At 47.0% G+C, this 47,328-nt stretch carries 44 protein-coding genes (1 of these 44 cut by a window edge); 16 read left to right on the forward strand and 28 right to left on the reverse strand.

Annotation, left to right across the window (positions count from 1 at the left end):
* A protein-coding gene (locus JW968_04625) for a hypothetical protein (protein ID MBN1386226.1) crosses the window boundary here: on the reverse strand, window positions 1–584 show its 5' portion. Its footprint begins 355 nt before the window's first position; 584 of the gene's 939 nt are visible here — the first part of the coding sequence; its start codon is at window positions 582–584; the stop codon falls past the left edge of the window.
* 145 nt (window positions 585–729) lie between these two features.
* Here JW968_04625 and JW968_04630 point away from each other — a divergent pair, with 145 nt between their 5' ends.
* Complete coding sequence (locus tag JW968_04630; GenBank protein MBN1386227.1) at window positions 730–1,848, forward strand: hypothetical protein; 1,119 nt, start codon at window positions 730–732, stop codon at window positions 1,846–1,848.
* Between the two features lie 43 nt (window positions 1,849–1,891).
* Here JW968_04630 and JW968_04635 read toward each other — a convergent pair whose 3' ends face one another.
* Together JW968_04635 and JW968_04640 are read right to left on the reverse strand one after the other, a co-directional pair.
* Window positions 1,892–2,419: a hypothetical protein gene (locus tag JW968_04635; GenBank protein MBN1386228.1), complete on the reverse strand. Its 528-nt coding sequence runs from the start codon at window positions 2,417–2,419 to the stop codon at window positions 1,892–1,894.
* 85 nt (window positions 2,420–2,504) lie between these two features.
* Window positions 2,505–2,813: a hypothetical protein gene (locus JW968_04640; GenBank protein MBN1386229.1), complete on the reverse strand. Its 309-nt coding sequence runs from the start codon at window positions 2,811–2,813 to the stop codon at window positions 2,505–2,507.
* Window positions 2,814–3,037: 224 nt separating this feature from the next.
* Between JW968_04640 and JW968_04645 the strand changes: the two genes are divergently transcribed.
* Entirely contained in the window at window positions 3,038–3,601 is a 564-nt protein-coding gene (locus tag JW968_04645) for a hypothetical protein (GenBank protein ID MBN1386230.1), read from the forward strand.
* Between the two features lie 36 nt (window positions 3,602–3,637).
* Here the strand turns inward: JW968_04645 and JW968_04650 are convergent, their stop codons facing one another.
* The 4 genes from JW968_04650 to JW968_04665 form a co-directional block, all read right to left on the reverse strand.
* Window positions 3,638–4,369, reverse strand: a complete 732-nt coding sequence (locus tag JW968_04650) for a 1-acyl-sn-glycerol-3-phosphate acyltransferase (GenBank protein ID MBN1386231.1) — start codon at window positions 4,367–4,369, stop codon at window positions 3,638–3,640.
* A 115-nt stretch (window positions 4,370–4,484) separates the two neighbouring features.
* Complete coding sequence (locus JW968_04655) at window positions 4,485–4,985, reverse strand: DUF2391 family protein (protein ID MBN1386232.1); 501 nt, start codon at window positions 4,983–4,985, stop codon at window positions 4,485–4,487.
* 4 nt (window positions 4,986–4,989) lie between these two features.
* Window positions 4,990–5,631 carry a hypothetical protein gene (locus tag JW968_04660; protein MBN1386233.1) on the reverse strand — a complete coding sequence of 214 codons (642 nt, stop codon included), beginning with the start codon at window positions 5,629–5,631 and terminating at the stop codon, window positions 4,990–4,992.
* A gap of 3 nt (window positions 5,632–5,634) precedes the next feature.
* Window positions 5,635–5,850, reverse strand: coding sequence for a hypothetical protein (locus JW968_04665; protein ID MBN1386234.1), 216 nt, complete (start codon window positions 5,848–5,850; stop codon window positions 5,635–5,637).
* Window positions 5,851–5,966: 116 nt separating this feature from the next.
* Between JW968_04665 and JW968_04670 the strand changes: the two genes are divergently transcribed.
* On the forward strand, window positions 5,967–7,010 hold the full coding sequence (locus JW968_04670) for a HAMP domain-containing histidine kinase (protein MBN1386235.1): 1,044 nt from the start codon (window positions 5,967–5,969) through the stop codon (window positions 7,008–7,010).
* Window positions 7,011–7,013: 3 nt separating this feature from the next.
* On the opposite strand, the gene JW968_04675 is transcribed toward JW968_04670, so the two are convergent.
* From JW968_04675 to JW968_04695, 5 genes are all read right to left on the reverse strand, one after another.
* The gene (locus JW968_04675) at window positions 7,014–8,276 is read right to left on the reverse strand and encodes an ABC transporter permease (protein MBN1386236.1); all 1,263 of its coding nucleotides are present in this window, start codon (window positions 8,274–8,276) and stop codon (window positions 7,014–7,016) included.
* Entirely contained in the window at window positions 8,273–9,259 is a 987-nt protein-coding gene (locus JW968_04680; GenBank protein MBN1386237.1) for a hypothetical protein, read from the reverse strand. Before JW968_04680 ends, JW968_04675 begins: the two co-directional genes overlap by 4 nt.
* Entirely contained in the window at window positions 9,256–9,960 is a 705-nt protein-coding gene (locus JW968_04685; protein MBN1386238.1) for an ABC transporter ATP-binding protein, read from the reverse strand. Before JW968_04685 ends, JW968_04680 begins: the two co-directional genes overlap by 4 nt.
* A 59-nt stretch (window positions 9,961–10,019) precedes the next feature.
* A complete protein-coding gene (locus JW968_04690; protein MBN1386239.1) occupies window positions 10,020–10,298 on the reverse strand; it encodes a ferritin in 279 nt (92 codons plus the stop codon).
* 140 nt (window positions 10,299–10,438) lie between these two features.
* Entirely contained in the window at window positions 10,439–10,927 is a 489-nt protein-coding gene (locus JW968_04695) for a hypothetical protein (protein MBN1386240.1), read from the reverse strand.
* Window positions 10,928–11,435: 508 nt separating this feature from the next.
* Between JW968_04695 and JW968_04700 the strand changes: the two genes are divergently transcribed.
* Window positions 11,436–11,645: a hypothetical protein gene (locus JW968_04700; protein MBN1386241.1), complete on the forward strand. Its 210-nt coding sequence runs from the start codon at window positions 11,436–11,438 to the stop codon at window positions 11,643–11,645.
* On the opposite strand, the gene JW968_04705 is transcribed toward JW968_04700, so the two are convergent.
* The 5 genes from JW968_04705 to eno all read right to left on the reverse strand — a co-directional run bounded on the left by JW968_04705 (window position 11,642) and on the right by eno (window position 16,488).
* Window positions 11,642–11,791 (reverse strand): hypothetical protein, encoded by a 150-nt coding sequence (locus JW968_04705; protein ID MBN1386242.1) that lies wholly within the window; start codon window positions 11,789–11,791, stop codon window positions 11,642–11,644. The genes JW968_04700 and JW968_04705 overlap by 4 nt on opposite strands.
* A 1-nt stretch (window position 11,792) precedes the next feature.
* Window positions 11,793–12,167, reverse strand: a complete 375-nt coding sequence (locus JW968_04710; protein ID MBN1386243.1) for a hypothetical protein — start codon at window positions 12,165–12,167, stop codon at window positions 11,793–11,795.
* A 4-nt stretch (window positions 12,168–12,171) separates the two neighbouring features.
* Window positions 12,172–13,638, reverse strand: a complete 1,467-nt coding sequence (locus tag JW968_04715; protein MBN1386244.1) for a hypothetical protein — start codon at window positions 13,636–13,638, stop codon at window positions 12,172–12,174.
* 82 nt (window positions 13,639–13,720) lie between these two features.
* Entirely contained in the window at window positions 13,721–15,223 is a 1,503-nt protein-coding gene (locus tag JW968_04720) for a 2,3-bisphosphoglycerate-independent phosphoglycerate mutase (GenBank protein ID MBN1386245.1), read from the reverse strand.
* A 14-nt stretch (window positions 15,224–15,237) separates the two neighbouring features.
* Complete coding sequence (gene eno / locus JW968_04725) at window positions 15,238–16,488, reverse strand: phosphopyruvate hydratase (GenBank protein MBN1386246.1); 1,251 nt, start codon at window positions 16,486–16,488, stop codon at window positions 15,238–15,240.
* Between the two features lie 173 nt (window positions 16,489–16,661).
* Between eno and JW968_04730 the strand changes: the two genes are divergently transcribed.
* Window positions 16,662–17,423, forward strand: coding sequence for a methyltransferase domain-containing protein (locus JW968_04730; protein ID MBN1386247.1), 762 nt, complete (start codon window positions 16,662–16,664; stop codon window positions 17,421–17,423).
* A 42-nt stretch (window positions 17,424–17,465) separates the two neighbouring features.
* Here the strand turns inward: JW968_04730 and JW968_04735 are convergent, their stop codons facing one another.
* The 6 genes from JW968_04735 to JW968_04760 form a co-directional block, all read right to left on the reverse strand.
* Window positions 17,466–18,230 carry a PAC2 family protein gene (locus tag JW968_04735; GenBank protein MBN1386248.1) on the reverse strand — a complete coding sequence of 255 codons (765 nt, stop codon included), beginning with the start codon at window positions 18,228–18,230 and terminating at the stop codon, window positions 17,466–17,468.
* Entirely contained in the window at window positions 18,227–18,403 is a 177-nt protein-coding gene (locus JW968_04740; GenBank protein ID MBN1386249.1) for an RNA-protein complex protein Nop10, read from the reverse strand. Before JW968_04740 ends, JW968_04735 begins: the two co-directional genes overlap by 4 nt.
* A 5-nt stretch (window positions 18,404–18,408) precedes the next feature.
* The gene (locus JW968_04745) at window positions 18,409–19,191 is read right to left on the reverse strand and encodes a S1 RNA-binding domain-containing protein (GenBank protein ID MBN1386250.1); all 783 of its coding nucleotides are present in this window, start codon (window positions 19,189–19,191) and stop codon (window positions 18,409–18,411) included.
* 12 nt (window positions 19,192–19,203) lie between these two features.
* Window positions 19,204–19,377: a 30S ribosomal protein S27e gene (locus JW968_04750; GenBank protein ID MBN1386251.1), complete on the reverse strand. Its 174-nt coding sequence runs from the start codon at window positions 19,375–19,377 to the stop codon at window positions 19,204–19,206.
* 1 nt (window position 19,378) lies between these two features.
* The gene (locus JW968_04755) at window positions 19,379–19,687 is read right to left on the reverse strand and encodes a 50S ribosomal protein L44e (GenBank protein ID MBN1386252.1); all 309 of its coding nucleotides are present in this window, start codon (window positions 19,685–19,687) and stop codon (window positions 19,379–19,381) included.
* A 144-nt stretch (window positions 19,688–19,831) separates the two neighbouring features.
* Complete coding sequence (locus tag JW968_04760; GenBank protein MBN1386253.1) at window positions 19,832–20,656, reverse strand: hypothetical protein; 825 nt, start codon at window positions 20,654–20,656, stop codon at window positions 19,832–19,834.
* Between the two features lie 157 nt (window positions 20,657–20,813).
* Here JW968_04760 and JW968_04765 point away from each other — a divergent pair, with 157 nt between their 5' ends.
* Window positions 20,814–21,080 carry a hypothetical protein gene (locus JW968_04765; GenBank protein ID MBN1386254.1) on the forward strand — a complete coding sequence of 89 codons (267 nt, stop codon included), beginning with the start codon at window positions 20,814–20,816 and terminating at the stop codon, window positions 21,078–21,080.
* Between the two features lie 538 nt (window positions 21,081–21,618).
* On the opposite strand, the gene JW968_04770 is transcribed toward JW968_04765, so the two are convergent.
* A complete protein-coding gene (locus tag JW968_04770) occupies window positions 21,619–24,027 on the reverse strand; it encodes a hypothetical protein (GenBank protein ID MBN1386255.1) in 2,409 nt (802 codons plus the stop codon).
* A gap of 523 nt (window positions 24,028–24,550) precedes the next feature.
* On the opposite strand from JW968_04770, the gene JW968_04775 reads away from it, so the two are divergent.
* The 9 genes from JW968_04775 (at window position 24,551) to JW968_04815 (ending at window position 37,423) form a co-directional block, all read left to right on the forward strand.
* The gene (locus tag JW968_04775) at window positions 24,551–26,791 is read left to right on the forward strand and encodes a hypothetical protein (protein MBN1386256.1); all 2,241 of its coding nucleotides are present in this window, start codon (window positions 24,551–24,553) and stop codon (window positions 26,789–26,791) included.
* Window positions 26,779–30,111 (forward strand): hypothetical protein, encoded by a 3,333-nt coding sequence (locus JW968_04780; GenBank protein ID MBN1386257.1) that lies wholly within the window; start codon window positions 26,779–26,781, stop codon window positions 30,109–30,111. The genes JW968_04775 and JW968_04780 overlap by 13 nt, the downstream gene beginning before the upstream one ends.
* Window positions 30,104–31,156 carry a tetratricopeptide repeat protein gene (locus JW968_04785; GenBank protein MBN1386258.1) on the forward strand — a complete coding sequence of 351 codons (1,053 nt, stop codon included), beginning with the start codon at window positions 30,104–30,106 and terminating at the stop codon, window positions 31,154–31,156. The genes JW968_04780 and JW968_04785 overlap by 8 nt, the downstream gene beginning before the upstream one ends.
* 5 nt (window positions 31,157–31,161) lie before the next feature.
* Window positions 31,162–31,710: a hypothetical protein gene (locus JW968_04790; GenBank protein MBN1386259.1), complete on the forward strand. Its 549-nt coding sequence runs from the start codon at window positions 31,162–31,164 to the stop codon at window positions 31,708–31,710.
* The gene (locus JW968_04795) at window positions 31,707–34,889 is read left to right on the forward strand and encodes a hypothetical protein (GenBank protein MBN1386260.1); all 3,183 of its coding nucleotides are present in this window, start codon (window positions 31,707–31,709) and stop codon (window positions 34,887–34,889) included. The genes JW968_04790 and JW968_04795 overlap by 4 nt, the downstream gene beginning before the upstream one ends.
* Window positions 34,837–35,451 (forward strand): hypothetical protein, encoded by a 615-nt coding sequence (locus JW968_04800; GenBank protein MBN1386261.1) that lies wholly within the window; start codon window positions 34,837–34,839, stop codon window positions 35,449–35,451. The genes JW968_04795 and JW968_04800 overlap by 53 nt, the downstream gene beginning before the upstream one ends.
* Before the next feature lie 21 nt (window positions 35,452–35,472).
* A complete protein-coding gene (locus JW968_04805) occupies window positions 35,473–35,652 on the forward strand; it encodes a hypothetical protein (GenBank protein MBN1386262.1) in 180 nt (59 codons plus the stop codon).
* Between the two features lie 38 nt (window positions 35,653–35,690).
* A complete protein-coding gene (gene nifS, locus JW968_04810; GenBank protein ID MBN1386263.1) occupies window positions 35,691–36,833 on the forward strand; it encodes a cysteine desulfurase NifS in 1,143 nt (380 codons plus the stop codon).
* A 221-nt stretch (window positions 36,834–37,054) separates the two neighbouring features.
* On the forward strand, window positions 37,055–37,423 hold the full coding sequence (locus JW968_04815; GenBank protein MBN1386264.1) for an iron-sulfur cluster assembly scaffold protein: 369 nt from the start codon (window positions 37,055–37,057) through the stop codon (window positions 37,421–37,423).
* 6 nt (window positions 37,424–37,429) lie between these two features.
* Here JW968_04815 and JW968_04820 read toward each other — a convergent pair whose 3' ends face one another.
* Complete coding sequence (locus JW968_04820; protein ID MBN1386265.1) at window positions 37,430–39,157, reverse strand: ABC transporter ATP-binding protein; 1,728 nt, start codon at window positions 39,155–39,157, stop codon at window positions 37,430–37,432.
* 325 nt (window positions 39,158–39,482) lie between these two features.
* Between JW968_04820 and JW968_04825 the strand changes: the two genes are divergently transcribed.
* Window positions 39,483–39,767 carry a hypothetical protein gene (locus JW968_04825; GenBank protein ID MBN1386266.1) on the forward strand — a complete coding sequence of 95 codons (285 nt, stop codon included), beginning with the start codon at window positions 39,483–39,485 and terminating at the stop codon, window positions 39,765–39,767.
* Between the two features lie 116 nt (window positions 39,768–39,883).
* On the opposite strand, the gene JW968_04830 is transcribed toward JW968_04825, so the two are convergent.
* The 3 genes from JW968_04830 to JW968_04840 form a co-directional block, all read right to left on the reverse strand.
* A complete protein-coding gene (locus JW968_04830) occupies window positions 39,884–42,319 on the reverse strand; it encodes a hypothetical protein (protein MBN1386267.1) in 2,436 nt (811 codons plus the stop codon).
* The gene (locus JW968_04835) at window positions 42,283–43,260 is read right to left on the reverse strand and encodes a hypothetical protein (protein ID MBN1386268.1); all 978 of its coding nucleotides are present in this window, start codon (window positions 43,258–43,260) and stop codon (window positions 42,283–42,285) included. The genes JW968_04830 and JW968_04835 overlap by 37 nt, the downstream gene beginning before the upstream one ends.
* On the reverse strand, window positions 43,257–47,328 hold a 4,072-nt coding region (locus JW968_04840; GenBank protein MBN1386269.1), incomplete at its 5' end, for a hypothetical protein. The genes JW968_04835 and JW968_04840, both read right to left, overlap by 4 nt.

Consider the following 47,328-nt stretch of genomic DNA (forward strand, 5'->3'; position numbering starts at 1 on the left):
GAGAGCAATATTTCGTGAGGCTGCCTGAGTTCTGCAAACCTCAATGCCCAATAAGCAAGATTCCTGGGGCTCTTGAGAGATATGAGCACAGAGTGCCTCATCCTCAGATCAGGGAAAAAAGCCTTGCTCTCGCCAGAGATAACTCTTTCCAGGTCTGCATTATGAAAAAATATATTTCCATAGCCAAGAAAGTCAGAAGCGTGGTCATAATGATCATATGCATGGAATTCTGCCTGAGGACTCCTCTCTGCAATCCTTTTAAGATAAGCATCTCCAGTATGAGACCCGAAATCCAGGACCAAGGAAGAGTTGTCAAGGGCGTTCAGGAGATTATCAGGCCTGCCATCAGGATCCATTCCAGAGACAATGCCTCTGAAAGCTTCTTCCACTCTGTCTACATGAGTGATTGTCTCCTTGTAGATGTCATGCTGGGGTGTGCAGTCATCAATCTGATCCAGGTCTGCCAGGCAATATGTCCTGAAAACAGACAGATCCCTTGCAACAGGCATGACAACTGAAGAAGACAGAGAGCCGTACCTTTCAAGGAAACCTAATGTGGAATGTATTGAACTATGCAGGTCCATAAAAGGGGGGTGATGTGACAGGTTTATTATTTTTCTGGTCAAATCACGCCGAAATAAAAATCCCTGCCCAATAAATATAAAAACCTCTGCAGATACCTATCTGATGATAATTATTTGATGATAATTATCTGTTCGGGGGTGCACCATGAGCCTAGATGTGATTGTCCTAGTAAAGCCAGAAGCATACCAAAGACTGGATGTCAAGGCTGCTGAAGGCTATTTCAAGGCTGAGCAGAGAGTATTATCTGCGCTGAAAGAAGGCCTGATTGAGCGGGGCATAGAACAGATTGCAGGCCTTACCGGGTTCTCAGACCAGAACCTGCCGGCCGAGTCACCAGCAAGAACTGTGATAGAGCTTGATGACATCAATTTTGTCTTATCGACAAGTGTGAGGAGGACAAACCCCCAATACCAGAAAGCGATGGACAAGATAACAGGATTCCTAGAGGTCCTCGCAAATGACTGGAAAAAGGGCATAAGGAAAGACAATGTCAGGACCTATGATGGCAAGCCTTTTGTCGAGTGGGATTATCTCATGCAGAATGTCCTTTTCTATACTTCCAGGGTGACAGGACTCGGGGTGCAGACCCAGATCGAGAGCATCAGCGCACCTTCCCAATATGATGAGCCTCTTGACAGGCTGGCTGTCCCTGTCGCGCTCATGAGAGACTTTGACATCAGGAGACCAGGCACTGCAGAGCTGTGGTACAGGGGCAGGAGATTCTATGACGATGTCGAGAATGCTTCTGTGAAGCCTGTGAAGAAAGAGCTGGCCCGGAAATCCAAGGTTACTCTCGACGAGATGCCTCCTGAGACGCAGAAATACTGGGAACAGCTGGGCGCTTACCTGTTCACTGTGCAGAGCATCCCCTCCCCAAGACGACAACCAGGAAAAGTGCATGACAGGCTTTTCCTGATACCAGAAAAATCAAAGCCGAAGGGAAGCACAGCACTCCCCCTGATACACGACCCTGATAATTACACTGCGCTTCTTGAGGAGTACAGGCCAGGAATCCAGACCGCATTGAAGAGATGGAAGAACCTGGAGGGCAATATCGGAGAGATTGTGACCTTCTATTATGGGATAGAAGATGAGGCGAAGGTCGCAGAGCAGTTCCCTTACCTGCCTGAATACAGCGTGAAGCGCGACGGCAGCAAGACATTTGTCTCAATACAGGCATTATACGACCGCATCATGGCCCTGGAACAGGACTACACAAAGAACAGGCTGCTCAGGAGACATACGCAGTCGCCGATAGTCTGACCTGGAAAGGATAATCATCCAGATTGTACCCTTGATCCAGATTTCAGATTGTGCTGTTGAAGCCGAAATGATATTTCCAGTTAGAATCCACGTCCTCAAGGCCGCAGCCATCATCAATGCCGCCTTCGGCAAGGGCGTTGTACCACTCTTTCCTGTTGCTTTCAGAATTCATCAGGACAGTCCTGCACTTATCCCCATCTACTATAGTGCCCCCTGTCATGCATCTGTCATTAAGGACAAAGCAGGGTATCTTGTCCTCGCAGAAATCCCATTTCCCTTCTGAGATCTTATCGTTCTTGATCTGGTTCCTGTTCCAGTCAAGGCTGTGATAAGTCATGCAGAAATCCATGATCGACCCAAAATCCTTTATATTGTCGCACAAGGATTCGCAATTGTCAATAGCCTTCTCCTGGGTCTGTCTCACATCATACTCAGTGGAAGCTCCCTGCATCTTGGTAGTGCTCTTCTCTGTGAACCTGAAGAAAAGATTGAGGACAACCAAAGAGATAATCAACAATAGGAATAGCCCAAATATCATTGTCAGTGATTTTTCACCCTTTTTCAAAGACATGGCCATGCAAAGAGGGAAAGGATTTATAAAATAGATTGTTTTGAATGCCTATTTTGGCAATCTCATTTAGAGTGATAGAGATGCACTACCCAATATAATTCTCAGGGTGCTCGTAAATATACTGTCTTGACACACCAATCTCGACCACCTTGCTATCCTCTGCGGACGGCTTCGCATAAAATGCGCTTATGACAATCACTGGAGAGTAGCCTTTGCATAGGGTGTTGTTCCTGTCAGGTGCGCAGTGAGAGCAGTCGCCCCAGCCTTCTGGCTTCACATTTGCCGGAAGGCGGTCATGCTCAGAGCACTGCCTGATGCACATAATGACTTCATCTAAAGAACTGGTCACATCAGTTGTGGTGCATATCTCTGCAAGCTCTGCTGTCTGTGGCAACTTGAGATCAGGTAAGCATAGCTTATATTTATATGTTATCATACTTTATCATATATTAGGACACAAAATAGGAATACTGGTTGGAATATCGTGTCTGGTTGGGATATCATGTTTTGTAGGAAGATCAGGTAATCATCAGGTGATCATTTATCAGCTGAAACCAATGCCCTGATCCAGCCTTGATTTAAGAAAGATATATAAATCAACGCCCAATAAAGTGCTCTATGGAACAAAAATTCATCATATTGTTGCCATGCATTTTTCTGATTGCAGTTATCATTGCCGGCTGCGGGCATTCCGGGGATCGGGATGTGGAGCAGCCTGCTCTCCCTGATGAAGGACCCGGAGCTTATGATGCACCTGGGGCCGAACCTGAGCCAGACACAGGGACAGCAGAGGCTGATGAAACAGAATCAACAGAACCAGAAGAGCCTGCTGCTGATATTGAAGTGAGACTGACAAAAGAGAAGACCATGATCCCGTCTAAGCTGACCATCAGCAAAGGCACAACTGTCCGGTTCTTCAATGAAGAGGAGAAATATAATCATAACCTGATAATACATCTTGCGGATGTGAAAGTGACGTCGAAAGATGACATAGTGATCCAGAGCGGAAATTTCGGGCCGGGAGAAACATGGGAATTCGAGTTCGAAGAGTCAGGCATCTACACTATCAAGGACATCTACTCAGGCACAATGAGAGGCGAGATAACAGCAGAGGTTGTCGCCGGGGGATTCATGGAGCTCTACAATTCAGCAGAAGAGATCAGCAAGGTCTTTGTCAGATAAACCATCTAAACCCCAAAATTATCAAAATTATCTTAACTATCTCCTCATCATATCCCATATGGCTTCCCCAATAGCCTGCCTCGTTTCTCTGCAAAGCTTGACTGCAGTATCTTTACTATCATCTTGTGGATGGAGTGCCGGAAGTATCCTGAGATGGATTGTGCCAGGAGTGACATCCAGGCTTTTTTTAGGAAGTATGCCTGCTGCCCCGTATGAAGCAACAGGGATTATTGCCAGACCTGCCCTTGCTGCAAGATTGAAGGCTCCCATCCTGAAATCACTCATGGAATAATCTCTTGAGGAGCTTCTGGTGCCTTCAGGGAACATCACGAGATAATATGATTCAGGATCCGGGTCCTCCCCCATCCGGCGCACTGCGTCTTCAAGACTGCTGTAAGCCTGGCGTGGATTTGACCTGTCTATGATCGGCATCCCTACAGCATGCATCCCCTGCCCAAAAATTGGGATGTGAAATAGCTCCTTCTTTGTGCCGAAATACTTCCTTCCAGGAAACATGAGGAGAGCAGGGATGTCAAGCAGAGAAGTGTGGTTCTGGCAGATGATGCCAGGTCCGCGGACGAGATCATCAATCCCATCAACCTCAACATGCACACGGAGCATATCAAGGACCCTCTTTGAGAAAGTGAAGGCATGCTCATACACATCCTGCGGTGTGACACCCTCTTTGAAGGAATCAGATCTGATTCTTGCGACAGCATCAATAACATAGTATGCAGCCATAGCGGCCTGATAAGTCTTCTTGAGCATAATGCGGGGTAAAGAATGAGATATTTATGCTTTGCTATTGGTCTGATCAACATGGTTATAAGAAGATAAAGAAATCATTGCCTTTTCCTGCTTTTCATCGAGAAAAGCACAAGAGTCATTTTATCATATCTGCGACTGCTGCGCTCATTGAAGCAGGGAAGGTCACAATGATTACTCTCTTGACTGCAAGGATCCAGTCAGTGCTCCAAGGGGCCCTCTGGATAAGGGTCAACAATATAGCGACGACAAAAAATGAGAACACATATGTGAAGATGACCCTCTTGAGGAATTCTTTCCAATGGTCACCCATCTTGTTCTTATAATAATTGTAATAGACAAATGAAGCAATGAACATCAATGAGATTGCCAGAAAACCTGTGATATTCCTCAAAGGCAATGATGCTGCAAGATTCCAGACCTCTTCTGTTAAACCAACCGGAATCGCTAATATCGAAGCCCCTATCATGACCTGCAGCATATCCTTAGGCCTGAACCTGATCATCAACGGAGTGATGAACTTATGCAGTATGTGACCTTTTTCATCACGGACTGTGACAACCTCCTTGAACTGGTTGCCGGCCATGACAACTTCTTTCTTAATCTTGGTTTTTCTCATGATATCACTGGTTCAGTGCCACATAAAGCATGAATTGGCCGCTGTCTTTTGACAGCTTCCCGCTAGTGATCTCTTTGCTCACCTTGGTAAAATGACCAGAGGAGCATGCTCCTTTCACATACCATTCAACAGACCGAATGCTGCAAGCCTCACAAGGGTTCTGATAATCCAATCCGCCAGAACCGCAAACCTTATCTTCCTCACCTTCACATATCTCTGGCCTTGGAGAAGTGCAGTAATAAACAGGAACAACACCCTCTGATATGAGGACTTCAAAATCCTTGATAGGCCGCTGTTTGAGCTCATTCCACTCATTGTCAATAATGGCCTGGATGACCCCACCATTCTGGATGACAACATCCATTATGTGAGGTGTGATGACCTGCGCGACCACCTGACCAGACCTATCACCATAGCCGGCGTGGGAGGAATCGAAAGAGAAAATGAAAAGGAAGCAGTTGTCGCATCCCAAGACCTTTGATTCCTCCAAGACCAGATCCTGCCCATCAAACCCGTATGTCTGGCTGCCCAAAACATAAAGTCTTGCCTTTTCCCTGCTGTCATCCAAGCTGTAGCTTCTCGGTACCGGGGCACATGCTGCCAAGACGAGTGAGCATATAATAATGCAGATCGCCAAAGACCTCATCTTCTATCTCCTTAATGCAGAACCAACAATAGCTGCTGCCGTGACAATACCTGCTGTCATCACAACTGTGTTACCAGCCACATTACCTAATCCGGCCCATCTTGCACCTATCTTGACCATCCACACCGTAAGCATGAAGTACACGATGCCCAAGAGTATCATGAAGACAGACGCAAGAAGTGTCACACCGATACCCTTCATAGTATCAACAAACGACATATAGATCACCTCAAAAGCATCTAGGAACCGGTTATTTATATAATTGACCCAAATCATCCAATAAATTGAGAGAATATTTATAAATTCTGACTGCAAACAATGATCTGGGAGTCGATATGAGCCAATATATTTTCAAATATGCACTAGCATTGCTCAGCATAATATTCATAGGCCTTGTTGACTTTTATTCCGGGTATCTGATCGGTTTCTCAATCTTCTATCTCATCCCCATCATATTCATCGCCCTGAATCATGGCAGGAACAAATCCACAGCATCAGCAATATTCGCAGCTTTTGTCTGGGGTGTGGCAGAATTCTATCACCCGGAGGTGCCCATAGCTTACACAATATGGAACTCCTTTGTGCGATTGGCCATATTCATCATTATATCCCTGACTGTGAACCGACTCAAGGAGAATATCGAGAATGAGAAGAAGCAGAAAGAGAAGCTTGACGAGCTCAACAAGCTGAAGAACAAATTCCTGGGCATAGCAGCACATGACCTGCGAAATCCTATGGGTATCATCAAAATGTATTCAGCCATCTTGCTGAGCAAGGATATCAAGAGTCTCACTGAGGAGCAGAGAAGGTTCATAAAAACAATAGATGAGCAAAGCAATTTCACGCTCAGGCTCGTAGATGACCTCCTGGACTATTCGAAGATCGAAGCCGGCAAGATAGATCTTCAGCTGGCAGAGCAGGATTATGCAGAGATGCTGACCGGCATCGTCAGCCTTAACAAGACATTTGCCGGAATCAAAAAGATCGAGCTAAACCTGGACATCAAAGATAAGCTGCCCCATATCATGATCGACAAGAGCAAGATCAATCAAGTCCTAAACAATCTGGTGATGAATGCCATAAACTATTCAAATGAGAACACCAAGATAATCATTGTAGTGGAAAAGCAGAAAAATTCGGTCTTGACCAATGTCATTGACCAGGGCGCCGGGATACACAAGAAGGACCTCAAGACCATATTCGAAGAATTCGTCAGCGGAAAGAACCAGACAAGGACCATAGAGAAAAGCACAGGCCTCGGCCTTGCAATTGCCAAGAAGATAATCGAAAGCCACAATGGAAAAATAGGTGTCAAGAGCAGTCCTGGCAAGGGGTCAACCTTCTATTTCACATTACCAATAAAAGAGCATTCAAACTGATACTCATTCATATCTCAGCGCATCAACCGGCCTCAGCTTAGAGGCCCTGTACGCGGGTATGACCCCTGCTATTACACCAATGACTATCGAGAATGCAAATGCGAATATCAAGAGCTCTGGGGACAATGCTGTTGAGCTGAACATCCTCGTAAAACCTCCTCCGGGGCCGCCACCATTTGACACCCCTGAGACCAATAAGCTTATGTAACCTGATGCGACTGAACCGAGAATCACACCCCCGAGACCGCCGACAAAGCCGATCATACCAGAGTTTATCAGGAAAATCATCAATATATCCCTGTTCTTCGCTCCTATGGCTTTCATCACACCAATCTCCTTTGTCTTCTCAAGGACTGAAGTGAACATGGTATTAGAGATGCCGACTGCACCGACAACCAATGAGATGGCAGCAATGGCGCCTAAGAATATGGACATGGTGTTGAGTGTCTCAGATATGGTGCTCCTGAGATTAGCAGACGATAAAATGCTGAAATCCTTGTCGTCAGCCTTCAATATCCCCCTTGACAGCATCAGTTTCTTCTCTATAGCGGCCTCTGTCTCATTCACCTTATCGACGTCGGCAACCTTGACAGTTATAGAGCTCACTTCATCATCCTCGATGTCATCAAGCATATCCCTTGCCGGATTTAGGGGGATTATAACTGCATTATCATTATATCCCTCCTTCAATATGCCGACGACCTTGAAGATCTTACCTTCCAAGGCAATCTGCCTGTTCAGCTGGACTTCCTTATCAAAGAAAGTGGTGGCTCTCCTATGGCCCAGTACGACCGAATAGGCATCTCCCTGAGTGAGATATCTCCCGGATCCAAGCTCATCAGTGGTCATATCCTTCCAGACAACAGTATCGACACCTGTGACAGTCACATCTCCTGTCTCCCCCAGGTATTTCATCTTTGCACTGCCTGAAACCTGCCCCATGACAATCTTCACATTCGGAATGGTTCTAATCGCCAAAATATCCTTCTCTGTAAGAGGATCCTGATCAGTGCCTGATGCTACCCCAAAATTCCCGCCCGGCCCCCTGAATCCGCTTGCCCTGGAAAAACCAGGAGAGATGGTCAAAAGATCAGCGCCGAGATCACTGAAGCGGGATTCAAGATTCTGCTTAGCACCCTGGCTCACTGATACGATCGAGACCACAGCGGCAATGCCGATGATAATGCCTATTATGGTAAGCCAACTCCTGAGCTTACTATGAGCCAGGATGTTCCATGCAAGTTGGACTATCTTCCTGAGCCTCATCGTTTCTTCTTCCTGGCCTCCTCCTCTTCCTTAAGCAGCCTTCTTTCCCTGATCCAGGAAATGCCTTTCCAGACGATGAACAAAGCTGCGATGATGATGAGCCAGAACCACCATTGCTGATAGATAGAGGTCTGTGTTGCCGTCGTCATCCCCCTCTGGCTGAAATTCTGCCTGGACATTCCGTTCGGCAGGGTTCCATTGAAAGAGTAATCTGCAGCAGGGTAAGACACCTCTTTTGTGACGCTCCTGCGTTCACCGAAAAGATCAGTATAATCTATCTGCACCCTCAACATACTGCCTTCAGCGCCTCTCCTGCGGTTGATCCCGAAACCTACCATAGTATAATCCCCATTCTCAAGATTGCCGACCATCTGACCATCAGTTCCATCCACTGTGAAATCAGGCTGTTCGGGGATCCTCACAATAACCGAATATGCGACATTCTTTCCGACATTGGCGATTGCGATAGATGCCTCATCATCACTGACCTCCTGGATCACCATGTCAAAATCAGTCTGGGCATCTGCCAATGTTATGTCAAACTCCTTATAGAGCCAATGATTCTCCTTGCCGTCGATGCTGTATTCAAGCTTCAGTTCATTGGTGCCCTTGACAGCATCCTTATCAACCCTGACCTTGTATTCGAGGATAACCGGTCTTCCGGGGATGAGGCTCCCAAACTCCCTTACAGAATTTTCATTAGAATCCAATGAGAAAGGATATTCCGGCGCAAGCCTGAAAATTGCATCCTGTGTAACCTCAGATCCCACATTCTCTGCCTGTATCCAGACCGTGACATACTCACCCGGATTAACAGGATATGGCTCATACTTGAGCTTGCTGATCTGGATATGCGACAGAGAATCACCGGAACGGAATGTCTTGAATGTCGTGAAGTTTATCTCGAGCTCTGCAGCCGAGGAGAAACCAACAGCTATCAGCATAATAAACACAAAGAACAATACGAAACCAGCCTTCTTCATTTTCTCACCTTTTCAGTGTCTTTAATGATAATCCCATCCCTCAAGTAAATAACCCTCTTCGCATATCTTATAAGATGAAGATCATGGGTGACGAGGATTATTGTCTTATTCTCCTCGACATTCAGCTTATGGAGGAAATCCATGACATACTTCCCTGTCTTTGAATCGAGATTCCCTGTCGGCTCGTCGGCAAGCACGACATCAGGATCATTTGCCAGAGCCCTTGATATCGCGACTCTCTGCTGCTGCCCTCCACTCAGCTCATTCGGCCTATGATGCAGCCTGTCGCCGAGGCCCAAAGAAGCGAGCAATTCCCTGGCCCTTCTCCTAGCAAGGGCGGATGGCTTTTCAATGAATTCCATGGGGAGCATGGTGTTATCAAGTGCGCTCAATGTAGGGATGAGATTGAACTGCTGGAAGATGAAACCTATTGTCTTGCCCCTCAGCACTGCAAGAGAAGACTCGCTCATCCTGGCAACATTCTTATCATTCAGGAATATCGCACCGGTTGATGGGACATCCAATGCACCTACAAGATTCATCATTGTAGACTTGCCAGAACCGCTCGGACCGGTAATCGCCACAAACTCACCCTTGTCGATCTTGAGGTTGATATCTTTCAGAACTGTAAGCTTTCCGGCCTTGCCCATGTCATAGGTCTTGGTCACATCCTGCAATTCAATAAGAGTCTGGCCACTCATATGCCTTAAAAATCAAGAACAATTTATAAATAAGATGGAGGGAAAGTGCATATCTGGATTCAATGCTTGCTTGTGATGTCCTTGCTCTCCATGAACAGGTAATCCTTGAGCTCTTTAGAGAAATTTGCATCATTCTGCCTGATCCACTCAATCAGCATGGCAGCATGCTCCTTTTCCTCATCTGCATTATGGATAAGGATCTTCTTTAGATTCTCATCGGTGCATGCATCTGCCCGCTGGTTGTAATAATCAACAGCCTGCATCTCTTCTCTCAATGAGTCGATAGCACGTTTCATATCCAATGTCTTTGCTGAAACCTTATTCCTTTCTTCTTCCATAATAAACACCTCTTAAGGGTCTTATCATGCTTTATTTTTAAAGTTTTACCAGAAAAATGATACACCAATTCTTCAAAGCTATCAAGCTTAGTCAAATCTACAGAGATTATTTATAAGAATAAATCAAAATTAGTCTATTCTTATGAATAAGTTGAAATAATATTCATGACTAGATCTTGTGCAGAAACAGGATTTTCACTTTCTACCTGGAAGGTGTAATACCCTGCTCTCCATAAGTATAGTGGGTCTTTATTGATTCTGTTTATTTTGGTTATGTCTTTCCCATTTAGTTGCACAATTTCATCTGAATAATATGCATCCATCTCAGCGAGGTTCTCTTTCATTTTATCATAACATGGATTATTCTCAGGACATTCCATTATCCATAAATTGGTGTTGCCAGAATCAAATTTGAAAAAATTCATTTGGGTATTACCATAAAAATGTTTTAGGGTGCTTATATCCGAATTCATTTCCGAATAGCTTATTTGGTCCCACTGTTTAGAATGCGTAGGCACTAAATACTCCAATTGACCTTGAATTGTTGTGTCTGGATGAACTTTTTCAACACTGCACCCTAAGATAAATAATGATCCAACAACAAATAGGAACAAAATAACAGGTTTCATCCAAACACCTCTTTAAGTATGATATGAAGGTCAAAATGAAGCTTTGTTTTTAAATGTTATTCAGAAATACGGGACCCCATGAAGATAAATATCCCCGCCCCCGGAATTTCAGGAAACCAAGCAGGTGCATCTCTGCTTCTCGCTTGGCTCAGCATTTGAACCAGGAACCTTTCGGTATCAGCTGGCTGTGGGTCATCCATTCCCGAACGGGATTGTCACACAGAACGCTACAGCCGAACGCTCTAGCCGTTGAGCTAGGCGGGGATTGTGAGCAGATTTTTTCTAAAATCTTCGAAAAATACCCTCCAGATCATCGCAAATACTGGGCTTGAGCCGCAAGGCGAAACCCATGATGATGCCAGCTGACATCTCAGCTGCGCGTTAGCCGTTGAGCTAGGCAGGGTGCTTATAAAGAGGAAATGACTCCTTTTTAAATATTGTGGCTCAGAATCGGGTGATTTATATATCTTGGATGCGTATATATAGGCAGGTGGTTTCAGGGTGGAATATGGCAAGGACATTCAACTGCAAGAAATGCAAGAATTTCTGTGAACCCGAAGTGAAGGCTGCATGCATATTGAGAGGGAAGTGCGAGAGATACACTCCAGTCAGCAAAATAGGGCCAAGGCTCATCTTCCTTGATGGGATAGACTTCCATGAAAGGATGAACAAGGACAACGAGATCACAAAGGACAAGAAAGAGATCCTGCTGGCTTAGATGCCCGCCCTTCCCTCGACAGTTATCCCGCGCGGCCTTATCTTATGCGACTTTCCGCACTTCGGACAGATGGTCTCGTTCCAATCCTGATCCAGCGGATACCCACAGTTTTCGCATCTCCTCTGCTTGCCTTTCTTTATCAGCATCTTAATTCGTCCTTATGTATACAAGATCAACATCATCGATGATATGATCATCCAAGCTGCACACAACACTGAACTCTTCCCCTTCAGGGACCGTGATATGGGCAAGCTGATTCTGCGTCGAGTACCAGCCTGGCTGGAAATCCACAACCCCATGACCCTCATCCTTCAGAACCTGCTTTGCCAGATCCTGATCCTTCGTATTGAACCTGACAAGGACCTTGCCAGGGGTGAAATCGATGCCCGGTTTAAGGGACTGCAGACCCTTCTCGCATGACGACGATGATCTGCCTGAAAAAACCGAATCAGATGAATGCGTCGAAGCGTCGGGACTGCATCCGGCCAGCAGCAAAACAACGATAAAAATGAAGCATCTCATGATCTCAGCTCTCGATGCTCAATGGATTCGAATATGATTTCAGAACCTTGTCGCCGTCCCTATACTTGACAAGCACAGGCTCGAGCCTGATGTTGCCGATTATGCTCAGCTTAGGCCTGATCTCATAGACCAGCAGCCTCTCCTCATAAGGATCAAGTATGTCAAACTTCCACTCCACAATCCTTCCCTCCTTTGCATGTGAATAGGTCTTGTCAGGCTTGACTACTCCGGGGCTTTCCGAAAGCTCGATGCTGACTAGCTCATTCACACGGTCTATGACCCTTACATCCTCAAAGGGCTTGTTCCTCCTGTTTTTTAAGATAATCATGACTTTCACAGACGAGACAGCGCCTCCCTGCCTCGAGATCTCATGCGCATTCTTTATGACGATGACAGGATCCTTCATCATGAAATAGAACAGAAAGACAAGCAGCAGCACAACGAGCACAACAGCTGGGATCAAGTAAGATGTGGTGACTGTGAGTGTGGCGGTCTCATTCGGCTTGAGAGTCAGCTCCCATTCATATGCCTCGACGCTATTCTTTTCCACGATAGAAGAAGACGGATCAGTCCTGGTGAATATCTTCCTGAATCCCGGGGTGACATAGCTGACCTTCTCTGTCTTCTCTATATTGCCATTGTTCTTCACAGTTATGACAGTCGAATGTGAGACGATCCCTTTCTCAGACTCGCTCCTGAGCTCGAAGCTCGGCAGGAAAGGCAGCACTTCCATCAATATTGATTCCTCCGAGACGGTCTTATTGAGATAAAAAGCTGATGCAGTCACAAGGATCTTCTGAGGCATGACATCCTCAAAGTCAAAAGTGTACTCGACAGTCTTCTGGCCATCCGGACCCAGCTCGATATAGGATTCCTTGCTGAAAAGGTCGCTCCGGAGCTCCACAAGCAGATTGGGCATGTGCAATGCATTGTTGTTCTTCAGGCTTATCTTAACCGAAAACTTCTTGGATGTATCGATGAAACCAGGAGAAGATATCGATAGGGTCACATTCGGATCATATTTCGGGGATTCCCTGAAGACCCTGACATTGAGCAGGATTTCGCTCTTCTCACCTGTAACAGAGGACTCAAGCCCGATGATCAGCTTATGGATGCCGAGACTGATGTTGCCATTGGAATTGAGCTTGAGGATAAACTCCTTGGTCTCGTCCGGCTTCAATGTGATGCCTGTTGTCATGAAATACACAGGATCTGTCATGGGGCTGAACTTGCCTATGTAGTCAGTCACGAAATAGAAATCAAGGTCCTCCTCCTTGGCAGTAGGATTGTAGACAGACATGCTGAAAAGGGCTTCTTCCCCCTGCATGATTGAATCCTTTATCGGGGTGAATTCTATCCTGACCTCCCCGCCGCTGGAGGCATGAGGCGAGATTATCACCTGTGCAGATGCAGAGAACAGAGCACATAACAATGTACAGAACAAAATTATCAGCAACCCCTTTTTTGGCATCATATCACCTGTATAAATATCTCCCTAATATCAAAGACTGACCTCATCAAAACTAACATTCCCTAATATATAAACTTTTTTGCTATAAGAGGCTCCTGCCAGTCATCTCCTTTGGCTTAGGGAGCCCCATGAGATGGAGCATTGTCGGGGTTATATCACTTATGCCCCCCTTTTTCAAGGAGGCCTTATGGCTGAATCTCCCTGAAACCAGGATAAAAGGCACATCATTCATGGTATGGGTGGTCTGATGTGGGCCTGACATCTCTTCTGCATTGCCGTGGTCTGCTGTGACAATTATTGTCCCATCCAGTGATAAAATCTCACCCACGACCTTCTTCAGGCAGATATCCAAGGTTTCCACTGCCTCAATGGCTGCTTTGAGGGAGCCTGTATGGCCCACCATATCTGCATTGGCATAGTTCATCACAATGACATCATATCTCTTCTTCCTTATCTCCCTGATGACCCTGTCTGTGGTCAGGTATGCGGACATCTCAGGCTTCTGGTCATAAGTGGTGACTTTCGGGCTGGGTATGATTATCCTGTCCTCCCCGGGCCAGGCCTTCTGCCTCTGCCCGTCGAAGAAGAATGTGACATGGACGAATTTCTCTGTCTCGGCAATCTTCAGCTGCCTGAAGCCTTTTTTTGAGATGAATTCTGAGAATGTGTTCCTCAGCTCTATCTGAGGTATGATAACCGGGAGCCTGAACTTATCATCATACTCGCACATGCAGTAATATTCCACATCAACTTTCTTCCTCCTGAAATCGTCAAACCTGCTGTCGACAAAAGCATGAGTGAGCTGCCGCGCCCTGTCTGAGCGGAAATTGAAGAAGATGATGGTGTCATTGTCCCTGATGCCCCTGAACCCGTCAATAAACCCCGGCTCTATGAACTCATCAGTGATTCCTCTGTTATATGAATCCTGTATGGCCTCAATCGGATCTGCAAACATCTTCCCTTTGAGACTGACAAGGCAGTCATAGGCTTTTTTCTCGCGCTTCCATCTCCTGTCCCTGTCCATCGAATAGAACCTGCCCATTATCGTGGATATCTTGGCGTCTATCCTGTTCTTCCTGATGAAATCCATGAGCTGCCCCATATATCTGATCCCTGATGTTGTCCGGGTATCCCTCCCATCCATGAAGCAGTGGATGCAGATATTTCTGACATTGAGCTTCTTTGCCTGCTTCAATATCGCAAAAAGATGGGTGATGTGGGAGTGGACTCCGCCGTCTGACAATAAGCCCATGAGATGTAGTGTGCCTTTGGTCTCTCTCAAGGCCCTGTTAAGCACCCTGTTCCTGAAGAATGAGCCGTCCTTGATTGCATTGGAGATGCGGGTCATGTCCTGATAGACAATCCTACCCGCTCCGATATTGAGATGATTCACCTCAGAGTTGCCTATGAATCCTCTCGGCAGTCCCACAGCCTCTCCTGCGGCTGCAAGATACCTGTTCGGATATTTTTTGAACAGGGAACTGATGAAAGGAGCTTTTGCCAGGGCAATCGCATTGTCCTTCCTTGCAGACCTGTGGCCGAAACCGTCAAGGATGACAAGCATCAATGGATTCCTGAGTTTCATATCTCCCACCACTTTCACCATTTGGCATATTTTGCATTCGCTCCGAGCTGCTCCTCAATCCTGATGAGCCTGTTGTACTTCGCAGTCCTCTCACCGCGGCAGGGAGCGCCGAGCTTGATCTGGCCGCAACCGAGGCCTGCTGCCAGGTCAGCGATGAATGTATCTTCAGTCTCGCCGCTCCTATGGCTGACCATAACCTTCCACTTCGCCTTAGCAGCCATCCTCGCTGATTCCAGGGCCTCGCTAAGGGTGCCTATCTGGTTGACCTTGAGCAGCAATGCATTGCATAGCCTGTTGTCGATAGCCATCTTCACCCTGTGGGGATTGGAGACAGTGAGGTCGTCGCCGACAATCTGAATATTCGTCTTCTTCATAAGGGCCTGGAATGGCGGGAAATCATCCTGGTCAAAAGGGTCCTCTATCGATATCACAGGATACTGCTTCGCAAGGCGCAGGTAGAGATTCAGCATCTGGATAGAGTTATACTGCTTGTCCATCTTGTAGATGCCTCCTGCATAGAACTCTGAAGCCGCTATATCCATCGCTATCCTGACCTCTTTCGAATACCCGTTCTCTGCGATGGCGTTGTCAATCATGCGCAACGCTTCTTCTGGATCCTCGATCGGAGGCGCAAAGCCGCCTTCGTCGCCGACATTTATTGCATTCCTTCCATACTTCATCTGGATAATGCTCTTGAGGGTGTGATATATCTCAGACACGGCCTGCACGCCCTCGCTGAAGCTCCTTGTCTTGACAGGGCATATCATGAACTCCTGGAAAGGCAGCTTGTTCCCTGCGTGCTTCCCGCCGTTGATTATGTTGCAGAAAGGCACCGGAAGCATCACCTTCTTCGAGCCAGAAAGCCTGTTGAGATATGAATAAAGGGGCTTGCCTGAGGCATTGGCAGCGCACACAGCACCGGCCATCGAGACACCAAGCATGGCATTCGCGCCGAGCTTGGACTTGTTCTTGGTATCATCAAGGTCTATCATCACCTTGTCTATCCTCTCCTGCTTCCTCACGTCGAGACCCTTGAGCTTCTTGGAGATCTTTTCGACATTGGCAATGGCCTTGAGCACACCATTACCATGGAATTTCCGGTTATGATCCCTGAGCTCATGCGCCTCATAGACACCTGTGCTGGCGCCGCTTGGCACAGCAGCCCTGCCCACAGACTTGCTGCAGAGAACATCGACCTCAATGGTGGGATTTCCTCTGGAATCAAGAATCTCGCGCGCTAAAATCCTCTTTATCCTGAATGGCATGAACTCACCCCTTTTTAGCCATTTGTTTCTGGAATCTCAATAATTTCTATATGAAAAATATTTTACCACTATTATAAATAATTATTGGGGGTTAAATTAGGAGCTCATAGTAGTAAATATATTGGTGAAATTTATAAATATATGCGGATTCCTCAAAAATCGGCCTATCCAAAATGGTACAATTCCTAAGCCAAAAGCAAGAATATCTGGACAATTTCAGGAAGTCAGTAATAAGATCCTATTCAAGCCCTGAGGAGGTCAGACTCTATCAGGAAGAGCTTGAAAGAGGACTTTCCAGGACTGAAAAAGCAGCCTGCAGAAGATATCTCAAACCAGGAGATGCAGTGCTTGATATAGGGTGCGGAGCAGGAAGAGAAGCTATGCAGATCACAGATATCTGCTCGAGACTTGACTGCATCGACCTCTCTTTTCCCATGGCAGCAGCTGCCAGGAATAATCTTGACGGGAGAGCGACAGTCCTGAACTGCGACTGCACAAGCCTGCCCTATGCCGACGGATCATATGACGCAGTGCTGATGTTCAACAAGGTACTGAGCCTTGTCCCCGGCAAAGAAGGGAGGATGAAAGCGCTGGCTGAAGCAAACAGGGTCCTCAAGCCCGACGGCTATCTGATAGCTGAAGTTGTCGAGGCGAATTTCACTGAGTCACTGCTGAGACCGATCAGCCCCATACTGTTCTTCGATTTCCAGGTAGGCGACAAGATAATAAACAGCATGCACTACAGGACGACCTCGACAGGGATATATGTCCATTCCTTCACAGGCAACGAGATCCTGAGCGCAACTTCAGGTGCAGGTTTCAGGTTCGAGAGGAGACTTGAATCAATCCTCGACTGGCTTATGGGAACAGAGAGTGTCCTGGTATTCCGGAAAATGCATGATAACCACCAGAAAATGAATGAGAACCAGCGATAATAACCCTCATTAGGGGCGGTCGCAATCATCAGCACCATCGCGCTATCCTATATACTCCATCTCTTTCCCTTCCTTCATGCCCTTGATCCTGTTCAGGCCCTTGATCTTCCTCATCTCATTCTCAATCTCCTTTATCTCCTTGTTGAGCTCGCTGAGATTCAGGCCTAAAGAGAGCTTCTTGTTGAGTATCTTCATGACTTCCCTCGCTCCCTTGATGCCGAGATACATGGGGTGGCCGTAGGTCTCTGCAAGGAGAGCGATTGCGTCGATACCCTGTCTCTCTGCGAGCCCTATCAGGAGCCCTGTGACGCCGACAATCGGGCCTATCTTGCCATAGCTCTTGGGATTGAGTGAGGTGGATCTGCAGTACTTATCCAGTATCCTTTTGCTGTTCGCAGTCGCGAAAACCACGGGGCTCCTGGGCACTGTGGGGAGGCCGATGCCGCCCATAGTGATGATCTCTGTGCAGCCCATCCTCTTCAGCATGTCGATTATGGTCTCGCTGAACTCATAGCTTGATTCCTCATTCACAGGCTGGACATCCCCTGCGAGGAACAGGAAGTCCCTGCCCTTTATCCTCTTGTGGTATATCTCTATCGAGGGAAGCTCGACGAGATTCTCCTCATTTATGTAGACAGACGGAGGGAATGAATGAGAGACAAGGTCGATGACCTTCCTCGCCTCAAGCTTGTCGACTATGAAATCTATGGTTATCTTGCCGACATTGCCTATGCCGGGCAGGCCCTCGATAAGCACCGGCCTGCTCAATTTCGGGAAATCCCTGACCTTCTGAAGCTTCCATGTCATAAGAACCCCCTCTGCTTCAGCTCCGGCTCCTTGACTTTCCTGCGATAGCGCCCGTAAGCGTCCTCAGGGCTGTACTTCGGCGGCCTGGGTGTGACAGCCTTCGAACCGCAAGAGCAGGTCTCAGACATGGTGTAAGCGCCGCATCCTGTGCACTTGAGTATGTGTCTTGCCATGACAATCAAGCCTTGACCTTGCGCTCAAAGACGAATTCTCCACCTTTCTTGACGAGGTATTTCTCGATGGCTGACGTGGAATGACCAAGGACTTTCTCAGCCTCCTTGTAGTTAGAATGGGTGACTGTGATGCCGAACCTGCCGCCGCCCGCATACCTGATCGAGGTGTGGTCGTCAAGCCCTTTCTTCGCAGCCTCCTTTATTATGCTCAGCCCGTCTGGATCATATGACCTGAGCTTCAATGTGCCTGTTATCGTGACCTGAGGCGGCTTTATCCTCTGCTTTATGAGAGGGATGAGCACGTCGAGGACCTTCCTGTCAATGCCATACCTGTCAAGAGCCTTCTCGTCGTAGATCGCTTCCTCGAAGGCGTCATGGAGACTGTCCACGGATTTGTATATCCTCGGTGTTATCTCATCATAGAGCTTATTGAAGTCCTTCTTGAGCTCCTTTGCCGCGAATTCTATTATCTTCTCTGACTTCTGCTCGAGCTTGATCTGGTTAGACTTGAAGCGCTTCTCTGACTCATTGACCCTCCTGAGCGAGAGGTCAATATGGTTCCTCTCATGGTCTATCCTGAGTATCTTGCAGATGACTGTCTTGCCCTCCTTGACAAAATCGCCGAGATTCCTTATCCTTCCAGGGCTCACTTCAGAGATGTGTATCATGCCCTGCCTCTCGTATTCATGGATATTGCAGAAAACAGAATGATGGTACACTTTCGTGACTGTGCAAAGGACTAATTCTCCTTCCTCGGGAAGACCTTCCCTTTTCCTAAGCAAAGCCATTTTTGAGAATTATCATTCAAGAACTTCAAGGATCCTGGCCTTGACCCTCGCCTTTCCGCCGCCGGATTCAGCGAGGATTTTGCCACAAACTAAGCAAGCTATGTTCGTGGCAGACTTACCGAATATGATCTGCTCATTCTTGCATTTTGGACATCTTACTTTTATGAACTTGCTTGTAGGCTCCATCTTAGACGAACTCCACCCTCTTTGACCTGATGCCCTTCCTCTGGCTTGTCATCTTCTTGCACTCCTTGCATTCATACCTGAAGTCTGTCTTCTTGGTCTGCTTCTTGCCGTATCTCTTCCATTTGGTGAGGGCACCTTTGGAAAGCTTTCCGAGATTGCCTGAACCTCTTGCCCTGCCCCTCTTCCTCATCCTCTGCTTGGCCCCTTTTGTCAGAGAACTGGGACTCTTCTTCTTATTCTGGGCAATCTTCTGATCTGTATGCTTCCTGCAAAAAGGACAATATCTCATCTTGTGCTTTGGCATCTTCATCTAAATCACTGGTCTGCGAAAATTAGAGGTTATATAAAAAACTTGTGTTTATAAACAAGTTTCTGACGGATAAATAGGATTTATAGAGAATTTCAGGTAAAATTCAGGTTTATAATCTTTATTATGGGTTGAAAAAATGTTATTTTAGCTGTTTGAGACTAATTCTGCCCTTCTCTTCTCAATCAAAACATTTGCCAGAATCTCAGGAATATTGGCCATGTCATCAGGGGAGAATGGACCATATTCTTCCAGCTCCAGACCCACAAACTTGGGCACGTGCTGGAGGAACCTCAATGTGATGAAAGCATCCTCTTTCGGTTCTCCTGACATCCCTTCAGGCTGTGCTCCGGATCCGGCAGTCGGCATCCGGCCAGCCACAGGATCACGCACAGCTCCGGAAGAGCTGCCGGAGTCAGGAATATAATCACCGAGTGTATCCTCATCATCCTTCTCAGGTGCAGGTGTGATCTCCCTGAATATCTCAGAGAGCTTCTTCTCATCCCTGAGCCTCTCCTTCTGGTCAAAATAATTCTCAGTCTCATGGATGGACTCCTTCACTTCCCTCACTTCGATAAGCTTCTGGATTATCTCGGTCCTGAACAGAAGCAGAGTGTTGACGACAGAATCAAACAGCTGCCTCTCCTGGGGAAGGAGCGAGCCTGTGTCGATGAGCTTGGAGCCTGTCTTGGCCTTGTCAGCAGCCATCGACAGCACCTTCTTCTCTCTCCGGTCATACAATTCCCTCAGTATACGCCTGATATTGAAGAGCTGCTTCTGGGCTTTCTCCTTCTCGCCGAATGAGAATAGGTCTTCCTGGACATCATCTGCCATCATCTTCTCCTTGTCCTTCAGGTAATCAACGACATCCTTGAAGAATTCCCTGTCGAGCTTCTGGAGCTCTACCCTGGACTTCTCTCTCCTCAGAAGATCAAACAATGTCTCATAAGTGATAACAATATCCTTCTGCATGATAACCCCCTTTTACCCTCAATACAAATCTTATCGGTGTATAATAAATTTTGCGTTCCAGCAAACATATTACTGGGAAGCATGACCCCAGATGAGGAAACATTTAAATATAAATATGTATTAATTTAGGATAAATTTATAATAAATTGTGATATTTATGTCAAGACTTATCAGCAAGCATGCACCGACACTCAGGACAATCAAGATGGTAGAGAAGACAATGGAGGAGATGGACAGCATATTCTCAATTGCTGATCTCAAGAAGAGATTGCCAAAACAGGTGAACCACAACACACTGATTGAGATACTTGAATACCTGGAAGAGAGCCGGAAGATCCATGTATGTGTCAAAGGAATCACATGGATATACAATGACAGCCCGAAGATGAAGGAGGCTTTAAGGAAAGCCAAACGACATATCTAAAAATTCTTCAGTAATCCTCAGTGAGGATTCAAGTTCTATCTCCTGAATATGACAAAGCATGACAATCCATGTAGATTATGTTGATGAGGCTGAGATAAAATTTGATTCACTGAGGGTAATGTGATAGCAAAGAAGAAGATCCCCTATAAATATGTGGTCAAATATAATGTCAATAACCTTTCCAGAGTGAAACTGGCAAATTTCTGGAGAAAGATATATACCCTCACAGATAATGATGGAGAGATTATTGTGCTTATTGTTGATATACTCAACCATGAGGAATACAACAAGGTTTTTGGATATAGAAATTAGGTGTTTTACTAGTATTATCCTTTTCCTTGCTAATTCTGTGGCAGGAAAATTCAAGGGATAAAACCTTTCTTATCCAGATTTGCAAATCTGGCGAGAGGACCTTCTTGAATTTTCAATGAAATGAAGGAAGCAGGGCAAAGGATCAATGAGAACTACTTACTCAAATCTATTTCTATCCAGTCATTAATCATCAAGAAAAAGTAAGAAAAAAAGGAAAAAAATTTCCTTATTCTGTTGTTGGCGCGCTGACAGTGATGTCAGACATGCTGGTTCCGCTGACCCACATCTCGTCTCCACTCAAGGTATAGCCGTCATAGTCACCAAGGACAGTTGTGGCTCTCCTTGTGTCATCTGCTTCCCATCCTGCAACGATCAGGCCGACCTTGCCGCCGTTCTCAACAAGCTTCATGATGGCTGAGTTCTCTGGAATACCAGAATCAGCTCCACATGCCGGGTATGATAGACCCAACAGGCTTGCAGTGACCTTGTTGACGCAGCTACCACCGACTGAGATCACATTCTGTGCTGTTGCGCTTGCGATCTCTGAGGCCAATTTAGCAGCTCCAACCTCAATCTTGGTGACTGATGTTGCAGCAGTGCCCTCGATGGTTGATGACGTAACCTTACCAGCTGTCACAAAGACCTGAGCGACCCTGTACTCTTCTGGGTGCCAGATCTCTATGGTCTTCTGGTCATCATCTGTGTCATACTCCCATTCCATACCATAGTTGTATGTCACACCATGCTTTATCTTATTGCTGGCGTCAGATTTGGCTTTCTCGTCCCATTCTACTCCTTCTGCACCCATAACTGTCTTGTTTAGGGTGGCATCCATCTCTGTGCCGTCCCATGTGAATTTGACAACGATAGAGTCTGGTCCAGCCTCATTATACTCGTCGCTGCCTCTCACACTGATCTGGGTTGCATCTGACAGGTTGATGTATCCATTGTACCTGGTCCATACGTGGTCCATCTGTACTCCGACAATGGTGAAGTTCTCTGCTGCTTCATTGATGGCATTGAAGGTAATTGTCTGGCCATCCAGTGTGTATGTTCCTGCTGTTCCAGAGTATGACCATTCATACTTCTCCATGGAACCCTGCTCCTTCAATTGCAGAACCTTCTTGTCGTCGTCTATTCCAGTGAACTGGAAGATCCTTGTCTTCTCCATGTCATCATTGTTGACGATGAAATAGTCGTCTTCAGTTATTATTCCCGGGTCAGTCACCAAGGCATTCGGGTCAGTCTCGTCGTATTCACCAAACTCGAAACCACCATCATAATACACAAGCGGGATGCTGTACGAATCTCCCATCTTGTTGGTGAATTTCAGGTCATACTGCTCATCACCATTTGGCACGAACTCGATCTCCTCAGAGTCCATTCCCTCCAGGCCTTCAAAGATGAAATCAAAGCCATGCAGGAGGAAATAGCCTTCTTCGCCTTCCCTGTCATCTGCTTCTTCACTCATTGAGCCGCCTACAGGCACATAGAGATCCTCACCAGCTGTATAGTTGAAGTATAAGCTGGCAATCTTGACTTCCTCACCATTACTGCAGTTGACTAATGCATCAACCTCAGTCTCGATGTCCAGTGAGTCATCTCCTACCTTGATGTTTCCTCCACCTGCAGCCTGAGTGTCTGAATCAGTGATCTCTACACTGTTGGCTCCTAGATAGAACTCAACCAGGTCACCGCCGGTTGTCTCACCCGCTTCGTTAGGCAAAATCTCCCTGATGCCTATCTGTGTACCATCAGTCAAGGTATATGTGTCGCTCTCTTCCAGGCCCTTTGTGACTTCGCCATTGATGTTGAACTTGACTGAACCATCACCATCGTTTGCTGTGTCAGAGACAATGATTGCCTTGACTTCATAATCTGTCCCTGAAATGGTGTATGTCTTGGTCTCTCCTTCCTCAATGGTGTCCATTGTTGAGCCGCCCATCAATTCCAAGGTTATATCATGGTCGTCATTGCATGTGGCCTCGATGATGACATATTCCTTGCCGAACAGCGTGATTGAAGCGTCTTCAATCTCGTCAATCGTTGTACCTCGATTATCGTCTACGTCGGTTTCACCCTCCAGATGCGGAGTGAAAGTGACTGTATACTCATAGACCAAGGCGCCATCTTCAGCCAGCAGATACCAGCCTGCGACTTCATCATCATCCTCATTGTCTATAGTCCACAAGACAGTTGCATCAGGCAGATACAAGTCTTCTGTATATGTGTGGGTGCCGTACTGATTCCTGATCGATCCGCCAGACAATGCTTCTAGCTCATTATCATCGATTGCAGAAATCACCTCCTTGACATTCTCTCCGAGTGTCAGATCATCACTTGCATCTGATACCTGGAAGCTGTCACCGAACACAACAACTGACGATCCGCCGCCTGTTCCTGTGGTTGTCTTCATGCTGAACTGAAGCCCTGTCGCAACGTCGATTGCGCCGACAATATCATCAGCCTTCGCATCGTCGCCGACCACGATCACACCATTGAACACGCCATTCGCAACGAACGGGGCCGGGTAATCCGCCAAGTCAGCTGCCATTGCGCCCAACATGGTTGCTCCCAACATTGAAGCACCTACGCCCAGCGCAACGATTCTTTTTACTGTTTTCTTAACTTCCATCTAAACACCTCCTGTGTTTAAACTCTTTTTTTTAGCTATCTTAACCAAATGCACAAACCTTTGGCCTGTGCTATGCGAAACCAGCTGGTAGTGCACTAACATTCTCTCTCAACCCATTACACATAACAGGTATCAAGGGAACTGCCACTAATGATGGTTACTGATTCCACGACTTGAAAATCAAGGGAATCTTTTATAAAGTTTTTCCCAGGGTCAATGACTTTTTTGGGACATGGTAAAATGCAAGGCGTATAAGGTCTGAAAAACGGGCTCTCAGACTTTCATTACTCTTGGATAGAAAAAATATGGCAAGGAAGCGAGGTATATGATAATATGAATAAACCATCCTGTGTCACACCCACAGCAGTAATTCTGATCTTATCAGGTAGGTCCACTTGAAATAATTTTTTCACTACTCTAAAATAGAACACAATCGAACATATGAAAAAAAGAAACTTTTTAAATCAGAGGAGAATTTGCTTTAATAATATTGTGTTTGCAATATTGTGATTAGGGGAGATTGATGGGAAAAAGAGGCCAGATAACAGTATTTATAATAGCAGGATTGATACTCCTCATCGCGTTCTCTATTATTATATATATCACAGTCATCAGACAGGAGTCTGAGTTTGAGACCGGAAAAGCAGAGACAATAGAGAAAGCGCCGATAGAAGTCAGGCCGGTAAGCTCTTTCATCACAGACTGCATAGAATCAGTCGGCAAGGATGGCCTGCGCAAGCTCGGGATGCAAGGTGGATACATAAGCCTCGAAGAAGCAGGCATAATATCAAACCCTGACCCTACATCAGGCAAAGCATTGAAGTTCTATCCTGACTATGAATTCGAGATCCCTTATTGGTGGCACCTGAGCTCGCCGAACTCATGCTCAGGCGGATGCGAGTTCGACACCCAGAGGCCCCCGCTCTACGGGCCCAACTCTATCCAGATACAGCTCCAGGATTATATGGACAAGAGGCTCAGGTCTTGCCTGAGGCAGTTCGAGGATTTCCAGGGGCAGGGGTACATATTCAGGGACCTATATAACATATCCACTGAAGTGAAGTTCACAGAGAAGGACATAATATTCAATGTAAGATACCCATTGGACATACAGAAAGGCGAGCAGACATACAGGCTCGAGAGATTCACGAATGCACTTCCTGTCAAATTCCTCACCATATACAGGACAGGGACAAAATTGACCCTTGCGCAGGCAAACTTCTCATTCCTCGAGAAAGAGGCTAAGAACATCATCTCTATATATTCAGGCGTGGACGAGAACAAGCTTCCGCCGATTGCTGCATCTGAATGGGGGCCCATGAATTTCGTGCACTGGAGAAAATCCGAAGTGCGCGAAAAGGTCGAGGACATACTCGTCTCATTCATGCCGCTCTTCCAGATACCTGGCACGAGGAATTACCAGGCAAGGAACGAGAGCAACATCTTCACGCAGGGCGTATACAAGCTGTCAGACCTTGCGATCACAGGAGAGCACGAGACAGAATTCTCCAACATGTCAGTCAGGTTCTTCTACCTCGACTGGTGGCCGATATACTTCGACCTGACAGGCAGGGGGGCAAAAGGCGAGCTGATCATGCCTGAGTTCATGATGAACACAGGAATACTGCCCATAAGCATACAGAGATACCTGTACTATTATGACCTGTCATTCCCTGTTGTCGTCGAGATATATGACCACGAGGCATTCAACGGGGAAGGATACAGGTTCATGTTCGCCCTCGAAGGGAACCTGAGAGACAACGGCTACATGAACGCAGGCTATGTCGACATGAGCACAGAGGCCCAGCAGTTCGGCACAATGCTCTGCAACTATAATATGAGGGACTCAGGCAACATAACGACTGAGACATATGATAAAATCACAAATGAGCCTGTGGATGAGGTCGGCATCTCATACAGGTGCGGAGACGAGACATGCGCAATAGGATTCACAGAGATGAACAGCATGGGCACCAAGGCAGACTTCACCTCAAAATACCCCATATGCCTGGGGGGTTACATAATGGCAGACAAGTTTGGGTACTTCTCTGTGCCGATAAGATATGACACCCAGATTGATGAGAATGAGGATTTCAGGATACCCATGGTGCCGGAGAAGGAGATAACCTTCAATGTGCTCAAGAAGCCAGTCGAGAAATTCGGGAATATGTGGACATTCATAGATACGCCGAGAAGACTTTACGACACAGAGATGGCCATTGTCCAGATAGACAAGGTGAAGGAGGATCCATTGGAGCCGGACTTCAGCACCACAGGCATATTCTACGGCAACCAGACAGACCCGACAATGATCAAGCTTGTGCCGGGGAAATACCAGGTGGACATAAACCTCATATACAACCTACCTGCAGGAAGCCAGGAGGCAGTCATCATACCAGAAGAGGAGAGATGCGAAGGGGGCACATTGTTCACTGACTGCGAGAAGATAATACTGCCAGAAATAGTCTTCAACAAGACATTCCCATCAGGAGGGTTGCATATGGGCCCGATATACATGTATGACACAGAGAACACGACAAACGGCACCATGCCCCAGTCATACCAGGTGGATGAGACCCAGCTGTGGGAAGTCAAGGCATCTGACCTGTACCAGAGCAAGACAGTAAGCTTCTTCGCTGTCGGGATGCCCGGGTCAGGCATCAAGGAGAATACACTGGTGTATGACGACCTGAACACGCTGAACCAGAAGGATAACCTTTCAAAAGTCTACAGGAACAGCCTGGAGCCGAGATGGATAAGATGAACAACAGGATTAACAACAAGATTAACAATAATATGAACAAGATGAACGATAAGATGAACAATAATATGAACAAAGCGCATATGATGCAGAGGAGGGCGCTGTTCTTCATATTCCTCATCATATCGCTCCCGTTCTATATCTCAGAGGCCATGGCTGCTCCGATGGTAAGGGAGACGCATGTATTCGGCGAGAACATGATATATGACTACAGGAAAGCGCTTGACTACACATATATAATCACTGAAGTCAGGACCGATGAGACGAACATGACAGCAGAAGAGATGGCCACGAGGGTCAAAGTCTCGAACCAATGGTTCCACACATGCGAGCCCCTGCCGAACAATTTCTTCAAATGCTACTACACGCCGTCAAGCAGGGACGGGCCGATCGTGCCAGATACGCACACACTGAAGATCGAGCTTGAGGATGAGAATGACGAGGTGGTCGCATCAAGGATAGTGACATACCATGTCGACAACAAGGCACCGGAGATAAAATCCTTCTCTATCTCGCCGGCAGTCGCGGGCCCGGAAGACAACATATCCCTTGACTTTGTCGTCGAAGACCATGCCTACAGCAACACTGACACCGCAAAGTGCGTAGGCACGGCATATGTGACCATACTTTCAGGCGGTACAGAACTCGGCCAGCTCGCTGTCAACAAGACGACATGCAGGGTGAGCATGAGCGAGAAGCTCCCGGCCACAGCATTCACTACAGATACAGGCACAACACAGATATGCCTGTACGGCACAGACAATTTCGGCCAGACAGGAGAGAAAAAATGCACTGCCCTGACCACAGATTTCAACCTCCCTGAGCTCACGGGATTCAGCGTGAACCTCAAGAACGGGTCACCTCTTTACTGGGTCAATGAGCAGGGGACCACCGCTGATGTATTCCTCAACATAACTGAGGATGACACGGGGCTGGATACAAGCAATATCTGGGCAGATTTCGGCAACCTCAGCGGATCGAGGCACAGCTACAAGAAAGGCTCATGCACGCAGAGGGACGAGAAATACAAGTGCAAATGGAGCAATGTGGAGGTAAAGGTGGAGGAGAGCATTTCAGCCATCATCGTCTTCAACATATCAGACATCGCAGGCAATGAGGTCATCACAGAAGCGAGCTGGAATGTCTATCTCGACAACATAAGGCCGAATGTCACCATCGTGGCACCATACATAATGCCCCTGAATGGGACATATTATGTCGGGCCGCAGGAGATGGATTATTACGCGCAGTTCATTGAGCTAGAATCCGGCATTGACTACAGGAATGTCTTCATGGATTTCAGCGTCTGCGGAGGCTCCGGCAAGGACCAGGCAGACAACTGCTCAGCAGACCAGACATGCTTCTGGTACAACAGGACATGCGACGCAGCAGACGGCACAGAAGGCAAGCTGAGGATAAGCCCGGACAGCGCTGACAACATGGGCAATCCGGTCCGTGGGAATATGACCGGCGACATCATAGTCGACAGCAAGCCGCCGTATATCACGGAGGTTGTGATGAACACCACAGGCTCCCAATGGTTCAACCAGCCTGACATAATAAACCAGACCAACCTCACAATCGTCGTCAAGGATGATCTGCTGATCATAAATGCTACAATATATGACACAGTCAGCCCGGAGACAATGGTGTATGCCAACTTCACAGAGCTGAACGGGCCGGACTTCTGGCCGGGCGACTGCATAGTCGTATCCCCGAGGAAAAGCGAATGCCTGTTCGCGACCTACATAAACGTCACCGGAGGCAGGAACTACAAGTTCTACCTGAATGCATCAGACATCGTGGGGAATTACCAGACCAAGGAACTCGAGATATTCGTCTACAGGATGGAGAACGAGAGCCAGGACCTGTGGAGGCATTCCAAAGGCGATCCCAGCCCCAACCCCATAGACAAGCAGATGCTCGAAAGGTATATCATGTTCCAGTACTGGCCAATACAGCTGACTTCCACGAAGCCAGACAACTGGCCGTACTATATCTATATCGCAGACGCGTGCTACAATGTCACCACAGAGGACGACGAGGACATAAGCGCAGAGGACATCATCTGGGGCCCATACCCTGAGATTGTCGACTTCAACACGCCGACAGAGCCCGGAAGCCTGCCATACAACATGTTCCTCAAGTACAATCTTTATACTGTTGCTCCGGAGGACGATACTGTCGAGGTGAAATGCCCGATAGGCATCCTTTCGATACTTGACGGCAAGACGATCTACGGGCCTGAGATCGAAAATATCACTATAGAGATAGAATATTACAACCTGCCTTATGGTGAGGTCGGTGACGAGCTTTATGAGGAGCTCAAGAAAGTCATGGAGGGCATCACCTCGGAGTGGGGAGAATGGATGGATGACATCGAGGGTCTGATAAAGGTCCTCGAGGCTTTTTGCTCCCTGGTTGACTGGATCAAGAAACTCTCTGATGCCTACAGCATGTCAGTCGCGATACTGACCAACTGCGCGAACAATCCTGGATCAATGTCTTTCTGTGAACCGGCGAGGCAGACATCTAATGTCGCCCATGAGACAACGGATCAGTCCCTGGCGCAGACATATGTCCAGGTGAAGAAGTACTGCAATTACCTTAGCTGCAGATACACAAATGAGAAGACAGTGAAAGATGACCTGAATAAACAGATGGGGACTGCTGGCATGACTGAACCATCTACTGGCGCTGAACCATCAGAAGGCAACACTGACCCTGGCGGAAGAGGCGAGTACGGGACTTTTTACACAAGAGCCGGAGCAGGATACGGGTGGTTCGGGAACACTGTGATTAAGGAGAGCATGATATATTCGATAATATTCCTGTGCCTGCCGGGTATCGTCTATAACGGGCAGAAGTGGAGAGGCATCGAGTGCAGCTATGCAGACTGCCTGATGGCAGTCCCTTATGGCACGCCAAAATACCTGTGCGACCAGAGGAGGGAATATGAGCAGTGCATGTTCCTCTGGGGCCAGATATTCAACATGATACCATTTGCAGCAGCTATCTCCTCGCTCGGCCAGAACATAATAGCTGCATTCTCTGACACAGGCGTCTTTGCCCTGAGAGTTGTCAAATTCACCTGCACTGGGATATGCAAGGAGAAAGCTACAGGAACAGGATGCTTCGCGTGCAATGTCATCAACTGGCTCAATATGATGGTGGATGTGGCATGCGACCTGGGAGTAGATATGGGCAAGAAGGAATGTGAAGGATACTGGGAGGGCCAGACCTTTGACTTCGACAGCCAGACAGCCTGTGAGCAGACAATAGAAAGGTTCGAGAACATAACAAAACAGATGGACGATGACTGAAACACTGGTTGAGTATATCAGGGAACAGCTGCAGAACGGCTTCACCATAGATCAGATCCGGGACTATCTGATAAGATATGGATACCACGAGCAGGACGTCAACATAGCTGTAGATGCAGCGATGCATGGTATAGATACTCATCCTATTGTCCAGCAGGTGCCCATACACAAGCATCCGCTTGCGATGAAAATAATGATAATACTAGCAGTGGTCACAGTCTCGCTGGCTGTCTTCATGTACTTCAGCAGGACAGTGGACGAAGGGATGATACAGGCTCCTATGACTGAAGGGGTGACTCCGGTTATATTCCAGCCTGAGCCTGAAACCCCAAAGATCCCAAAGAATGTGCAGGACAGGATAGACAATGTGATGAAGGATCTTCAGAATGCAGAGAAGACGCAGAATTCATACCAGCAGCGCGTCGATTATCTTGACAATGCCATAGTGAACCTCAGGGTCATCATAGATGAGGAGCCCAACAGCGCAGATGCCCACAACTTCCTTGCAGATGCCCTCGAGGCAAAAGGGCTCTATGACGAGGCAGAGTCTGAATACAGGGTTGCCATGGAATTGGATCCGGACAATCCCGAGCTCTACAACGACCTCGGATACCTCTATGCCCGGAAAGGGGACATGTCCACAGCGACGCAGTATTACAACAATGCTATAGCGAAGGATCCCACATTTGATGTGGCATACAGCAACCTCGGGATGTATTATTATGAGACAGGGAACTATGATGAGGCAATAAGGAATTTCGTCATAGCAAAGGAGCTCAAGTCATACAACTACAAGACAATAAACAACCTGGGATTCGCTTATCTAAAGAAAGGGATGCACGAGAGGGCGCTTGCAGAGTTCAGGGAATCGCTGAAGATAAACCCGGATTTCCCTAATCCCTATTTCGGGATCGGGCTTGTGTTCATGGAGCAGCAGCAGTATGACAAGGCAGTGTATGAGCTCGAGAAGAGCATCGTGCTCGATCCTTCGAATTTCATCTACCAAGAGGCATATGCCAGGGCCAAGAAGAGCCTGGAAGTGTGATAATAATGGCAAGAAAACTACCAAGACCGCCGGCACCGAAAGTCTATGAGACAGAGAGGAAGATGGGAGCGATAGTCTCAGGCATATTCGTGATAATCCTTGTCTTCATGATAGTCTTCCTCACTGAGTCCATGCAGAAGACAGGCACTTCACAGAGCCTGACGATATCAAATGCGCAGTTCGCATACTATGTGGATGACGACTATAACTTTGAGCCCAATCCCACAGCAGCGTACAATGCAGGTGATGACATTTTCCTGTATTTTGAGGTCATAGGATATAAGACAGCCGAAACTCCGACCGGATATCGCACAGAGCTCACATCAGATGTGCAGGTCTCAGATCCGGAAGGACAGCTTGTGCCTCAGCTGAGCAGGAAGAACATCTTCGACGAGGTTTTTGAATTCGAAGCGGATTATGGAGCGATACCGGTGAAGACACAATTTTCAGTGCCCTCACATTTCCCGTCCGGAGAATACACATTAGAACAGTTCGTATACGATAAGATGACAGGAGACGCAGTCAAGCTGTCAAAGAGATTCACGATAGAATGAAGAAGAAGAGCATATTATGGATTGTTGTATTATTAATAATTGTAGCATCAGCAATATCTGCAGATGATTACTGCATTGTAGAGATACAAGTATCAAGAGCTGGCCACAACTATCACTTCTGCAATAATGGCAATAACTGGCAAGACCTATACGGAAATAACGAGCTGCTTTACCTTGTTGGTGATGCAAATTCAATTCCGGATGCCTACAATAATATTAGGTGGCATTTCCTCTCCGAAGAAGAAAACAGCTGGTGGAGACAAGATTACATAAGGACAAAGTATATGGGTCAAGAAGAATTCAGCCAATACTACAGGCCCAAGGACTGGCGACCAGACCCTGCACAGTTCACAAGCACATTAGAGGCAGAGATTAACAGACAAAGGCAATTGGCTACTCCAGGGAGAAAAGAAGATGAACCAATAAGTATTGAAACAGTTACAGGATCAGCTGGTTCCCCAATCATCTCTAAACAAGATGGACCATCAGGAGGAACAGGAGGGGACACATCACCACCCTCATCAGGACCACCATCCTCAGTGACAGGGCTTGAGGAAAAGGCACTGAAACCGGATTCTGTGTTCAGCGGAAATGAGATTGGAGACCTTATGGGATCACAAGGCATAGATGCCACGAGCCTGAATCTTGTCGGCGACAGGAAGTATAATATCCGTTATGAAAATGGAGAATTCAAGGTCTATGATACGCTTGACCAGATTGGAAAACCTGCCGGGGAAGATTTTGACAATTATATGTTTTATAGGAGAACTGAAAAAAACCAAGCGCAGATAGCTGGCGCAGAGTATCAGTACGGCCTATCTGCTGATGACAAAGGGATCAGGATCTGGACAAATATAAATAATGATATTGATCTGAAGCAGGATGGCTTCAGGCTGCCTGAGGGGAAAGAAGGGGAATTCAAGGGTTTCAAGCCCCTGTCAGATTATAAAAAAGGTGATTATCTCACTTTCAGCGACGGCAAGCAGACAGACAATCTGATGATGACAAAAAGCGGGGACAGCACCGGACAGATATGGGGCCATCAGACAGGAGATACATTCCAGCTAAGCTTCTACGGCGATGACGGCAGGATGAGGCAGATACAGGGCAAGGATTTCCAGCCGGCTGTATCCACTAAGGCAATGGATGCACTGAAAGGATTTGAACAGGCAAAGAGAGGTGAGCTGGACAATACGCTTGCAATACTGGAAAAATATGGATTCAGCACATCTGATGCAAGAATAAACAATGCCATAATAGGGGGTAATCTAGGTTTCGGGGTACAGACTGTTGACAATGTAGCATTGACTTTAGGGGGAGGAAGCACAGCTAACTTCGCAAGCATAACAACAGAAAAAAGCTCGATGACCCTGCCAGATGGCAGAATGGTCGATGTTCCCGGCGGAACCACCTATGTCAACATGGGCGCACTGACAGGAAACTGGCAGGAAACATATAAAGACAGGGATGCAATGCTGGCCAACATACCTCAAAATGCTGTGATTACACTGCAGACAAAAGACGGACCTATGAATTTCCTTATCGGGAACAGTAAGAATAACCAAAATGCATTGACTATGATACCTGTCGGCCAGCAGGATTTCGGCGCAATGAACAGCCAGCAGACAATAAACAGCGTACTCAGCCTCAATAGTGGCACAGCAAATTCAGGATATGGCATAGCAGGCAACACAGTGTTTGACCTGAGAGGAGGAACAGCTTTGGGTAACTATATCAACCTGCAGGGCGCTGGCGGATTCAAACCAGGGCAGATACCTGAAGGGTCAATCACATGGACTGATGACAAGGGCAATATCTGGGTGAACAGGCCAGCCACAGGCGCAGACGGGACAAAGACCGGAGACAATTCAGTTGTCGGGCAGTATCAGAGCTATGGCGCCGGAGTGAATCGGATCACACCCACAGGAGGGAACGCCTCATACACGTGGACAGATCCGAAGGGCAATAGTCATGACATGACTGATGTGGATCAGATGTTCGCTGGAGGAGCCCATGTAGATTCCGAAGGCAATTTCTTCATGCCGCCGAATGAACAAAATCCCAATGGTGTTTCCCTGGATGGATGCAAATGGTCAGGCGGAAGCAGGTGCACAATGGATTATGGTGATACCAGCATACAGGTGAACTGCGGAGCAAATGGCTGCTCAGCTTCATATCACGGGTTCTCCCAAAGCTACCTCGGCATTGGGGCTCACATGACAACGATGTCAGGCACTACATTCAACGGACAGGACTACACAGGAGACCTCATGGGAACAGCCAAGGGTAATGCGCAGTCAGGCGGTGGTCCATGCAGCAGCATAGGCAACAACACATGGTGCTATTATGACCATGATTTCATCCTATTTGATACGCAATTCTGCACCCTTAAAAATGAGATATACGCATGCGGGAGCAACACGACATACAAGGACCAATATGGCCTAGACGATTATAATGCCAGGTTCGGCAGTACTCCCAGCTGGTCTGCGTGGCTTACGAACATAGGACAGATACTAAGCCAGTGGATAGAGGCAACATCAGGATATCCAAACCTCGAAGGCTTCCTGTATGACCCTGCAGAGGAAGAGGCATGGATAGATTTCAGCGCACAGGAATGGGGTTACCTGCTCTACGGGATACAGGGGTGGAGCTCGCAGATATGCCAAGTGGACAATCCAGTATCTGACACAGATCAGTACGGATTCGCCTTCTCAGCAGATTCAATGCTGGGGGCAAGCGCACACATAGAAGCTGAGAGGACAACATTCTACAATTATTCCGACGAGGATGCAGAGGAGATGTATCTTTACAAGCTCTCTTTCAGCGTGAACCCGGGGACATGTTACCTTGATTTTGAAGTGGATGCGAAACCGCTGTTCTACGAGGAGTATGACCATGAGGAGATGATAGACCCGGATGAGGATGAAGAAGGGGAAAGTAATGAAACAATAGAGCTCATGGCCGCTGTGGGAGGAAGAACGATGCAGCCGTCTGTGAGTGAGTTCATCATAAACACATCAACATCACTCATCACGAAAGTATGCATCAACTTCAAGGATATGGACCCGGAGAACTGCTTCGGCAATGACATGGGGCCGGGCTCCCATCTCTGCAGGGAAGTCAATGACGGCGACCAATATGAAGAGGGATGGCATGAGGAACAATATGGATACTGAGAAGTTGGATGCGGAAAGCACGAAGAACATAATCGGCGTGGACAATGGCTGCCCCGTATGCGGGGGCATTGTCAGGGGCAATGATGAATTCAGGTATGTCTGCCTGCACTGCAAGCTGTCATTCAAGGCAGAAGAGCTCAACAGCCCTGAAGTCAGGGATCAACTGGCATTCAAGAAAGAGCTCGATGATCTCAATGCGAGATGGGAAGAGTTCAGGAAGAAGCTCAGGGCAAAATCAGAAGAGGTCAGGCTTACGGTGCAGGAATATGACAGGGAGATAAAAGAGACAGATACAGGAGATATGGCAAAAAAGGATCCAGGATACATGGAAGCTGATGATAGAAAGATGGATAGCGCGCATGACAAAGCAGGCATACAGGCAGAAGGGCAAGATGATATAGAGAAAGAAGACATAGAAAAACAGAGCATAGAAAATGATGACACTGAGAAAGGTAATCCTGAAGGGAGCACAGATGAAGAGGACATAGAGAGCATCCTGTCTGCGCCACCGATCCCCCCGGCAGGACCGGATCTCGATGCGATATCCAGGCTTTTTAAATGAATCCGCAGGATAGGTGCTGAAATGGAGCGTAAGAAGAAGACATTGGCAGAAGAAGCCCAGGATGGTGCAAAGGAATACGAAGGGCTGGAAGAGCCCTATAAGAGCGCCAGAGAGCTGGATAATGAGGATAAGGAGTTCCAGGAAGAAGTGGATGAGCTGACCAGGAAGATGTTCAGGAAGCCTGATAAAAAAGAGAAATAACAGTAAAACATATAAATCTTAACAATGTTTAAGTTCTTATGAGAGAGGTATATCTTGATAACGGCGCCACTACCAGAGTCGCAGACGAAGTGCTGAAGGCAATGAAGCCCTACTACACAGATGACTACGGGAACCCGTCCAGCACCCATACACCAGGCCAAAGAGCGCGTGAGGCAGTCGAGAAATCCAGGGAGACCATCGCCAGGAGACTGAATGCCGGACCGGAAGAGATAATATTCACGAGCGGCGGCACAGAGTCAGACAATCTTGCGATAAGAGGGGTTCTTAAAGCGAATCCTGACAAGAGGCACATCATCACATCAAGGATAGAACATCCGGCTGTGCTGAAAACATGCCGGGAGCTTGAGAAGAATGGATACGGGGTCACATGGCTTGACGTCGACAAGTATGGGCTGGTCGATATGGATCAGCTCGAGGCTTCAATCAAAGACGACACTGCTCTCGTATCTGTAATCCACGGCAACAATGAGATAGGGACAGTGCAGGACATAAAGGGCATAGGGGAGATATGCAAGGAGAAGAATGTGATATTCCATACAGATGCTGTGCAGAGCTTCACAAAAGAGGAGATTGATGTCAGGAAGATCCCTGCTGATCTCATCAGCATGAGTGCGCACAAGATACATGGACCGAAAGGCATCGGAGCGCTCTATATCAGGAAAGGCACCGGAATAAAGCCAGTGTCCTCAGGCGGAGAGCATGAGTTCAGGATGAGGCCCGGGACAGAGAATGTGCCAGGCATAGTCGGCTTCGCAGAAGCAGTAAGGATCTCGAGCGGGATAGACAAGGAAAGGATCATGATGCTCAGGGACAGGATCATAAGAAGAGTGCTTGATGAGATACCTGACACGAGGCTCAATGGGCATCCGAAGAAAAGGCTGTGCAACAATGCAAACATCACATTCAGCAGGATAGAAGGGGAGAGCATAATGCTGCACCTTGACCTTAAAGGAATACAGGTCAGCACAGGGAGCGCATGCAGCTCGCAGAGCTTAGAACCGAGCCATGTGATAACAGCACTCGGGCTGCCTCCAGAGGATTCGCACGGCTCAATAAGGTTCACGCTCAGCAGATATACGACAGAAGGGGACATAGATTACTGCGTCGACGAGCTAAAGCCGATCATAGAGAACCTCAGGAAGATAAGCCCGTTCAAGTGAAAGCCTGTCAAAAATTTTTCATCTGTGGTCGCCTCGCTGTGAACCAGGATGAAAATTGAGGGAAGTCAGATGATTTACCTCGGCCAAACCGAGGCCTGCATATTGCAGACAAAATTGCAGAGCAATTTTGATCAGACATTATCAGACCTCAATTTTCCAACCATTACATAAGCCTGGCAGAATCCACCAAATCCAAAATAATCAGAAGAAATGGTGATAAGATGTACACAAAGGAAGTAATGGATCATTTCACAAACCCGAAGAACAAGGGGAAGCCTGAGAGCTATGATGCAGTCGGAGAAGTCGGCAATATAAGATGCGGCGACGTCATGCACCTGTACATCAAGGTCAAGGAGGACAGGATTGTCGATATAGGCTTCGAGACAATGGGATGCGCAGCAGCGATAGCGACGAGTTCGATGGTCACAGAGCTTGCAAGAGGCAAGACACTTGACGAGGCTGAGAAGATCACATTCAAGGATGTGGTCGATTCATTGGGCGGGCTTCCGATGCTCAAGATGCACTGCAGCAAGCTTGCGATTGACGGGCTTCAGGCCGCTATCAGGGATTACAGGGACAAGATGGGCTGAGATTGGCTAGTTCTTCAGCAAACTATAGAAATGGCCCTTTTTCCTGAGAAGCGCAGGATAGGACCCTGTCTCCTTCAGCCCTTTATCCAGCACAAGTATCTCATCCAGCCACCTGAGGCTCTTGAGGCGGTGAGCGATGAAGATGAGCGTGATGTCAAGCTTTGAGATGTTGTCCAGTATCACAGATTCTGTACCCATATCGAGATTGGATGTGGATTCATCCATTATGAGCACCTGCGGTTCCCTGTACAGCGCCCTCGCGATGTTTATCCTCTGCTTCTCGCCTCCGCTGAGCCTGTAACCCTTCTCTCCTATGCCTGTTTTTATCCCTTCAGGGAGCTTCCTTATGACATCGTCCAGATGGGATATCATTATGCATTCCCGGAAAAGCCTGCTGTTGAATCTTTTGCCCATGGTTATGTTCTCGCTGAAGCTCATGTCGAAAAGTTCGCATTCCTGAGGCACAGCTGATATCCTGCCAAGCAGATCATTGGGCCTTATTGAAGATATGTCCTTGCCTGAGATGATAATCTTACCGCTGTTAGGCTTCGAGAGGCCCAAGAGGATCTTCACGAGAGAGGATTTTCCTGCTCCGCATCTTCCTGCGATGCCTATCTTTTCACCCCGCTTTATCTCATATGTTATGTCAGTCAGGATATTCTTCCTGCCGATCCTGCATGAGACATGGTCTATAATGATGGATTGCCAATCATCCGGGAACTTTTCCCATTCTGCTTGCTGCGTCTTCATCTGGGTGATTGACACCATCCTGCTGAAGCGGTTCTTTATCTCAAGGAACTCAGGCCATTTGTCTGATGCCTTATCCAGAGAGGATCTCAGCTTCTCGAAATACACTGCATATGTCAGCACTGAACCGACAGTTATGATGCCGAGGATAGCATGCCTGGCAAGCAGAAGGATGAAGAGCGCGTATATTACGGCTGCTGAGGACTTGATTATCTTGCTCTTCAGCTGTGAGACCTTTTTTGCGTCTAGGTATGTCCTATGGAGTCTCTGCTCTGACTTTTCAGAATACCTGTGGAAGGATGTCTCTGAGCCGAGGCTCTTGACTGTCAGGATGTTTGCTGAAGCCTCCTGCAGCCTGCCTGTGACATCTTCCTTTGCCTCGCTGAGCCTGTGGTTCCAATATTCTATCTTCCTGTTGAAGAGGAGCATCACCACGATATAGAACATGCCGAAAAGGACAGCGAAAGCAGCATATGATGGGCTTATGGGCGGGAATATCATCATGCTCAGGGTTATTCCGACCAGTATCTCGATGCCATCATTGGCGAGGAGATTCATGAACTGCTGTATCTTATCTGCTCCGCTATTAATCCTTTCGAGCCTCTTGCCTGAATTCTCCTTGCCATGCCAGTCAAGGCCCATCCCCAGCAGAGAATTGACAGCGTCCAGTCTGGCTTTTTTCCTGATGCTGGCAGATATATCATAAAGGTGTATCTTTGCATGGAATCTCAGCAGCACCTGAAGTAATCCTGTAAGTGCTATCAGCAGCACCAGGATATGCAGTTCAGTGTACACCTTTGAAGGGGATGTTATGAAGTCAATGACTTTTCCGAGCAGGTAGGCGATAAGGAACGGTCCTGTGCCTGAGATATATCTCAGCAGGATATAGAAAATAAAAGCTGCCCTGTATCCATTGAGATAGTGCCAATAATCTTTCAGGAAATCAAGGGTCGAGTATCTTATCATGTATTTTTCTGGTGTGCCCATGCCTCTAATCAGGCAAATTTACTATTTAAATTTATATATCCAAAAAGAATTGTTTGATAATATATATTATAAAATATAAAAAAATATTAAACAAGAAAAGGCATAACACTATGTAACAGATATTCTTAAGATAAGGTAGATTATTTAAGAGATTCTACAGATAAATGTCCCACATGATATTTTAGATGGTCTTAAGATTGAAAGATTGAACAATCCAAAGAATGGATTCTGTCATGGGATTAATTTATTTCTATATTATAAATAATTAATTTGTTCAGTTAGGCACCAAACATTTATAAAGAGAACCCCTTTTAGTTAACCTTATATGTCAATGTTCGCAACAAGCTTTACTGTGATGCAGGTCAAGAAGACCCATACAAGCCCATTCAAATACAGCAGGCTGTATATCAGTCCTAATGCTGCGACTTCAAAGAAGAAGTTCCTGGATTTCCTGAATGAGGCAACTGATTTCTGGGGTGACGGAACCTATATCCTGAAGCACCCTGAAGGCCTGTTCGCAAAATTTGATATTGCCAATCACAAGATTAACCTTTACAGGAAATCAGAGAATACCGGAAGAGAATTTCTTTGCTGGTCGCATTTCAACTGAGCCGCTGAGGAAGAGAGTTGACCGGCATGGCCGGCACTTCCTGTTTGGCATTGAACGCATTACTTAGACCACAATTGAGACAGTAATTGAGCCAATAATCGAGGCAGTGATCAAGGCTATAAGAATCCACCGAGATCTTTCTGGTCCAGATTCTCCAGCAGTTTCTCCCTTGAAATGCCGAAGACCTCAAAAATCCGCTCAACAGAAGGGATGAGCTGGTTATCAATATAATACTCATCATCATAATCCTGAGCATCCTCAATAGGCACAGCACGCTCCCTTATCAGTCCTTCTTTACCCATGATGACATAACTAATCATCATGCCGGGCTTTATGGAATACCCGCGGTCCTTCAGCTTCTGGGCAACAGCGACATGCGGAGCTATTGTCTCATACTTGTCCAGCTCCCGCGTAACCTTGGTAGAAAGCACCATCTGGTCAATATCGACTGCCTTATCCTTGATCCTGCCAATCGCATCCCTGAGCAGGCCCAAGGCACCCTCAAGATCATCCCGGATGAGCAGAGCTCCCAGGATATCCTTCTGCACATCCCTGATGAAAGGGCTCACATTGCTGCGGATGGTCTCAAAACCTTTTATGATCAGATTATCATCCTTATCCACCAGGACATATTTCTTCTTCGCACCCTTGGCATCCTCTTTCAGCGGAACAAAGAGAACTGTCCTGAAAACACCCTCAAGATCGAGGCTCATGGGATCAGGAAGACCCTTATTTATCCTTGCCACGACCTCAGAAGGATCAGGAGATGCAAAAATACTGTCTGTGTCAGAGTAAAGCACCTTGAATCCATCGAGCTCGAGCTCATCTATGACATCATGGATGTGCTTCCTGCCGATCCTCGCCACCTCTTCAGCTGCCTTGACTGAATACCATCTCGCAGAACTGAAGCCGAGGTAACCAAAGAAAGCGTTCGCCAGTATCTTGAGATTCTTCTCACGCACATGCAGGGCTTCAGAAGATGACTCACCCCTTGACTCACGCCTCATGATGAGGTCCTTTATCCTCATCCTCCTCGACACAATGGACTCAAGCGACTTCATGAAGAAGCTCTGCCTGTTGCTGCAGAACCAGACTTCAGACTTGCCTGCACAGCATGCGCAGCCTATCGTATCAGGCCCCACATTCCCGGAGAGCATGATAGACGGATAGAGAGACCTGAAATCATACACATAAACATCATGATACACACCAGGGTCCGGCTCCTTGACAAATCCGCCCTTGAAACGCTCCGCCTTCCTCGCCATCGATACACTGAATGAAGGCTTCTGCGGGATAAGGAGACCTGATGCCTTCGCCTGCTTCATGAGATAGCTCTCGACAAGCTGTGAGAAACCGAAAGAGCAGGCATCGAATATGTTGATACCGCAGATCTTGCTGAACTCCATCACCGCTTCCTTCACCTTTCCAAAGAGCCTGAATGCCAGCTCAGCGTCCCTCAGATTATACCTGCAGTATCTGTCAAGCGCAGCTGGCTCCTCTTCCCACACCCTATAAAGGTCCTCTATATCTGCATCGATCTTGCCAAGCCCGATCAGCTCCCTGCTTATGGAATCCAGATCAAAAGAGTCTGTCTTCAGGACATCCCTGAAATGACGGATTATGTACTTGAATACATCAAGGCAGGTCAGGCCTTTTATCATGAACTGGCCCCTCTGGAGATCCAATGAGGAATAATCCATCCCGAAATCCAGCCTCAATCCGTATTTCTCTGCCCTCGCCTTGATATAAGGCCAGTCAAAGGAATCGGAATCAAAGCCGACAAGCACATCAGGAGCCTGCTGGTCAATGAACTGCTTGAACCTCAGTATCATCTCTGCCTCTGAATCCACGAACTCAACATCATCTGCATCGAACCTTTTCCATGTTATGGATCTCCTGAAGCCTTCTGAGAAGAGGCTTATCATGAGGATCGGATAAGCATCAGGATTCGTGTTCCTCCCCTTCGGATTATATGCCTCGATATCAAAAGCGAGCACCTTCAGATTCCCGATGGTGTCACCGTTTGTCGACACATATCTCTTGACCCTTATCACAGGAACCTTCATCTTCGCGGAAACCTGCTCGCCCTCCACCTCTACCAGGCTCAAAGGGGATATATTATTCTCCAGCAGATACTTCTCATCCAGAGGTATATCATGCTCCAGCATCCCTGAAAAGAACCCAGTGTCCATGAGGAGGGAGGACAGTTGCCTGAGATTATGGTGCCTCGTACGGATCTCCAGGCATCTCCTGCCTTCACCGGCATCAGCCTTATTGACGACAAAAGAGATATCCACCACCCTGGAACCGTCAATCATTATCTCAGAGACTGCAGACTGCGCCTGCTTCTCATCAGCATCAGGCCTGAGGCAGGCGAATATGTTCACAGAGAAATTAGCATCCTTCAAGACGACCTTCTGGCCCTCAATCGTGCGGCCGAAGATGTAGAACACAAGGCGGTTCTCCTCGACCTGGTTATAGACATTTGTCGGAAATATCTGATAAAGAGCCATAATCAGCGCAGATAAGCATCGACAATGCTTCTCCTCCATCCCACGTTCAGCAATACCTCTCTTATCTTATCATCCGGGATGCCGGCATTCCTTGCTTTCCTGATATATAACTGCAGATCACGCACCTTACTGGCCTCTGCGAAGACAACATCCACTATATGCCTTGCCCAGCCGGCACTCACAAGGCTCTCAGCGATCTGCTCCTTGGATCTTCCCCTCTCAAGGGCATGCTTGATGTAAAGGAAAAGCTTAGAGAAATCCTCGTGGGCGAAATGCACATTGAAATCCTCAAGATAATGTATCTCATCCCTGATCCCCTGCAGCATCTTCTTCTGGTCAGCGACCGCAGTGAGTATCTCTGATTCCTGGGCAGACACCTTCCTGAGCTCATCCCTGAGATCTTTCCTCCGCTTGGCACTCACAAGCATCTCTATCAGGGAGAAGACCAATATGAAAAGAACGATTATCAGTATGATGAGAGCCCATATATTATCGATAAAATTCAGCGATTCAGGCACTATAATAGCTGCTCCTGTCGGTATTTCCGGCGCCTTCTGCGCCGGCTTCTCCTCAGCCGGCCTGAATATGCATGATTTTGTCAGTGCAGGCATATTCATGCCAGTCTCACATTTATTTACATCGGTGCAGGTCCTTCTCTGGAGATCATCAGACCCGCAAGGCCCATAATCAGAGCAAGTCCAATTAGGCTCGCAGTCGAAACCGCCTTTATCAGCGACTCCGCCCCCTCCTTTCATGATGATAGGAGAGCCACCTGATGGACGACGACAATCCGCAGGGCAATTTGAATATGACTCTCCAGAGTCACAGACCCCATTACCACAGGTCATTGTTCCTGTGAGGCCGTCGACTGTTCCGCTCAGGGAACCACCGCCTCCACCCAATGTGCCTGTGATCTCTGCCAGGACCAGCGGTGCGACCAGCAAAACCATCAGCCAGATGAGGATATTTTTCATTTTCATGGGTAATCCTGTATTCCGTAGTCTGTTGTATATGTGCCAGCATGAGTGCCGAGAGGCAGGATCTGTCTTAATGTTAATGTAGTCTGGATGCCGTTTGTCAAATTTGAATCCTCATCAAACAAGGAGTCGACAACCTGCAAATCCTGATAATCATTTGAGATATCATAAACCCTCTGCTGGCCAGAGCTGTTGGTGTATATCATGGTTGCATAGCCTGCAACAGGTATTGTATATCCATTCGATGACCAATCATCAAGCCTCATCCTCGCCCTGGTGTTGCCGTTATTGAGGCTTATCTGGAACCGGTATTCCCAATAATCAGAGCCATCAGCGACAGCATTTGCCTTAGTTGCCTGCAACCCAAGCAACACAAGACCATATGTGGTGTCTATTGTTGTGTTGGCCTCTTCCACAATATTCCTTGTCTCTTCATTGCCACTTGTATCAGTGGCAACTGCCTCGAATCCATAAGACTGCCCCTCCACACCAAGGAATACAGCACTTGTCAATGGGGTATCATCCATCCAGAGATACCATGAACCATTATAGACCCAGATATCATATGAACCCATCCCCCAGTCTTCGTCCACAGCCCAAGAGACATTGAATTGGAGCGAATTCGTGATGTTGTCAAGCGGATTCACTGTAGCATTCGGAGGCCAGACATCATAATAATAAGCCCTTGTCTCGTCTTCATCAACCACATTTCCAGCCCCATCTGCGCAAAGCAGAAAAATGCGGTTTAGGCCTGGATTGCTTGTCAAGGATATCAGATGTTTGTAACCATATGAATTGTCCGTGGTATTAGTGCCAGATCCATATGTAAAGGTATCATTGCTGTACTGGCAATAGGTGTTCTCATCTGTCAGAATATTTACATTGACTTCAGACCAGTTGCCTACTGTAGGGTACACCGCCATATTAGTGATATGCGGAGGTATATTATCCATTGTGAACAGGTACATCACAGGATCATTCATCAGATGTCCTGAAGTGTCATTGCACTTGATGTAGTAAAGGTTCGTTCCTGTCATCGGAGTGATTGATGCATTGTGATAAGTGTTGTTGTCATTCATTGCAGTCATCAATGAATAATTCAATGTGCCGCCTGTCGAGTATCTGCAGGATGCATTCTCGTCTGTGACTGCATAAAGCATTGAAGGCAAAGTATTGTAAAGGTTTTCAGTGCCCAGATCGGTGCCCATCTCGACAACAGAAGGTGCTGAGGAATCAACAAGCACAGAGCTGCTTGAATAATTCAGATTGCTAGCTTCATCCCTGCATCCATAATAGATTGTGTATAACCCATCTGAGGGCACACCTATAGTAGAGGCATAAGCGCCTGATGATGCATTTATCAATGATAACTGGTCAGCCATTGAGCTGAATTGCACATCTGACAATGAATACCTGCATTCAAGCTCGCTGTCCAAAGTGTCGTTTGCGATTATAGTATACATGAAGCTCAATGAGTTCTTCTCTGAATATGTGGCAGGATAAACATTCGGTCGTGTAGTGTCTATCCAGAACACTCTTATTTCGCTCCATTCGCTTGTTATTGCTCCCCCGCCGATATTCCTTGAAGCCATTACTCTCCATGAATAATTGCCATCACTCAAATATTTAACCGAACTGGATGTGACATTCTCACCACATAGGGGAACAATGCCCCCTCCACCAGAGAGGTTGGTGACCTCAACCTGATATTGGTCCTCACCTGTAACATCATACCATCCAAGGGTTATGTTCGTGCTGTTGTGCCAGTGATTATTCTCAGGCCATTTCAACTGTGGGGTGGCAAGCGGAGTGTCGTCGACATTTTCTGTATAGACAAGCACCTGGTTGCTCAATATCTCATTCAGGGCTGCATCCTCGCACATGACCTGCAATGAGTGAGAACCGTCTGTCTCAAGAGAAGAGTTCCAGTTGTATGCGCCGATAAGATGTGTCGAATTCTCCCAGATTTTATTTGTGATCAGTATGTACGGTTTTCCATCGATTGTAATATAACAATCCTCAATCCCATTCTCATCATAAGCAGTGAAGTTCACATCAACCATGCCCATCAAGGTTGAGCCTCCGAGTGGAGATGTTATGACAGCATTTGGTTTATAGACATCCTTTGTCATGCGCCAGTTCATGACCTGCCTATGGATTATGCCATAAGTGTCATTGATATATACTGAGTCTATTGTCCGCACTGAGCTGTCAGCGCCTGTCATCTGGTATTCGAGCTCCCAGCCCAGGGTAACAGGATTGAAATCTGCAGTGTGGTTGATGCCTTCAATCTCAAGCATTATCCAGGTTATGCCTGTCCCTCCTTCTGAGGCATTGCCAGTGATGGCAAAATATTCAGGCACGTAGGAATCATTGGCTGGGTACAATATATCTACAACAGGCGGATCAGTATTGATGATGAACCATCTTTTCTCAGTATCATTCACATTGCCTGCCCTGTCTGCTGCTGCTGCAGTCACAGTGTAGTTGGAATCAGGATAGAGATTGGGATCGAATGTCGCGCTCCAGTAATCACCATCCTGGGCTGCTGCAATCTGGGTGACAAAAGCGCCATTTGAAGAGTTTGTTATGTTGAAGACCACAGATGCGACACCTGCAAGAGTGTCATTCGCAGTCACATTTATAGTCCTGTTGGTCACTACCCAATTCTCGCCGTCAGCTGGATTGTTGAACCAGACTCCAGGATTGACTGTGTCGATTGTGATTGTCCAAGGTGCTGATGTATCTGTGTTTCCGGCAAGATCTGTGCAGTTGACCCACCAGTCATAGACATTATCTGCAAGCTCTGTTGAGGTTATCCCTGTATTGGTGTTGTTCAATACAGCAGCATCGCTTCCAAGGTTATATGTTGTTGTAGTATCATTTGCATATAATGCACAGCTTGCATTAGGGCTCAAAGCGTCTGTATAATTGAATGTGAATGTGGTTGTGTTGTCATTTGTGTAGGTGCTGTCTGGCGGTGCGATGTTGGCGACTACAGGTGCTGTCCTGTCAACAACAAAATACCATGTTTCGGACAAGCCATAATTATTTGCATTATCTGTGCAATTCACATTCCAATGCCATAACCCTTGATCATTAGTGTTTATTGAATAATTGGTTGCAGTACTATTAGGGGAATCAACCCAAGGTAATAGAGGTCCACTGCCAATTGGTCTTATTGGGATAGGAAGACAATTGAGCATTGTGTCACTATTGTCAAAAGCAGTCCAGTTGAGGTTTTGACTTGTGGCACTTGAATAAGTCATATTATATGGTGTATTCAATACAACAATCGGATCCTGTGTATCAACAGTGATATACCTTGTCTCAGAAACATTCCAGTTGCCTGCAAGGTCAGAGCAGTTGATGTACCATTCATGATTCCCGTCTGTCATCTCAGCTGAAGTTATATTAGTCGGTGTGTTGTTCAGCACAGAAGTGTTTGCGCCATATACAGAACCATCAACATATAATGAGCAGTTGAATGCCATGCTCTGATGGTTATATGCATAGAACCCAAAATCGGTTGTGTTGTCAGATGAGTTGTATCCATCAACAGGGTCTGTGGAGACAACAACAGGGGCTGTTGTATCTATTGTGAAGGCCCTTGTCTCGCTGGATGCATTATTGCCGGCAATATCCCCACATGTCACATTCCAGAACCATATGCCCTCTATTGTGGTGATGTTTACCTGGCTGCCAAGGGTATTGTTGGCAGTGGCATAAGGCCCTGATGTGCTGGGCGCAGATCCGGGCTGCTGTACTGTCACATAACAGTCCAGATATCCGGAAAGATGATCTGTAGGCAGCCAGCTGAGGTTGAGTGAAGCATTGAAGGTGGAAATATCATCCGGCGGACTGATCAGTGCAACAGCAGGACCCTGAGTGTCGACTGTGATTTCTCTTATGCCTGAAATACCCGAGTTTCCCGCTAGGTCAGTGCAGTTAATCAGCCACGAATATCTGCCGTCAGGAATCTCAGATGAGGTTATGTTTGTTGCAGTGTTGTTCCAGACAGAAACATTCTGGCCATATTGGATTCCATCCAACAGCAAAGTGCATGATGCA

It is taken from the genome of Candidatus Woesearchaeota archaeon, assembly GCA_016928155.1.
GTDB lineage: Archaea > Nanobdellota > Nanobdellia > Woesearchaeales > JAFGLG01 > JAFGLG01.

Bases quoted from the DNA above. Each gene is read 5' to 3' on its own strand.
- JW968_04630 (MBN1386227.1), top strand. From the start codon at position 730: ATGAGCCTAGATGTGATTGTCCTAGTAAAGCCAGAAGCATACCAAAGA.
- JW968_04635 (MBN1386228.1), bottom strand. From the start codon at position 2,419: ATGTCTTTGAAAAAGGGTGAAAAATCACTGACAATGATATTTGGGCTA.
- JW968_04645 (MBN1386230.1), top strand. From the start codon at position 3,038: ATGGAACAAAAATTCATCATATTGTTGCCATGCATTTTTCTGATTGCA.
- JW968_04650 (MBN1386231.1), bottom strand. From the start codon at position 4,369: ATGCTCAAGAAGACTTATCAGGCCGCTATGGCTGCATACTATGTTATT.
- JW968_04655 (MBN1386232.1), bottom strand. From the start codon at position 4,985: ATGAGAAAAACCAAGATTAAGAAAGAAGTTGTCATGGCCGGCAACCAG.
- JW968_04660 (MBN1386233.1), bottom strand. From the start codon at position 5,631: ATGAGGTCTTTGGCGATCTGCATTATTATATGCTCACTCGTCTTGGCA.
- JW968_04665 (MBN1386234.1), bottom strand. From the start codon at position 5,850: ATGTCGTTTGTTGATACTATGAAGGGTATCGGTGTGACACTTCTTGCG.
- JW968_04670 (MBN1386235.1), top strand. From the start codon at position 5,967: ATGAGCCAATATATTTTCAAATATGCACTAGCATTGCTCAGCATAATA.
- JW968_04675 (MBN1386236.1), bottom strand. From the start codon at position 8,276: ATGAGGCTCAGGAAGATAGTCCAACTTGCATGGAACATCCTGGCTCAT.
- JW968_04680 (MBN1386237.1), bottom strand. From the start codon at position 9,259: ATGAAGAAGGCTGGTTTCGTATTGTTCTTTGTGTTTATTATGCTGATA.
- JW968_04685 (MBN1386238.1), bottom strand. From the start codon at position 9,960: ATGAGTGGCCAGACTCTTATTGAATTGCAGGATGTGACCAAGACCTAT.
- JW968_04690 (MBN1386239.1), bottom strand. From the start codon at position 10,298: ATGGAAGAAGAAAGGAATAAGGTTTCAGCAAAGACATTGGATATGAAA.
- JW968_04695 (MBN1386240.1), bottom strand. From the start codon at position 10,927: ATGAAACCTGTTATTTTGTTCCTATTTGTTGTTGGATCATTATTTATC.
- JW968_04700 (MBN1386241.1), top strand. From the start codon at position 11,436: ATGGCAAGGACATTCAACTGCAAGAAATGCAAGAATTTCTGTGAACCC.
- JW968_04705 (MBN1386242.1), bottom strand. From the start codon at position 11,791: ATGCTGATAAAGAAAGGCAAGCAGAGGAGATGCGAAAACTGTGGGTAT.
- JW968_04710 (MBN1386243.1), bottom strand. From the start codon at position 12,167: ATGAGATGCTTCATTTTTATCGTTGTTTTGCTGCTGGCCGGATGCAGT.
- JW968_04715 (MBN1386244.1), bottom strand. From the start codon at position 13,638: ATGCCAAAAAAGGGGTTGCTGATAATTTTGTTCTGTACATTGTTATGT.
- JW968_04720 (MBN1386245.1), bottom strand. From the start codon at position 15,223: ATGAAACTCAGGAATCCATTGATGCTTGTCATCCTTGACGGTTTCGGC.
- eno (MBN1386246.1), bottom strand. From the start codon at position 16,488: ATGCCATTCAGGATAAAGAGGATTTTAGCGCGCGAGATTCTTGATTCC.
- JW968_04730 (MBN1386247.1), top strand. From the start codon at position 16,662: ATGGTACAATTCCTAAGCCAAAAGCAAGAATATCTGGACAATTTCAGG.
- JW968_04735 (MBN1386248.1), bottom strand. From the start codon at position 18,230: ATGACATGGAAGCTTCAGAAGGTCAGGGATTTCCCGAAATTGAGCAGG.
- JW968_04740 (MBN1386249.1), bottom strand. From the start codon at position 18,403: ATGGCAAGACACATACTCAAGTGCACAGGATGCGGCGCTTACACCATG.
- JW968_04745 (MBN1386250.1), bottom strand. From the start codon at position 19,191: ATGGCTTTGCTTAGGAAAAGGGAAGGTCTTCCCGAGGAAGGAGAATTA.
- JW968_04750 (MBN1386251.1), bottom strand. From the start codon at position 19,377: ATGGAGCCTACAAGCAAGTTCATAAAAGTAAGATGTCCAAAATGCAAG.
- JW968_04755 (MBN1386252.1), bottom strand. From the start codon at position 19,687: ATGAAGATGCCAAAGCACAAGATGAGATATTGTCCTTTTTGCAGGAAG.
- JW968_04760 (MBN1386253.1), bottom strand. From the start codon at position 20,656: ATGCAGAAGGATATTGTTATCACTTATGAGACATTGTTTGATCTTCTG.
- JW968_04765 (MBN1386254.1), top strand. From the start codon at position 20,814: ATGTCAAGACTTATCAGCAAGCATGCACCGACACTCAGGACAATCAAG.
- JW968_04770 (MBN1386255.1), bottom strand. From the start codon at position 24,027: ATGGAAGTTAAGAAAACAGTAAAAAGAATCGTTGCGCTGGGCGTAGGT.
- JW968_04775 (MBN1386256.1), top strand. From the start codon at position 24,551: ATGGGAAAAAGAGGCCAGATAACAGTATTTATAATAGCAGGATTGATA.
- JW968_04780 (MBN1386257.1), top strand. From the start codon at position 26,779: ATGGATAAGATGAACAACAGGATTAACAACAAGATTAACAATAATATG.
- JW968_04785 (MBN1386258.1), top strand. From the start codon at position 30,104: ATGACTGAAACACTGGTTGAGTATATCAGGGAACAGCTGCAGAACGGC.
- JW968_04790 (MBN1386259.1), top strand. From the start codon at position 31,162: ATGGCAAGAAAACTACCAAGACCGCCGGCACCGAAAGTCTATGAGACA.
- JW968_04795 (MBN1386260.1), top strand. From the start codon at position 31,707: ATGAAGAAGAAGAGCATATTATGGATTGTTGTATTATTAATAATTGTA.
- JW968_04800 (MBN1386261.1), top strand. From the start codon at position 34,837: ATGACGGCGACCAATATGAAGAGGGATGGCATGAGGAACAATATGGAT.
- JW968_04805 (MBN1386262.1), top strand. From the start codon at position 35,473: ATGGAGCGTAAGAAGAAGACATTGGCAGAAGAAGCCCAGGATGGTGCA.
- nifS (MBN1386263.1), top strand. From the start codon at position 35,691: ATGAGAGAGGTATATCTTGATAACGGCGCCACTACCAGAGTCGCAGAC.
- JW968_04815 (MBN1386264.1), top strand. From the start codon at position 37,055: ATGTACACAAAGGAAGTAATGGATCATTTCACAAACCCGAAGAACAAG.
- JW968_04820 (MBN1386265.1), bottom strand. From the start codon at position 39,157: ATGGGCACACCAGAAAAATACATGATAAGATACTCGACCCTTGATTTC.
- JW968_04825 (MBN1386266.1), top strand. From the start codon at position 39,483: ATGTCAATGTTCGCAACAAGCTTTACTGTGATGCAGGTCAAGAAGACC.
- JW968_04830 (MBN1386267.1), bottom strand. From the start codon at position 42,319: ATGGAGGAGAAGCATTGTCGATGCTTATCTGCGCTGATTATGGCTCTT.
- JW968_04835 (MBN1386268.1), bottom strand. From the start codon at position 43,260: ATGAAAATGAAAAATATCCTCATCTGGCTGATGGTTTTGCTGGTCGCA.